This is a genomic window from Pseudomonas sp. TMW22091, assembly GCF_022496705.1.
Taxonomy (GTDB): Bacteria; Pseudomonadota; Gammaproteobacteria; order Pseudomonadales; family Pseudomonadaceae; genus Aquipseudomonas; species Aquipseudomonas saxonica.
The window spans coordinates 1-57,671 of sequence record NZ_SCFI01000003.1 but is presented as its reverse complement, the minus strand read 5'-3'; the positions used below and the strand labels follow the sequence as shown (position 1 = coordinate 57,671).

Sequence of the window (57,671 nt, the reverse complement as noted above, 5' to 3'; positions counted from 1 at the left end):
AGGCTGCGATCGGCGATGCAATCGTCGCAAACGCGATGAACTCGGTATTACTGATAGATCGGATGTTCGCCGCCGGACGCAGCCTGCGGCAGCTGCTACAAAGTTCTGCGCCGAATCTCTGGCGTAACCTGTAGCCGCTGACGAGGAACGAAGGCTGCGATCTGCGATGCAATCGTCGCAAAGGCGATGAACTCGGTATTACTGATAGATCGGATGGAGTGGTTTGCGACGGCTTTGCCGCCGGACGCAGCCTTCGTTCCTCGTCAGCGGCTACAGGATTGATGTGCTACATGATCACAATTGAACAGGTCACTTCAACCGACGTCCCGCAAACGCGGGACTTTGTGCTAGAGGCCCGTGCCGCGCTGTTTCCCAAGTTGAGTGCCAGCGGTATGCCTGCCGATCTGGCTCATTTTGAACAGACCTATCTTCAGGGCGAGGGCTGCTTTCTGATTGCGCGTCAGAGGGGTCGCATCGTCGCCTCGATTGGCTATGTGCCCTATGACCATCGTTTCGCACAACTGGATTACCGAGGTCTCAAGGTGGTTGAGGTGGTGCGCTTGTTTGTGCTCCCGCAGTGTCGCCGTTCAGGGGTAGCGAGAGCGCTCTACGATGCATTGAAAGCCCGTGCAGTCGAGGCCGAAGTCGAGCTGATGTATCTGCACACCCACCCGTTTCTGCCTGGCGCCATCGAGTTCTGGCGTCGACAGGGTTTTACCGTAACGGATGTAGAGGACGATCCGCTCTGGCAAACGACCCATATGCAGTGCCGTTTGCCATAGCCCGTCAGAAACGGCCGGTTAGCGGGTATTCAATGGCCAGGCGAATCTGGTCCGTGTCCAGTTCCGCTTGCGCGGTATTACCTCGATGAACGTTGTGCCGCAGTGAAATGACGGCCCCCTTGGCGCTACCGCTTTGCACCACATAACGCGCCTCCAGATCACGTTCCCAGTGTTTGCCATCCTTGCCATAACCTAAATACGCATAGCCGCCTTTGGGGTCTACATGGCTGCCGTCGATATGGCTGCCACGCACATAGGCTGCGCTGAACACCAGCCCGGGCAGGCCCCACGGGGTCATGGCCAGGTCGTAGCGAGCTTGCCACGATTGCTCGTTTGGCCCGTTGAAGTCAGACAATTGCACGGCATTGGTGATAAAAATTGCGCCCCGTGTCACGTAGTCAAATGGCGTGTCGCCGTGCACTTTCTGGTAGCCGAGGCTGAAGTTATGTGGGCCGTGGGCGTAGGTGCCAAGCAAACTCCAGGTGGTGTTGTCGATAGTGCCTGACAACGCCTTGCCTTCATCGGTGGTGCGATACAGGTTCAGATTCAGCGAAAGGGACTGGTTGTCATTGATGGCCTGACTGAACACGGTGCCCAGGTACTGCTGGTTCCAGGTGTCTTCATAACGAGACGTGTACAGGCTGGCCGTAAGATTCTTGGCCGGGGTGTAGACCACTCCGGCAAGGTCAAATGCATCACCTTTTGGCCCGTTCGAATAGTTCACCACAAAGCCCTGATTGTGGCTGCTGGCGTTGCGGTCAGTGCTCTCGGTAAAGTGCCCGCCAACCATTTTCAGGGCATTGAACTCGTTGCTGGTAACAAATACGCCGGTGGCTGTCTCGGGCAGCAGACGGCTGTCGGACGAGCTGAACACCGGGGTTTTGACGCGCTGCTCACCGTAAGACACCACCGTGTTGGACAAGCGCAGCTTGACCGCTGCGCCGCCCCGGCCGTAATTGTCTTTGGGGTAGCCGTCGTTATCCAGCCCCAGCAGACGGGCCTTGCCCGCACGGCCGCCACCGCTGTCCAGTTTTAGTGCCAGATAGCCGTGAGCATCAATACCGACACCGATAAGCCCTTGGGTAAAACCTGATTGCAGAGTGCCCATTAATCCGTAGGCCCATTCCTCGGCATACCCGTTGCGCTCGGAGCGTGGCTTGTAGGCATTGCGTGAGCCACTGTTGCGGGCACCGTGGCGATATTCGCGATGGTCATACACCGTGCGGTTTAGCACGCCCCAGGTGCTGTCTTCGATAAAACCCTTGGCTTGCTCCTGTGCCGACTCAGCCAATGCCAAGGGGCTGGCAAGGGTCAGCAGTAGCGCGGAGCGTGAGTAGAGGCCGGTCATTGAGCCGCCTGCTGTTTATGCAATGCAGCGGTCATGCGGTCCAGTGCACGCTTGGGCAGGGTTGCGGGCAGTTGGGGGGCTTGCGCGGCCGGTTCGCCGACCTGAATCAGCATCACCATGCCCATGGCCAGGTGCGGAATGCATTGGATGCCATAAAGCCCCGGGACGGTAAAAGTCTGTTCAATTTCCTCGTTTATTTTGCCTTTGAACGCTTGCGCCCCTTCAGGCAGTAGCTCCGGCAAAGTGGCGGCGTTATGGCCGCTCTGTGTGGCGACGAACTTGACGGTATCGCCGGGCGCTATCTGTAAGTAATCCGGCTCATAGACCATGCCGGCTGTTGCGCTACGGGTGAGCATTTTCACTTCATGGGTTTGGGCCAACGCAGATGAACAGAGCAGGGCAGCACTCAACAGCACAACAAGGGAAGAAATACGCATCGTGGTTTATCCATAAAAGGTTCAAGAGGGGCGCAAACGCAGAATCTTGGCCCCGTCAAAAGGGTCCGTTAAATAATGGGCGTGCACGCCAAATGTGGCGTGCACGCGTTGAGGGGTCAGCACATCACAGGGTTTGCCCAGAGCCACCAGATGCCCCCGTTCCAGCACCGCCACCCGGTCGCAACTCAGTGCCTGGTTAAGGTCATGGAGAGCGATCAGTGTGGTGACGGACAACGTCTGCACGGTCTTTAAAATAGTCAGTTGATGCAGGATGTCCAAATGGTTGGTGGGTTCGTCCAGCAGCAGAATGTGCGGGCGCTGGGCCAAGGCCCGGGCAATGTGAACGCGCTGACGCTCGCCGCCCGAAAGATCGCGCCAAATCCGCTTGCGCAGGTGGCTAACATCCACATCGCGCAGCGCTTGCTCGACGATGGCAGTGTCTTCGACCGACCAGGGGCGCAGCGCCGACAGCCAAGGTGTGCGGCCCAGTGCAACGGCATCGAACACACTCAGCGCGTCGTGGGTATCGGCCTGTTGCTCGACCACGGCCAGTTGCTGCGCAATACACCGCCGGGCCATTGCCCGCAGTGGCTGTCCGTTCAACAGCACCTGGCCCTGACTGGCTGGCCGTAGATTGGCCAGCAGCTTGATCAGGGTCGATTTACCCGAACCGTTCGGGCCGACAATGCCCAGCGTCTCGCCAGCGCGAACCTTCAGATTGATACCCTTTAGCAGCACGCAATCGCGCACCGCGTAACTCAGGTCGTGGCAACTCAGCACCGTACGCTCATCCGTCATCGGGCACTCCTGCGGCCTATCAGTATCAACGCAAACACCGGTGCGCCCACCAGTGCGGTGACGACACCGACGGGGATCACCTGCCCCTTGATCAGGGTGCGCGAAAGAATGTCTGCCGCGATCAGAAACAAGGCGCCACCCAGTGCGCTGGCAGGCAACAGCCGGCCATGGCCCGTGCCCAACAGCAGGCGCGCTGCGTGGGGGATTACCAGGCCGACGAAACCGATGGAGCCGACAATGGACACCATCACGGCCGTGATCAGCGCCGCACAGCTGATCAGCAGGAACTGCACGCGGCGCACCGGGATACCCAGTGAGGCGGCGGAATCACTGCCAAAGGCAAAAGCATCCAGCGCCCGGCGATGCCACAGGCACACCGCCAGCCCGGCCACAGCCACGGGTACGGCCAGCCACACCGAAGGCCAGCGCACGCCGCTGAGATTGCCCAGTAACCAGAACATAATGCCGCGCGCCTGTTCGGCACTGGCCGATTTGGTGATCAGAAAAGCGGTGATGGCGTTGAACAGTTGTGAGCCCGCGATGCCAGCCAGGATGATTTGGCCGGTTCCGCTGGCGGGGCCGCTGGCACGGGCCAGCAAAACCACCAGTGAAAAAGCGGCTATGGCGCCAGCAAATGCCCCCACCGACAAGCTGATCGCCCCGGCACCCAAGCCCAGTAAGGCAATCAATACTGCACCGGTTGAAGCGCCGGCAGAAATGCCGAGCAGATAGGGATCGGCCAGAGGGTTGCGCAACAGTGACTGCAGCACCACCCCGCAGGTGGCCAGCCCGGCACCGCAGGCGGCCGCGACCAGCGCACGGGTCAGTCGGTAGTTCCACACAATGCCTTCATCGATCGGGTCCAACACGTACCCGGCGCCCCACATCTTGTTGGCCAGCACTCGTACAACCACGCCCGGCTCAATGGCGGTTTCACCAATGGCTACCCCGGCAAGGATGGCCAGCACCAGCATCGCCAGGGACGCACACCAAGGCATCAACCTCACACTCATTGGGCCGCGTTGCTGTTATGAATAGCGTTTGCCAGTGTTTCAAATCCATCAAACAGTCGCAGGCTGGCCTGCATGGCGTCAGCATCGAGAATGATGATGCGATTGTTTTTGACCGCATCCATGTTGCGAGTCACTGGATCAGAGCGCAGGAATTCGAGCTTTTTCTGATAGTCGTCCGCGGGGAAGCGACGGCGATCCATGCGTGCAATGACCACAAAAGTCGGGTTGGCCTTGGCCAGGGTTTCCCAGCCAACCGTTGGCCATTCCTCGTCGGACTCCACCACATTGCGCACGCCCAGCGTATTGAGCATAAAGTCAGGGATGCCCTTGCGACCCGCCACATAGGGGTCGATGTCGAGGTCTGCGCTGGAAAACCAGAACAGCGCGCTGGTGTGCTTCAGGTCTTTGCCCTTGATCGAAGCCAGGGATCTTTCCAGACGCGCGTTGAGCACTGCGTTAAGTTCTTCACCGCGATCCTGTACATCGAAAATCTGCGCCAACTGACTGATGCTTTTGTACAGGCTGTCGATACGGAAGGGTTGCAGGCGTGTGCCATCAGCACCGACCAGATTGTCTTTGCCTTCGCAATCCGAGGGCATCAAATAGGTCGGGATATTCAGCTCATGAAACTGCTCGCGAGTGCCGACCACGCCTTGTGGGCCGACCATCCACTCCAACTGCACGGCGACCAGTTCAGGGCGCTTGCCAATCACTGCTTCGAAACTGGGGTCGTTGTCTGCCAGCCGCTCAACCTTGTCGTTCTGGGCCTTGTACTGGTCAGAGACGTCGTTGAACCATAGAGATGTGCCGACCAGCTTGTCGCCCAACCCCAAGGCATAGAGCATTTCAGTCCCGGCCTGGCCGATGGTCACGGCGCGTTGCGGGGCATGCTGAAATGTCAGCGCGGTGGCACAGTTTTCTATCGTCAGTGGATAGTGGGTGGGGGCGGCCTGAGCCAGGGCAGGCACGCCCAAGGCGGTGGCAAGTGCGGCAACGCGGAACAGCAGCATGATGCAATCTCCATTTGGATCGTACACAGAGCGGGAGCGTACGGCCTGGAAACACATCGTTGAGCACGGATTTTTCAGCCGGGCAAGGACGGTCAAGTGAATGACACGCGCAGCAAAGATGTCCTTCCCGGGCACCCCGCCGGTCAGTAGGTGTTGCTGTGCCGGCAGGTCTCCTGACTGATGCTTCATCGCCCGGCTCCAACCTTCCCGGGGGTGACCCAGTGGCGTTCAAGGAGCAGGCTCAGCACCTACAGTTGCGGGGGCAGTTCCGTTTGGCGCTTTGACAGCACCTCGGATTCCCTTTTAATCCCGTTGGGGGACCGGCGGCGGCATGTTAGACGAACACGTCGCGGATAGGGGAAAAACTCATTGTCAGAAGTATTTCAGCCATGACACATCTCGACGCCGGTTTTTGAGTGCTGCAAACCAGCGCACGGGCACGTAAAGCGCCGCAGCCAGCAACACAGCCATCAGCCAGACGGTGACGATACTGTCGAATCCAAAGTAACTGCCCTGATTAAGACCGAACACCGCGACGCCGATCAGATAAATCATTTTCAAGGCGTATAGATGGAGCAGGTAAAAGAACATGGGCGCCGCTCCAAACACCGCGAGGGTGCGAACCCAGGCACGTTGCTGCGCTCGCTCAAAGGCCAGTAACAGCAGCAGGCCTGCACCCAGCGTCAATGCCAGGAACAGCAGGGAAGGCGGGTACTTGGTGATGTTGAAGAAGCTCATCAGGGTGGCCAGCCAGTGTTCGTGGTTCACCCACGCAGCCTCGCCATACCCATTGAATAATCGCAACAGCACAAAGCCGAGCAGGGCGCCCAGACCTGCCCGCAACAGGTATTGTTGACGCTGGCTGGCCGAGGCGCTGCGTGCGAACCACGGGCCCATGCAGTACCCCAACGTGATCACACCTATCCATGGCAATAGCGGGTACGACGTGCGCAGTCGCAGGTTCTGCGAGAACTCGATCCAGCCGCGATCATGCAGCATCGCCCACGGCACATGCAGGGCTGAACCCTGCGGGAAATGGACTGAATCGAGCAGGTTGTGCCCGCCAATAATGATCAACGCCACTAGCAACAGCAGAGGGCGCGGCAACCATACCAGCGCCGCCAAAGCCATCATGCTGACGCCAATGGCCCAGATCACTTGCAGGTAAATCACTGTGGGGGGGAATTGAAAGGTCCAGGCGAAGTTGACCAGCGTGAACTCCAGCACCACCAGAAACAGCCCGCGCTTGAACAGAAAGGCCGAAACGTCGCGAGTGCCCTGATATTTTTCGCCGAACAGGTACGCCGAAAGGCCCGTCAGCAACACGAATACTGGCGCGCACAGATGAGCGAGGGTGCGGCTGAAAAACAGGCCGGGGTCGGTGAGTTCAATGTTCATCGGGTCTGCGACCTGGCGATGTAAAAAGAATGTTTCGCGCACATGGTCCAACAGCATAAACAGGATCACCAACCCGCGAAGGGCGTCGATGGACAGCAAGCGCTGGCTTGAAGGCGGGGCATGGAGAGTGGTTGTCATTAGAGGGTCACAAACAAGGGGAAGGCGGAAAGACTGTTACCTTATAACATCTCAGATGCGATTGTCATCCCGTTATCAGCGATGCAGGAAATGGATAGCGATGCGCAGAAATCGGCTAGAGGCATGCAAACCCCCTCCCTATGCTGCTTAAACCTGCACGTGCAGCGACCACAATAAAAACAAGAGTGACGACGCCATGCGAGAGATAGACGTTCATCAGGTGATTGATAACGCACGTTTTAGCCGCTTCCACGGCTCAGTGGTGGCGCTGTGTGCGCTGCTACTGATTTTTGATGGCTACGACCTGCTCATTTTCGGCGTGGTGCTCCCGTCCATCATGCTGGAATGGGGGCTAACCCCCTTGCAAGCGGGTGCACTGGGCAGTTATGCGCTGTTCGGGATGATGTTCGGGGCATTAGTGTTCGGCACGCTGGCCGACAAAATCGGGCGCAAAAAAGGCATCGCGATTTGCTTCTTGCTGTTTTCCACCGCCACCTTGGTCAATGGTTTTGCCAGCAATCCGACGGAGTTCGGCCTATGTCGTTTCATCGCCGGTTTAGGTTGCGGCGGGCTGATGCCCAATGCCGTGGCGCTGATGAGCGAGTATGCGCCCAAGCGCTTGCGCAGCACGCTGGTGGCAATCATGTTCAGCGGTTACTCACTGGGCGGTGTGCTTGCGGCGGGGGTGGGTATCTATTTGCTGCCGCAGTTCGGCTGGCAGTCGATGTTTTTTGCAGCAGTGGTGCCGCTGTTGTTGCTGCCGGTGATTCTCTGGCTGTTACCAGAGTCCGTGGGCTTTCTATTGCGTCAGGGGCAAACCGGAAAAGCGCGACGCATCCTGCAAAAAATCGACCCGGCACTGGCAGGTGGCGAGCATGACACCTTGTTCATGGCAGATACCAAGGGGAGGGGGGCTGCTGTTCTGGAACTGTTTCGTGACGGTCGGGCCCTGCGTACGCTGTGTTTATGGGTGGCGTTTTTCTGTTGCCTGTTAATGGTCTACGCCTTGAGTTCATGGCTGCCGAAAATGATGGCGAGCGCAGGCTATAGCCTCGGTTCGAGCCTGTCATTTCTGTTGGTGCTTAATTTCGGCGGCATGGTCGGGGCCGTGTTCGGCGGCTGGCTGGGAGACCGTTTGAGTTTGAGCAAAGTGATGGTGGTGTTCTTCCTCGTCGCCGCCGTGACAGTCACCTTGCTGGGGTTCAAAAGTGCGCCCTTGTTGTTGTATCTGCTGATCTTTGTGGCCGGTGGCACCACAGTCGGTACGCAAATCCTCCTGTATGCGGTCACGGCACAGAGCTACGGCCAGTCGATTCGCTCCACCGGCCTTGGCTGGGCCTCCGGTATTGGCCGCAATGGCGCGATTCTCGGACCGCTGCTGGGGGGCGCGCTGATGGGCATGAACCTGCCGCTGCAACTCAACTTTATGGCGTTCGCCGTGCCGGGTGCAGTGGCTGCACTGGCCATGTTGTTGTTCACCTTCAGCCCGCAACGGCGCGTGGTCGAAGCGGTGGCTTATCCATGAGAACGGTGTTCAAGGACTGTTCGTTGTCCGCGTTGATTGCCGGAGTGATCGCCACGCTGATTTCTTATGCCGGGCCGCTGGTGATTGTATTTCATGCGGCGCAAAGCGCGCAGTTGTCACCCCAGATGTTGTCCTCCTGGGTGTGGGCCATCTCTATCGGCAGCGCTGTACTCGGCGCTGCCTTGAGCCTGCGCTATCGCGTGCCGGTCGTGATCGCCTGGTCCATTCCGGGGTCTGCTCTGCTGGTCGGGGCGCTGCCACAGATCGGTATTAATCAGGCGGTGGGGGCGTATCTGGTGGCGAATGTGATCTTGTTGCTGATGGGGGTGACTGGCGCATTTGATCGCATCATTAAACGCTTGCCAGGTTCAATTGCCGCCGGCATGCAGGCAGGTATTCTGTTTGCCTTCGGGGTTGAGGTGTTTCGTGCATTGCCCGTGCAACCGGGGTTGGTGCTGGGCATGTTCATCACCTATATCGTCATGCGCCGCTCCTGGCCGCGCTATGCCGTTGCGGGCGTGCTATTGGCGGGTGTCGCCATCACGTTATCAAGCGGGAGTTTGCGCGCCGAGGCGTTGGTGTTCGGGTGGGCGACCCCGCAGTGGATCAGCCCTGAGTTCAGTCTGTCAGCCACCTTGAGCCTTGCGTTACCGCTGGTGCTGGTCGCACTCACCGGGCAGTTTGTGCCGGGTATGGCGGTGCTTCGCACAGCGGGGTACACCACCCCGGCCAGTCCGATCATCAGCAGTACGGCAATCGGTGGTTTGCTGCTGGCCCCGTTCGGTTGTCACGGGCTTAATCTGGCGGCCGTTACCGCCAGCTTGTGTGCCGGCAAGGAGGCCCACGAAAACCCCCGGCGCCGTTACATCGCGGCATTGTCGGGCAGTGTGGCTTACCTGCTGTTCGGCATTGCAGGGGCGACAGTGGTGTCGGTGTTTGAGGCTTTGCCAGCGGCCTTGATCGCCGCATTGGCGGGCTTGGCCTTGTACGGAGCCATTAGCGATGCGCTGGTGCGCAGCCTGAGCGAACCGCAGGAGCGCGACGCCGGGTTGTTCACCTTTTTGGTGACGGCCTCGGGTGTGTCCTTTTTAGGGTTGTCCGCAGCATTCTGGGGGTTGCTGTTCGGCCTGTTGGTCCACGTGGTGACCATTGCGAGGCGCCCTGTAGCCGCCCCCGTCCCCGTAGCTGCTGACGAGTAGTGCTGCTACGGGTTCTGAGCCTTACACCACGCTGGTCAGGCCGCATAATCCTTCAGCTACGCGGGACGCTGAATGCGAGCGTAATTGAGCAAAATATTGACGCATCGGCTCTGCGACAAAGCCGTTGATCGCCGTGAATGACATTCTGTTTTCCCTCTACATCAGTAGCTTAACGGTGGCAGATACCGATTGGGTCACACAGATTGGCCAGATCGATCCCTTTTTGGCCGGTCTGCCACTGTGATCCGGCAAAGTGCTCAGCAAGAATCAAAACCACTGACACTCTAATAAGAAAATAATAGATGTGCCCTTGGCCATTTGCAGGCCGCTGCCGTGTACAGAACCTGGCGATCTCACGCCACTTTGGGGAACTCCTTCATGGTCTCGATAAAACATTTACTGGGCGCAGCCGTGTGCTCGCTGTCGCTGCTGGCCGCTGCCGTGCACGCTGAACAGCGTGAGCTGCGTGTTTATAACTGGGCGGATTACATCTTGCCGTCCGTGCCCAAAGACTTTGCCCGCGAGACGGGCATCCGTGTGATATGGGACACGTTCGATACCAATGAATCCCTTGAGGCCAAGTTACTGACCGGCAACTCGGGCTATGACCTGGTGGTGCCGTCCAATCAGTTTCTCGACACCCAGATCAAAGCCGGGGTGTTCCAGAAGCTCGACAAGTCCAAACTGCCCAACTGGCAGCATCAGGACCCGGCCCTGCTCAAGCTATTGGAAGCGAATGACCCCGGCAACCAATACGCTGTGCCGTATATGGTCGGCACCGTGTTGATCGGCTTCAACCCGGCCAAGGTCAAGGCAGCGCTGGGTGACGACGCGCCGGTGGACAGTTGGGACCTGGTGTTCAAACCCGAGAACATGGAAAAGCTCAAATCCTGTGGCGTAGCGATGCTCGACTCGCCGTCAGAAATTCTGCCGGTGGCGTTGCACTACCTGGGTTTGGACCCCAACAGTGAAAACCCGGCCGATTATGAAAAGGCCAAGGCGCTGATGCTGAAAATCCGCCCCTACGTCACCTACTTCAATTCCGCCAAGTACATGACCGACATCGCCAACGGCGATATTTGCGTGGCCATCGGTTACTCGGGCAGCTTTTATCAGTTTGCCAATCGTGCCAAGGAAGCCGGTAACGGCGTAGTGGTTGACTGGCGCTTGCCTAAAGAGGGGGCGCCCATCTGGTTTGACACCTTCGCGATTCCTAAAAGTTCGAAAAACGTCGAAGAGGCTCACCAGTTTCTGAACACCTTGCTGGAGCCCAAGGTGATTGCCGGGATCAGTGATTTCCTCGGCTACCCCAACGCCAACAAAGACTCGCTGGCGTTGATCAACAAGGACATTACCGACAACCCCAACCTGACACCGACGCCTGAGGCCTTGAAGTCGTTGTACATCGTCAAACCGCTGCCGCAGAAACTGGAGCGGGTGCGCACCCGCACCTGGACCAGTATCAAGTCGGATAAGTAAGTCGATCACAGGGACCGCAGGTCATACGCGCTAGCCCAAGGTCCCGACTATGTTAACGCTGACGTTTTCCGGTATTTCGTTCTGCGACAGCACGTGCAGCCCCGGGCTGAACACTCGGGCATAACGGGCCAACAGCGGGCGCAGTTGCGGCATGACGGTCAGCACCGGAGGGTGGCCGTCCTTGCGCAGTTTCTCTTTGACAATCGGCATGGCATTTTGCAGCTGGTTAAGCAGATTCGGCTCCACCGCAATGCTGTCCAGGCTCACCGGCCCGGCTTGCTGGGCAATGCTCAGCGCGCCGAGCAAGGTATTCTCAAGGGCGTTATCCAACACAAAGACACTGACTTCGTCGCGGCGCCCGGTAATGCTGGCCACGATATTGCGGCGCAATGCATAGCGAACATCCGCCGCCAGCAGCACCGGATCCTTGGTGTTTTCACTGCTTTCTACCAAGGCGCTGGCCACCGTGACGATGTCGCGCAGTGAGATGTTTTCGGTCAGCAACTGGCGGTACACCTTGTGTTGTTGGGTGTAGTTGAGCTGCGCTTTAAGGTTGTCGGCCAGCTTGGGCGCCACTTCGCCGAGGCGTTGCATCAGATGGTCGACATCGTCGTGTTTGAAAATATCGGCCAGGTGATCGCGAATCACTTTGTTCAAGTGTGTCGCCACCACGCCCGCGCAATCCACCACTTGATAACCGAGGTTGAGCGCCCGACTTTTATCGGCAGGCTTGATCCATACCACCGGCATTTTATAAGCCGGATCAATACCCAGGATGCCATCGATTTCGCCATACAACTGCGCTGAGGCAATCGCCATCAGGTGGTCTGCATGCACCTCGGCGCCCTCGATCTGCTCGCCGTTGATATGGATCGCGTAATAGGCCGCTTTGAGTCGCAAACTGTCGCGCATGTGGATTTCAGGCAACAGAAACCCCAGGTTTTCTGACAAAGACTGGCGCAACCCGCGCACCCGGTGTGTCAACGGTGCGCCCGCCGCTTCGTTGACCAGCCCGACCAATTTGTAGCCCAGAGACACTGACAGCCGTTCAACGTGAGGAATGTCTTCCCACGCCAACGTGTGGGCACGCTCGTGCTGCATGGATTCGCTGAGTGCGCTGACCGCGTCGAGTTCTTGCGCCTCTGTCGGTGATTGATAGCGCGAGACACACCACGCCAGCCCGGCCACCACTGCGGCAAAGCTGAGAAAGGCCAGATGCGGCATGCCCGGCACAATGCCCAGCACCAGCAGAATGCCGGCCACGGTGTACAGCAGACTGGGGGATGCCAGCAACTGTCGGCGCACCTGGGTGGTGATTTCGGCGGACTCATTGATACGCGTCACGATCAGGGCTGCGGCGGTTGACAGCAGCAACGCCGGGATTTGCGCCACCAGACCGTCGCCGATGGTCAACAACGCGTACTGTTTGAAAGCCAGCCCGGCAGGCAAGTCGTAAACGAACATGCCAATGGCAAAACCGCCAAACAGATTGATGGTGAGGATCAGGATGCCAGCGATCGCATCACCGCGTACAAACTTCGAAGCGCCGTCCATTGCACCGTAGAAGTCGGCTTCCTTGGCGATGGTCTGGCGGCGCTGTTTGGCTTGATCCTGGGTAATCAGACCGGCATTGAGGTCGGCATCGATCGCCATTTGCTTGCCGGGCAGGGCGTCCAGGGTGAAGCGCGCTGTCACCTCGGAAATACGTTCGCCGCCTTTGGTCACCACCATGAAGTTGATGATCATCAGGATCACAAACACGATCATGCCGACAATAAAGTTGCCGCCGATCACCACCTCACCGAAGGCCTCAATCACTTTGCCGGCTGCGCCCGTGCCCGTATGGCCTTCGAGCAGCACAATACGGGTAGACGCTACGTTAAGGGTCAGGCGCAACAGGGTTGTGACCAGAATCACGGTAGGGAACAGCGAAAAATCCAGCGGGCTTTTCGAGGACACGCTGACCATCAATACCAGCACCGCCATGGCAATGTTGAACGTGAACAACACGTCCAGCAGCAAGGGCGGCAAGGGCAAGATGATCATCGCCAGAATGGACAGGATCACCACCGGGATGCCGATACGTCCGCTGCGAAGTGTCGGCAGGAGGGTGTGCAGTACGTTCATGATTACGCCTTGTTCGCCATGCGTTCTGGAATAGGGAGGTTGTCGGGCAGTTGCGGCTTGGCGCGCAGGCCGCTTTTGTAGGCTTTTAGTTGCAGGATGTAGGTCAGCACGTGTGCCACGGCGGCATACAGCGGGCTCGGAATCTGTTGGTTGATCTGTGTACTGAAGTAAATCGCCCGGGCCAGCGGCGGTATCTCCAGCACCTCCAGCGCATTGGCGGCCGCCATCGTGCGGATGTACAAGGCCATCTCGTCGACGCCTTTTGCCACCACGTAAGGGGCCTGGGCTTTTTTGATGTCGTATTTGAGCACCACGGCGTAGTGCTGTGGGTTGACGATCACGGCGTCAGCGGTCTTCATCACGTGGCTGACCTGGCGCTGGGAAATCTGGCGCTGAATCTGTTTGATCCGCGCTTTGACCTCGGGTCGGCCTTCCTGATTTTTATGTTCTTCCTTGCGCTCCTGCTTGGTCATGCGCAGCTTTTTAAGAAAGAAATACTTTTGGATCGGGATGTCGATGGCGGCGAACACCACGAAGATGCCCATCAGCGCCAGCAAGGTATCAAACAGAATTCTGAAAGAGGTGCCGATGGCGGTCAGCAAACTGGTGCGTTGCAGCGCAATCAGGTGCGGCACGGCATCACTGATTAGTGTCCAGGCCACGGCAATCAACAAGGCGATCTTGAGCATCGACTTGATCAGTTCAATCCAGTTCTGCTTGGAGACTATCCGGCCCAGCCCGGTAACAGGATTGAGCTTGCTGAATTTTGGCGCGAAGTTTTTGGCCACAAATACCCACCCGCCCGGTACCAGCGAAAACACCACCACCAAAACGCTGGTGAGCAGCAAGGGGACGAGCATCTGGATAAACAAACCGAGGTTGTGAGCCAGTATCAAGGTGAGGTCGTGCTGGGTGATCTCGCTCCAGTTGAGGTTCAAATAGGAAATGCGAAAACTGTCCTGAAACCCCTGATAAAAGCGCTCAAAGGTGAGCCTGAGGATAAACAGCGTCACCAGCAGCGACACCGTGGTGGAAAGGTCCTTGGAGCGCGTGACCTGGCCGTCCTCGCGGCTTTTGCGCAGCTTTTGCTGCGAGGCTTCTTCGGTCTTTTCCTGGGTGCTGTCATTGGCCACCTTGACCGTCCTCCATCATCAGGCCGATGTTGTCCAGCAACTCGCGGGTCAGGTGCAAGTAGTGTTCCGGCAGGTTAGGGATGGTCATGTAGATGCACAGCAGGCCGACCACAATGGTGATCGGGAACCCCAGTGAAAACAGGTTCATGGACGGGGAAATACGGTTCAGCAGGCCAAAGCAGAACTGCACCAGCACCATGCAGAACACCATCGGCAGGGTCAGTAGCACGGCGGCGCTGAACACCCAGGCAATGGCTTTGATAAACAGGGTGTAGCTGTGATAGTTCAGGCCGCTGCCCACCGGCCAGTGACTGAAACTTTTGAACAGCACACTCAGCACCAGCAGGTGCCCGTCAATGGCCAAAAACAGAAAGGCCAGCAACACGAAATACAGTTGGTAAACGATGGAGGACGAGGACACCCCGTTTATCGGGTCGTTGTAGCGGGCCATGCTCATGCCCATTTGCGACGACACCACCTCGCCGACCACGCTGAACACTGTGAACACCAGTTGCAGGGTCAGCCCGAGCATCAGGCCGAAGGCGATCTGCTCCAGGGCGGTCATCACCCCACGGGCAGACAAGGGGTCAATCTGAGGCACTGTCGGCAACGCGGCGCCCACGGCCGCCGTAATGACCAGTGCCAGCAACACACGGATTTTTCGCGACATGGCCTTGTGATTGAACAGCGGCGCCATGCTGAACACGGCCATCAACCGACAAAAAGGCCACCAGTAACCCTGCAAGGCCTGCAAATACTGACTGGCCTGAAACAGCGGCTCAGTTGCGTGCATGGTCAACCCACCAACGTTCCGGCTTGCTTGAAGGTTTCGATAAACAGGTCGCTGAGGGTGCGCAAGATCCAGTTGCCGCCCCAAATCAGCATCCCGAGGGTGATCAGCAGGCGCGGCAAGAAGCTGAGCATTTGCTCATTGATCTGGGTCGCGGCTTGAAACACGCTAACCACCAAGCCCCCTAGCAGGCTCGGTACCACCAGCACGCAGACAATCAGTGCGGTGATCTGTATCGCATTGCTGACAAGGCCTGCGGCGATTTCCGGGGTCAGCATCAGCCACCTCCAAAGGGTTGAATACTGGAGGTCAGGGTGCCCACCAATAGCGCCCAGCCGTCGACCAACACAAACACCATCAGCTTGAAGGGCAGTGAAATCATCATGGGCGAGAGCATCATCATGCCCATTGCCATCAGTACACTGGCCACCACCAGATCAATCACCAGAAACGGCAAGAAAATCATGAAGCCCAGTTGAAAAGCGGCTTTGACCTCGCTGAGCACGAAGGCCGGGAGCAGCAAAGAGAAATCCAGGGTTTCCAGGTTTTGTGGCAAAGGCTCGTTGGCCAGCGCCACCATGGTTTCAAGCGATGCCTTGTTGGTTTGCGCCAGCATGAAACCGCTGATGCTCTTCTTGGCGACTTCGAGGCCTTGTTCCATGGATATCTGGTCGCTTTGAAAAGGTTCATAGGCCTCGCTGTAGATCTCCATCCACACGGGGCGCATCACCAGCATGGTCAGGCACAGGGCAATGCCGATCAAAATCTGGTTGGGCGGGCTTTGCTGCAAGCCAAGCGCCTGGCGCAAAATGGCCAGCACGATGATGAAGCGGGTAAAGCTGGTCATCATCATGAGCATGGCAGGCAGAAAACCCAGCAGGGTCATCATGATCAAGATCTGCAGCTTGATGCTCAGCACCTGGCCCGTTTCGCTGTCATTGAGGCTGAACAGCGAAATGTCGCCGCTGGCGGCCACGGCGGGCATCGGCATCAGCACCGTGAGCAGCAACAGGCAGCACCGGGCGACCTGCTTGAACCGGCTCATCCGCTCAGATCACTGAGGGTTGAGCCACACAGCTCAACAATCCTCAGGCCATAGTTGCCATTGACCACCACCACCTCGGCCTTGGCAAAGAGAGCGCCGTTGACCTTCACGTCCAGCGGCGCTCCCGCCAGTTTGTCGAGGGCAATTACGCTACTGATGTCCACGTCCATCAACTCGCGCAACGTGATGTCGGTAGAGGCCACCTCAAGGGTCACGTTGACCGGGATCTTGCCGAAGAACTTCAAGTCCTGCTGGGGCAATGGTTCACGGGCAGGAGGGGCGGGCAGGGCAGGCCCTTGCTCGAGGTCAAGCTGAGTATCATCGAGCAAGCTGTCCAGTTCGGTATCGCTAAGGGAGGTGTTCATGGGCTTTTGACACTGTCCAGTGAGGTTAAATACAAGGCCCCGTCATCTTCGGCGAGGGTTGCGTAGAACAACTTTTGCTGCTTGATGTGCACCTCGCAGCGCTCCAGCAAACGCACCATCACAATGTCATCGACGTTCAACGCCAGAACGCTGACCAATGGCATTTGCATGCGGGCCAGTACGCAGTCCAGGCGCACTGGCAATTGGCTAATACGCTGCTCGTCAGGTTGCGCCGTGAGTGCCGGGGCAGGTTCGCTGAGATGGCGGGTCAGTTCGTCAACGGCGTGGGTGTCGAGAAACAGATGGACCGAGGCGTCGACCCCCGCTTCCAGGTTGCCAAACACAAACTCGACGCAATAGCCCCAGTGAATCTCTTCATAGGTACTGACCGCGTCGTCAATGTGCTGCAAGGGTGTCCCCCCGTTGAGCATCCGCGCGCATATCCGGCAAAGGTCGATGCCCATTCTGGCGAGCAGGCGGGTTTCCGACGCACTGACCGGAGGGTCATTCTGGCTGGTCGGACTAATGCCGCCGTAATAACTTTCAAGTAACTCGGCCAACAGAGGGCGATCAATACTAAAACCTAACGTGCCGATTTCAGTGTGATAGCGACAATCGGGCGCGCGGGTAAAGTGTTCGTGAATACGCACGTGCTGCAAATCACTGTTGATTCGGTACTGGCTCAGAAAATAATCAGGAATAACCCGGGCATACTTGTTAGTCATCCCTTTTATATAGTCAGGCACTTTGTGGTAGTGCCGCCCGAGTTTCTCAGGCTTTAAAAACGTGAGCACTTCAACGGGCACCGAGTGCTGAACTTTTGTGTGAGGCGTCATGGTGATTGCAACATTCTCTGAGTACCGCCGGGAGGGTCACTGAATGTGGCAAAAAATAACGCTTATGGGCGGGGCAGGCTAATCAAAAACTATCAAAAGGCCTATTTGAAAAGGGCTTGATAAGCCCGGCGAAGATTTGATGATTCATGATTTTTCAGCGCTTGGGGGCTCGGGGTAATGTTTGCCAGCGTCGTCGCTGTCAAACACTCATCTACCTGTTCAGTACGGCGCAGCGCAATAAAAGTGTCATGAATCTGCCTTCGGGCATGTCTGTCAGCCGCCTGAAGCACGGCGATTTATAGAGCAGGGACTTACGGTGAGATCAGTCAATAGTGCGTTGAGTTATTCCGGTGTTGGGCACTCTAAAACAGCGACACAGTCGTCGGCTGTCATTGTTGTCGGGCACCCGGAGTGCCGTGGCTATTCAAAACTGGTCGACAGTTTGACACAACTACAGTGCACGGTTGAGTGCCATGAAAGTTGTGCGCAACTTGCGCCGTCCTCGCTCACATGCGCCACGTTGGTGTTTATTTTGGTCAGCGGTTATAACCCGCAGTTATTGCAGGCCGATGTGGTTCATTTGATTCGTCGCGCAGCGCATATCAGTGTGATTCCCGTTGTCGAATATGCCGAGCAGGACAGGGCGGCGGCCCTGATGGACAGCGGTTGTGTCGATTACCTGCTAGCCCCGTTCTGCGCGTCTCAGATAAAGGCTGTGCTGGAGCGTCAAGCCGCTTCGGCCAGTGTGCAGGACAGTTTTGTCTCTTGTTCAACGGCCAGTCGACGCCTGTTGGCAATGGCCCAGCGGCTGGCGGGCACCCGGGCGCCGATCCTTATCACGGGCGAAACGGGCACCGGAAAAGAGATGTTGGCACGCTATATCCATCGGTTTTCCTCCGCTGACAGTGCTCCCTTTGTGGCCGTCAATTGCGCTGCCATCCCTGAGCAAATGCTCGAATCGTTGTTGTTTGGCCACGAGCGCGGAGCCTTTACCGGAGCTGTCAGCGTGCAGCCGGGCAAGTTCGAAATGGCCAATGGCGGCACGCTGTTGCTGGATGAAATCGGTGAATTGCCCTTGGGTTTGCAAGCCAAATTGCTGCGCGTGCTCCAGGAACAGCGGGTCGAACGGCTCGGCGGACAAAAGGAAATCGCTCTGGATGTGCGCATTATTGCCGCCACCAACCGTGACCTTGGCGCTGAGGTGGCCGCGGGCCGGTTTCGTGCCGACTTGATGTTCCGCCTGGATGTGCTGCCCTTGCATATCACCCCGTTGCGTGAGCGCCAAGAGGACATTCTGGCCTTGGCCAGACGCTTTATTGACCAGTACGCGGCGCAGGAACATCGCGATGACCTGCTCACAGACGAGGCTTGTCAGGTGCTCTTGCAGCACGACTGGCCGGGTAATGTGCGTGAGCTTGAAAACACGCTGCAACGCGCGTTGGTGTTGCGCAAAGGACTCTTTATTCAACCCCGCGACCTGGGGCTTTGCAGCCCCGAGCAAAACACCGTTGCCGCTTTGCCCGACAGCCCCTTGTCCCACGGCAAGGCCGCCTTGCGTGCAACGGGTAAATGGGCCGAATACCAGCATGTGCTGGATGCCATCCGCAAATGCGACGGCCACAAAAGCAAGGCCGCGCAAAGCCTTGGCATGACCCCGCGAGCCCTGCGATACCGCCTGAGCGCCATGCGCGATCAAGGCGTACGGGTGCCGGTTTGAGCCTTCCCTTTACATTCAACTTCCCTTGGCCATAGCGATGGAGACTTTCCTCATGACCTCAATCCAGAGCGTCCAGCAACAGATGTTGGGCCAGATGGAACAGGCCACAAGCCTGCTGCACACCCCCGTCATCCAACCCTCAGCCGTGTTTGATCAGGGCGCTGAAACAGGCATTGGCGTGGCCTTCGATCAGGCACTGAAAGCTGTTGACGCACAGCAGCATGTGGCGAGTAACGCGATGGCCGCTGTGGACAGCGGGCTGAGCGACAACCTCGCAGGCGCGATGATAGAAAGCCAGAAAGCGAGCGTAGCGTTCAGTGCGTTGTTGCAAGTGCGCAATAAATTGACCACGGCATTTGATGACGTGATGAGAATGCCGGTGTAACGACAATGAGTGCTGACGTGCTGCAAACAATCAACGAAAAATTCAAGGCGCTGCTCGCCGGGTTCAAACTTGATCCGCGAGTTGCGTTGGGTTTGATGGCCGGTGTCGCGGCGTTGCTGGCGATCAGCGCGGTGTTGTACCTGTGGCGCGACCAGGGCTCATTGCGCCCGCTCTATGGTGCGGGCGAGGCGTATCCTGCGGCACAGGTGATGCAGGTGCTGGATGCCGATCAAATCGCTTACCAGCTGCACCCGCAAAGCGGCCAGATTATGGTTCGGGACACTGACCTTGCCCGTGCGCGCATGTTGCTCAGTGCCAAAGGTGTGCAGGTGGCAGTACCGGTCGGTTACGGTCTGTTCGATAAGGACGAGCCGCTGGGCACCAGCCAGTTTGTGCAGGATGTGCGGCTCAAGCGCAGCCTGGAAGGTGAGTTGGCCCGCACCATCATGAGCCTGAAGGGGATTGATAGCGCGCGCGTTCACCTGGCGCTGCAAGAGAGCAATTCATTCGTCATCAGTAATCGTGACCCTGCCAAGGCCTCAGTAATGGTGCAAATGAACGCGGGCAGCAAACTCGACCCTGAACAGGTCGGTGCGATTGCCCGTCTAGTGGCCAACAGCGTCCCCAAGCTTGAGGTCGCAGACGTGAGCGTGGTGGACCAGTACGGCACGCTTTTATCCCGTGGCCTCACGGAGGGCGATACCGGGCCGCAGCAGAGCCGCCAGCAGGTCGAGGACTATCAGCAGCGGGTCACGGGCAATGCCGAACAGGTGCTGGCGCCTATCTTGGGTAATGGCAATTACCGGATAAGCGTGGCTGCCGACATCGACTTCAGCCAGAAAGAAGAAACCGTTCAGGCGTTCGGTACTACCCCACACGTGCGCAACGAAGAGCTGCGCGATGAAAGCGTGCTCGACCAGTTGGCGCTGGGCGTGCCCGGGTCGCTCAGCAACCGCCCGGTCCCGCCTTCCGGCGGGGCGGCGCCTGCGGTCGGCACACCGCCGGCAACTGCGGACAAGGGCGCCACCTCACTGCGCAAAGAGTCGAATCGCAAACTGGATTACGACCAGAGCGTCACCCACGTCAAACACGCTCCCTTCAACGTGCGCAGCCAAAGCATTGCCGTCGTGCTCAATGGCAGCACTGAGGCGGATGGCGGCTGGCCGCCTGCCGCCCGTACAGAGCTGGAGGCGATGTTAAAAAGTGCGGTGGGGTTCAACGCCGCTCGCGGCGATGTCCTGACCTTGAGCGTGTTCCCTTTTGCAGCGTCAGACCTGTCTGTTGCTCCTCCCGTCTGGTGGCAGCAGGAGACGTTCCTTGAGCTGGTCAAACTGGGCGTGATCGCGCTTGTCAGTTTATTGCTGCTGTTCCTGGTGGTGCGTCCGGCACTGTCCCGCTTGATGGGGCGCTCGCAGGCGCAAAGCCTGCAGGGGCATGACCCGCTGAAGGTGGGCAGCGAGAGTGCTGAACGGGCACTGCCTGCAAGCCTGGCTGCCGAGAACAGACCCAGCATGCTGGGCGAACTGAACCCGCTGTCTGAAATTCAACTGCCTGCGGCGGGATCGGGGCTTGAGTTACAGGTCGAACACTTGCAGATGCTGGCTGAAAATGACCCCGAACGCGTGTCGGAAGTTATCAAACAATGGATAGGTCGCAATGAAAGCAGTCTCCCCTCGTCCAACTGACGTCATGCAGGAGCTGCGCGCACGTACGGCGCAGAACCGCAGCATGAGTTCACTCGAACAAGCGGCCATTCTCATGCTGAGCATGGGTGACGGCGTGTGTGCGGGAGTGCTCAAGCATTTCTCCCGCGAAGAAATTGTGATTATCAGCCAGGCGATGGCCCGCCTCAGTAATGTCAAACAACCGATGGTGTCGGAAGTCATCTGCCGGTTTTTTGATGACTACAAAGAGCAAAGCAGCATCAAGGGCGCCTCGCGCAGCTACCTGTCGGGCATGCTCGGCAAAGCTTTGGGCAGTGACATCACCCGCAGCCTGCTGGACAGCATCTATGGCGAAGAAATACGGGCAAAAATGGTCAAGCTGGAATGGGTTGATCCCAAACAGTTCGCTACCCTGATCGCCAATGAACATGCGCAAATGCAGGCCGTTTTTCTGGCCTTTCTGCCGCCGGGCATGGCCAGCGAAGTGCTTGAACACATGCCGGACTGGCGCCGCGACGAACTCTTGTATCGCATCGCCAACCTCAGCGAAATCAACAGCGATGTGATCAAGGAACTGGAGCAACTGATCGAACGAAGCCTGTCGGTGCTGTCCACCCAAGGCTCCCAAGTTCGCGGGGTCAAGCAGGCGGCCGATATCCTTAACCGTTACAAGGGCGACCGCGAGCAGATGTTTGAACTGCTGCGTGCTCAGGACACAACGCTGGTGGAGCGCATTGAAGATGAGATGTATGACTTCTTCATCCTCTCCCGGCAAACCCAGGACGTGCTGCAAACCTTGCTCGAAGCCATCCCGTTGAGCGAATGGGTGGTTGCGCTCAAGGGTGCAGAACCGGCATTGGTCAAGGCGATACAAGGCGCGATGCCGCGCCGCCAGATGCAGCAGATGGAAGCCCAGACCCGCAGGCAGGGGCCGGTGCCCCGCAGTCGCGTTGAACAAGTGCGCAAAGAAATCATGGCAATTGTCCGTGAAATGGCGACTGAAGGCGGTTTGCCTGTGCAGTTATTCCGTGAGCAAACGGTTGAGTGAGGGGTAGCGCGTGTCGATCAAAGTGGTAAAAGGCGCCAGTGTTGAGTGGCGGCCATATCGATTTTCGCCTTTGCCTGACCTTGAAGCGCAAGCGCTGATCAATGATCCGATTGCGTTTCAGCGGGCCATCGCCGAGGGTTTTCAGGAGGGCAATGAAAAAGGCTATCTGGAAGGTCTGGCACAAGGTCGTGAGTCAGGCCATCAGCAGGGCTTCACTGCGGGCCATGAGGAAGGGCTCAAGCAAGGGCTGGTTCAAGGGCAACGCGATGGCCGTCTGGCATTCGATCAAGCCAGTGAGCCGCTGCAAGCGACGAATAATCTGTTGCGCACTTTTATGGCCGAGTTCGAGCGCAAACGCCGTGAAGAACTGCTGGCACTGGTGAAGAAGGTCAGTGAACAGGTGATCCGCTGCGAATTGACCTTGAGCCCCATGCAACTGCTGACCCTGGCCGAAGAGGCGTTGTCAGGCATGGCGCTGGAGTCTGAAGACGTGCACATCCAGTTGCACCCGCAAGAATTTGCCCGCATCAAGGATTTGGCGCCCGATCGCGCCGCCGCCTGGCGTCTGGTGGCCGATGACACCCTGGCCTTGGGCGAGTGCCGCATCGTCACCCCTCAAGCGGAGGTCGATGTGGGCTGCCAGCAGCGGCTGGATGCCTGTGTGTCGACCCTCAGCGAGCACCTGCACCTGATTGAGGAATAACCTGTGCTCAAACGGTTCAAGCTGGATGAGGCGTTACGCTCATTGGACGCCGTGCAACTGGCCAAGGTCAGCGGCAGGCTGGTTCGCATGTCGGGCATGTTGCTCGAAAGCATTGGCTGCCAGCGGGTGACGGGTCAACGCTGCTACATCGAGCAGGCCGATGGCAGCCTGCTGGATGCGCAGGTGGTGGGTTTCAATCGCGACATCACTTACCTGATGCCTTTCAAAAAGCCCTTGGGCTTGAGTTCCAGTTCGCGCGTGTTCCCGGCCCGTGATGATGCCGCTTTGCAGATTGATGAGTCCTGGCTGGGCCGGGTCCTAAACGGGCTGGGGGAGCCGATGGATGAGGGGGGCAAACTGAGCGGGCGAGATACCCTCACCACCGAGCTGCCCAAGGTCAGTCCGCTCAAGCGCCAGCCGGTTACCGAGCCCTTGGACGTGGGTGTGCGCGCAATCAACGCCTTGCTGACACTGGGCAAAGGTCAGCGTGTGGGCTTGTTTGCCGGTAGCGGTGTGGGCAAGAGCGTATTGCTGGGCATGATCACCCGGCAGACCAAGGCTGATGTAGTGGTGGTCGGGTTGATCGGTGAGCGGGGTCGTGAAGTTCAGGAATTTATTCAGCATTCGCTTGGCCCAGAGGGGTTGCGCAAAGCCGTGGTGGTAGTGGCTCCGGCCAACGAGTCACCGTTAATGCGCCTCAAAGCCGCCGAGTTGTGCCACAGCATTGCGGCTTACTTTCGTGATCAGGGGCATGACGTGTTGTTACTGGTGGACTCCCTGACGCGCTATGCCATGGCCCAGCGTGAAATTGCCCTGGCGCTTGGCGAGCCGCCTGCGACCAAAGGCTATCCGCCTTCAGTGTTCGGGATGCTGCCCGAACTGGTCGAAAGTGCAGGCAACGGCGAGTGCGCGACAGGCAGCTTGAGTGCGCTCTATACCGTGCTGGCCGAAGGCGATGATCATCAAGATCCGATTGTCGACTGTGCCCGTGCCATCCTCGACGGTCATATTGTGTTGTCGCGCAAGCTGGCCGATGTCGGTCATTACCCGGCCATTGATGTGGCGGCTTCCGTAAGCCGCTGCATGAGCCAGATCACTGACCGAAAACACCTCAACGCCGCCCGCCAGTTCAAGGAATACGCCAATCTGTATGACGGTATCAGGGAGTTGCTTCCGTTGGGTGGCTATACACCGGGCATGGACCCCGGCACGGATCGTGCGGTGAAACTGGCGCCCAACATCGAACGTTTTTTACGTCAGGACGTAGGCGCCAGCGCAGAGCTGAAAGCCTGCATCGAAACGCTGCAAAGCATTGTCAGGTAAGGCATGGGTAGGGGAGTGCGTCAGGCATGAAGGACCGCATCAGAGTGCTTAACCGGCTGGCTGGGTTGCGAGCCCTGCAAGTGCGTCAGGTGATGGGCCGGGTGACGTATCAGCAAAATCTCTGCCAGCGTTATCGCAATAATATTGCCGCGCTGACCCGGCTGTGCGACGTCAACAGTGTTACCAGCACGCCCTTGCAGCGCCATAACGTGCAGCAATACAAGGCGACTTTGCATGCCATGAATAACTTGCAGGTGCGTGAGTTGAAGCTGGCCGAGCAAAACCTTGATCGCATCCAGCAAGAGCTCTTTGCCGTGATGCGCCAGGAGAAGGTACTGGCGCAGGTTATCGATGAAAAAATGCGTGTGTGGCAGGCATCGTTGGCTCTTCAAGAGCAGAAGATACAGGACGGTCTGGCCAGTCAGGCGTGGTGGAGGAACTCGGTAGATGCGGTGTTGCCGATCAAAGGTGAAGAGGGGCATTCACGCAGTCGCGGATAAACACTGAAGGCCTTAACTCATCTGTGCGGTGCACGGCCGGGAATCGGATCGTGAGTGAAACCATGATATTTTCCGGGCCTAGATATTCAAAAAGATTGCTACTGATCTGGCTTCCAGTTCGGTCTGTCTGCGTCATAACCCTGGGTTGGATGGGGCGGGAGGGGGTGGTCTTTAATAAGGTCTGGGAATTTAAGCTCGGGGTTTGCCAGGAGCTTTAGGTAGTAGTCGTTATAAACCTCATACAAGTCGTCGTTTGGCATGTACCACATAGCTTCATGTGGGGGTGTAGTTTTGCAGAACAGGTTTTTCATTGTTCGCGCTGAACTATCATTGCCAAGTGATAAGCCTTTTTGGTAGTTGTTTAGGGCAATAGGAAAGTTGCTTTTGACGATTTCGTAATAAGAGCCTAGCTCGTAGTAGGCTTGTCCATACCCTTGATCTGCAGCACATTGCGTATATTCTAGTCCGAGCGCGTCTTTATTGCCTATATATATGTATTGCTTGCCGAGTTCTGTAAGTGCAGCCGGATTGCCCATTCTCGCGGCCTTGTCCAAAAATGTCAGACCATCTGTGGCTGGATTTTTTACACCCGCCTTATTTCCAATGATTGCCCCCATATTGTAAAAGCCTTGTGGGATATTGAGATCAATCATGCGCTGATAAAGGTCGATAGCCTTTTGGGTGTCTTTTTCTACACCTCCGGGCCAACCGGTGCGGTATAGAGCTGCGAGGTTATGCATAGCCCTCCAGTGATCGCGCTCAACTGCTTTGCTATAAAGTTCAACTATGCGATCCCAAGGTCGTAAAGTGTCCGGCTTTGCTAACAGTACGGCTTCTCTGTACCAAGCATCTGCCAAAGGGTCAAGTGAGGGTAAATTGTCATTTTCATGGGCGCATATAAAAGTTTTAGGGTCGGCCATCACTGAAACTCCGGAAGTCAAAAACAACGCTAAGGCAATACTAGTTAATGCGCGCATTAGTCCACCGTAAATGCAGGACTATAGGGTGTTGTTATGTCCCAGAAGCGCTGGAGATGTGACTTGAGGGGCGTGCCTTTTATCCTTGCTTTCCAGTTTTTATCCATTTGATCATTCCAATACTTGAAATTCTCAATCGCAGATAATTCAATTTTGTTGGCATGCATCCCCCACAACTTCTCCCTTAAAGACTTCGCCAACACCGGATGTGGGTGCGCAATCCCCAATTCCGAGTCGCTGTGCATACTGCGGATATTGATATTGGCGGAGCTGAGCAAGGTATAAACGTCATCCACCAACAGCAGTTTTGAATGCACGTAGATGTTTTTATATCGGGCTTTAATCACCGGGGCGTTGAGCTGGGCTTCAGTCTCGGCCGACATGGGCAGAGGCGGTGCACTTCCCGGAGCCGGGTCGCTGGTGGCGAGGGTCGCAATGATGATTTTCAGGCCGGGGATTTCCCTGAGTTCGTACGGCTTTCTGTCCGCATCCGTTTTGGCGGCCAGTTCGGCGATCTGTTCCGGGGTCAGGCCGTCCAGTCGTTCACCCACTTCAGGGGTGATACCTTGCTCAAGCAAGGCGTCGACCTTGGTTTGCAGTTTCTGGATTTTCTCCTGGTGGGCAGGGAGCTGGTAGGGCTGGAAAGGCGGAGTGTTTTTCAGGTGTTCGAGGTCTTCCAGATGCTCCGTCAGGCCTTGAGCCAGATCCCGTTGAACCTGGGGCATGAGCTGTTCCTGGCCCAGCGCCTGAAGCATTTCGTAGGTGGTGCCCGAGGCGGTTTTTGAGTCGGGTGTGTTGGTGACCACGAACAGGTAGATGTCGCCCTTTGCGCCCCGATTTTTGCGGGTTTTGGCGATGGTGCTCAAGCGCTTGGCAAAGTCGCTGTAACGGAAATACTGGTTTTCCATGTACACATAGTCGCGGGCGTTGCCAATGGCCTTGATGTAGTGCTCAAGAATGGACTTTTCGCCGTACTGCGGCTGGGTGCGGCACACCTGCGCCACGCTGTGGGCGGTGGTGGTGACTATGTCGGGGATGGGCAAGGCGTCGCGTTCTTTTCGCAGCGATGTATCGGCAAACCAGCGCGTGTACCACGGGTTTTCGAGGTCCCAGGCTTGTGCGAAGTTGTGGCTCAGGTCGACCAGTACCGGGCCGGTGACCTTCATCGAGATGTCTTGCCAAGGGCCGAAACCCTTGTCGCGACCGGCCTTGAGGTCATCAAACAGGTGGGCGTCGGTGTCCCAGTAGTTACGGTGCAGGTTATGGCCCATCACAAAGCCGATGGCCTGTGGCGTGCCGTAGTCCACCAGCACCATTTTTTGATGATGACTGGCGAACTGGGTCAATAACACCATCTGGCCGATGCTCAGGTCGCTGATGCCTTCGGCATTGAGCAGGTCGCGCAGGATGGCGAAGCGGCCACGGACGATGCTGCTTTGCTCGTCATTCATGACGGTTTCGGTGGTGCTGTCGAAGTCGCGGGTGCGGAACTCGACGTTGTTCATGCGCGAGCTATTGACGTTCTTGAACCAGTCTCGTGTGTAGATCTGCCCCCAGGGGTCGTGCTGGGTGCCGCCGGAACCGGAGATTTTGTTGTAACCCTGTGCGCTTTCCTGTTCTTCAGCCAGGCGGTTTATTTCGGCGTTTTCGTCTTGCCATTCCTTTAGGCGCAGGGCGGCTTTTGCCACGAAAACCGGGTCGTAGCTGGGGGATTTGTTTTGGCGCAGGTACTCAGCCAGCAGCAGGTCTTGACCGAGCAAGCCGATTTTTTGCAGATTTTGGGTGCGGCGTTTATCCAGGCGAAACACTTCATTGTCGGCGGCGGTGCCGTTCATGATCCCCGAGCCCAAAGCGGTGCCGCCTGAGCCGCCCAGACCGATGCCGGGCAAGGTTTTTTCAACGAAATCGGCCAGCACATTACGCCACACCAGCACTCGCACAGTGAGGCCTTGCTTGCCTTTGGCCGCCAGTAAGTCACCCACTCGCAAGCCGCCGGGGCGCTTGAGGCGCATGGCTGGGTCAAAGCCCCAGGTGATGATGTCGACACTGTGTCGGGCGTTCTCGATGGCGTCATGAACTGCGCCAAAGGCAGCTTGGCCATTGACCAGCGGCTCGGTGAGCACTCCGGCGCGGGGCGGGTAATAGGAGGTGTTGGCGAACCAGTCCATCGTCAGGTTGATAGGTTGGTTGGGATCGAATTTGAAAGATTCGGGGGAGTAGGGATAGCTCATGCGTCCGGCTCCTCGTTGGCGAAGGGCTGTGCAGGCGGTTGTTCGAGTGGGGATGTAGCTTTCGGGATGAATGGAAGCCGGGACAATGAGCGAGGCATAGAGATTCCTTGCGCGAGGGAGGTCTGAACCGGGTCAGAACTCAGTAGGTCGCGAAGGTAACAACCACAGATGCACGCTGGATGTAGGACACCTCTGGTGATTCAAAGGCCAAGAGCGGGAATTGCGTAGGATTAATCGAGTATTGGATGGGGTTATTGAGTGATTGGCGATGGATTTATGACGTCAGCGCCATCGATCGCAGCCTTCGTTCCTCGACAGCGGCTACAAGAGCAGGAGCAAGGCAAGAGCACTGCACTTGCACTTGCACTTGCGTTTTGCCGTTATGCCAATACGGCGTCCACCGCCCGTTCTGGCACTTTCAAACTGCTGGCTTGCAACAACTCCCGCGTATAGGGATGTTGCGGGTTTGCAAAGATCGAATGCGCATCCCCTTGCTCCACCACTTTGCCATCCTTGATCACAATCATGTCGTGAGCCAGTGCATGCACCACGGCCAGGTCATGGCTGATAAACAGGTACGTCAGGCCATGCCGGGCTTGCAGGTCTCGCAGCAGGTCAACCACTTGTTTCTGTACCGTGCGGTCAAGTGCCGAGGTGGGTTCGTCCAGCAAGATCAACGCCGGTTCCATGATCAACGCACGGGCGATTGAGATCCGTTGGCGCTGGCCTCCGGAAAATTCGTGGGGGTAGCGATGGCGACTCTCCGGGTCGAGCCCCACTTCCTGCAAGACACGAATCACCGCCGCCTCGCGTTCTTGCACAGTGCCTATACCGTGGGCCAGTAAACCCTCGCTGATGATTTGCTGCACAGACATGCGCGGGCTGAGGCTGCCAAACGGGTCTTGAAAGACCACCTGCATTTGCCTGCGTAAAGGACGCAGCAGGTTCTGGTTGAGCAGGTTCAGGTGTTTGTTGGCGAAGCGAATGTCGCCCTCGCTGTCCACCAGCCGCAATATCGCCTGACCCAAGGTGGATTTGCCTGAGCCAGACTCCCCGACGATGCCAAGGGTGCGGCCTTTTTTTAGTTCAAAACTGACCCCGTCTACCGCTTTGATGTATTGCCGCTCACGGCTGAACAAAGGCTTGGGCAACGGGAACCAGACTTTGAGGTTGTCAACTTGCAGCAGGTTATGCCGGTATTCGCTGCTGACAGGATGACCGCTGGGCTCGGCTTCGATCAGCATGCGGCTGTAGGGGTGCTTGGGCTCACGGAACAGATTCTGGCAACTGGCTTGCTCGACAATTTCGCCACCGCGCATCACGCACACGCGCTGGGCGATTTTGCGCACCAGGTTAAGGTCATGGCTGATCAGCAGTAACGACATGCCCAGGCGCTGCTGCAGGTCGATCAGCAGCTCAAGAATTTTCTGTTGCACGGTTACGTCCAGCGCCGTGGTCGGTTCGTCGGCGATTAACAGTTCCGGCTCGTTAGCCAGCGCCATGGCAATCATCACCCGTTGCCGCTGACCACCCGACAGCTGATGCGGGTAGGCGTTGAGGCGTTGTAGCGGGTCACGTATGCCGACCAGTTCCAGCAGTTCAAGGGTGCGGGCGCGAGCAGCGCGTTTTTTCAGCCCTTTGTGGGTGATGAGAATTTCGCTGATCTGTTTTTGCACGGTGTGCAGCGGGTTGAGCGAGGTCATGGGTTCTTGAAAAATCATCGCGATCCGGTTGCCGCGCAGGCTGCGCAATTGGCTATCGCTGGCCGTCACCAAATCTAACCCGCCATAGCGGATACTGCCTTGTGTCTGCACATCCTTGCCGGGCAGCAGGCGCAGGATTGAGTGCGCGGTCACGGACTTGCCGGAGCCCGACTCACCCACCAGCGCCAGGCACTCGCCGCGGCGGATGTCGAGGTTGATGCCGTGAACCACTTCCTTGCCGCCAAAACCAACCCGCAGGTCGCGTATTTCAATCAGGTTTTCGCTCATTTCAGTGCTCATTATTCAAGTCCGTGGGTCGAAGGCATCGCGGCAGGCTTCGCCGATAAATACCAGCAGCGACAGGATCAATGCCAACGCACAAAACGCGGTCAGGCCTAGCCACGGCGCTTGCAGGTTGCGTTTGGCCTGACCGATCAGTTCGCCCAGCGAGGCGGTGCCCGGTGGCATGCCGAAACCCAGGAAGTCCAGGGCGGTGAGGGTGGCGATGGCGCCAGTCAGAATGAAGGGCAGGTAGGTCAGGGTGGAGGTCATGGCGTTGGGCAGAATGTGCCGTCGCATCAGTGCGCCGTCGGTCAAGCCCAAGGCTCGCGCGGCCTTGACGTATTCCAGGCTGCGGCCACGCAAGAACTCGGCGCGCACCACGTCCACCAGCGCGAGCCAGCTGAACAGCGCCATGATGCCCAGCAACCACCAGAAACTCGGCGCGACAAATCCGGACAGAATGATCAGCAGGTACAGCACCGGCAGCCCGGCCCAGATTTCCTGCACCCTTTGGCCAAACAGATCGACCAGCCCGCCGTAGAAACCTTGCAAGGCGCCGGCGGTAATGCCCACCACGGCACTGACGGCAGTCAGGATCAAGGCAAACAGGATGGAAATGCGCGCACCGAATATCACCCGTGCCAGCACGTCCCTGGCCTGATCGTCCGTGCCCAGCCAGTTACTGGCGCTGGGAGGGCTGGGCGCGGGTTGCGTGAGGTCGTAGTTGACCGTGTCGTAGCTGAACGGGATGGGTGCAAATAACATCCAGCCGCCCTGATCGGTAATCAGCTTGCGCACATACTCGCTGCTGTAGTCAGGCTCGAAGGGTAGCTCGCCGCCAAAGTCGGTTTCGACGTAGTTGGAAATGATCGGAAAGTACCAGTGGTTTTTGTAATGAACCACCAGCGGTTTGTCGTTGGCGATCAGTTCGCCGCCCAGGCACACCACAAACAATGCCACGAAGATCCATAACGACCACCAGCCGCGGCGGTTGGCTTTGAAGTGCTTGAGGCGGCGTCGGCCCAGAGGAGAGAGGGTAAACATCAGGCAGTCCTCGCCGAGAAATCAATACGGGGATCGAGCAGCGTGTAGCACAGGTCGCCAATCAGCTTGATCAACAGGCCGAACAGGGTGAACAGAAACAGGGTGCCGAACACCACCGGGTAGTCACGTGACACGGCGGCTTCGTAGCTCATGCGCCCAATACCGTCGAGGTTGAAGATGGTTTCGATCAGCAAGGAACCGGCAAAGAACACTTCGATCAGCGCCTGTGGAATCCCGGCCACCACCAGCAGCATGGCGTTGCGCATCACGTGGCCATACAGCACACGGCGTTCGGTCAGGCCCTTGGCTCGGGCAGTGACCACGTATTGGCGGCTGATTTCGTTGAGGAAGCTGTTTTTGGTGAGGATGGTCAGCGTGGCAAACCCACCAATCACCAGCGCTGAAACGGGCAGCACCATGTGCCACAGGTAGTCGCCAATCTTGCCGAAAAAACTCAGGCTGTCGAAGTTTTCCGAGACCATGCCCTGTACCGGAAACCAGCTGACGTAACTGCCGCCAGCAAACACCACGATCAGCAAAATGGCGAACAGGAACGCTGGCATGGCGTAGCCGATGATGATCGCGGTGCTGGTCCAGACATCGAACGCACTGCCGTTGTGGATGGCTTTGCGGATGCCCAGCGGGATTGAAATCAGGTAGGTGATCAGGGTGGCCCATAAGCCCAGCGAGATGGACACCGGCAATTTTTGCAGGATCAGGTCGGTAACCTTGGCCCCGCGAAAGAAGCTGGTGCCGAAGTCCAGTTGCGCGTAATTCTTGAGCATCAGCCACAGACGCTCATGCATGGGCTTGTCGAAGCCGTAGTGCTTGGTGATTTCTTCAATCAGTACCGGGTCAAGGCCACGGCTGCTACGGCTGGCTCCGCCTGCTGACGCGGCCATTTCGCCGCCACCACCGCCTACGGCACCACCACCGAAACCCTGCAAGCGTGCGATGGCTTGATCCACCGGACCGCCGGGGGCGGCCTGCACGATCAGAAAGTTGACCACCAGAATGCACAGCAGGGTGGGGATGATGAGTAACAGGCGACGGCTGATGTAATGCCACATCTCAATGACCCTCCAGCTGTGCGTTGGCCTGGCCAGACGCCGCATTGGTTAACGGGGTTTTGCTGATTTCCCACCAGGTGTCCAGGCCTTCGTCGAATTTGGCCTCCTTAGCAGGTTGGCCGAAGCGGTTCAGGTACACCGTCGGCGTGCCGGCTGAGTAGTAGTGAGGAATCATGTAGTAGTTCCACAGCAATACGCGGTCGAGGGCCCGTGCGTAATGCACCATTTCATCGCGGCTGTTGGCTTGAACCAGCCCGTCGATCAGGGTGTCGACGGCCGGGTTACGTAGCACCATGTTGTTGGAAGCGCCGGCCTGGGTGGCGCTGCGAGAACCAAACATGTCGTACAGCTCACGACCCGGCGAGACGATCGGTTGGCCGTTGCGGGGGAACTGGCCGACTATCATGTCGTAGTCACGGGCGTTGGTGCGGTTGATGTACTGCGCCGAGTCGACTTTGCGGATGTCCATGGTGATGCCGATTTGCGCCAAGGTGCGTTTCCAGGGCAACACCATGCGATCGAAACCGCTGGGGCTGTCGAGAAAGGTGAAGCGCAGCGGTTCACCCTTAGCGTTGACCAGCAGGTTGCCTTTTGGCCTCCAGCCGGCTTCCTTGAGCAGCGCCAAAGCTTGCAGCTGTTTGTCGCGGATATAGCCGCTGCCATCGGTTTTCGGCGCCTGGTACACCTCGGTGAACACTTCATCCGGGATCTGCCCGCGCAAGGGTTCGAGAATCTCCAGTTCACGGGCATCGGGCAGTGCCGTGGCGGACATTTCACTTTTGGGGAAGTAGCTCTGCGCGCGCACATAGAAATTGCGCATCATCTGCTTGTTGGTCCATTCAAAATCCCACAGCAGGCTCAGCGCCTCGCGCACTCGGCGATCTTGAAAAAACGGGTTTTGCAGGTTGAAGGTAAAGCCTTGGCCCGCACCCGGTTTCTCTTTGGCGAACACGCTTTTTTGCAGGCGCCCATCGCTGAGCACCGGGCTGGCGTAGCCAATGCTGAACCCGGTCGCGGAAAACTCGCGGTTGTAATCGAACGCGCCGGCTTTGAGCATCTCGCGGGCTACGTCGATGTCGCTGTAAAAAATCACTTTCAAACGATCGAAGTTGTACAGGCCTTTGCTCACCGGCAAGTCTTTGGCCCACCAGTGTTGATTGCGCTCAAAGGTGACACTGCGGCCCGCATCGACCTGCGAGACCGAATAGGGGCCGCTACCCAGCGGCGGCTCATAGCCACCTCCGACCGCAAAGTCGCGGGTCTTCCACCAGTGTTCCGGGAGGATGTGCATGCTCGCCAGATCCAGCGCCAAGGTGCGGTTCTGGTTGTTCTTGAAGTCGAAGCGGATTTGCAGCGGACCTTCGATAACCCGGTCCTTGACCTCGCCGTAAAGCATGCGATAGCTCAGGCTGCCTTTGGTCATCAGGGTGTCGTAGGTAAAGGCCACGTCTTGCGCAGTGATCGGGGTGTCGTCAGCAAAACGCGCTTTGGGGTTCAGGAAGAAACGCACCCATAAGCCGTCCGGGTCACGTTCCATTTTTTGCGCGATAAGCCCGTAAACCGTATAGGGCTCATCCAGCGAGCGGAACGCCAGGGGTGAGTTCACCCACTGATCGACTTCTGCGACACCGGTGCCTTGGTCGATATACGGCGAAAGGTAGGTGAACTGACCAATTTCCATCGACGTGCGACTCAGCGAACCGCCTTTGGGCGCTTGTGGATTGACGTAGTCGAAGTGCTGGAAATTGGCTGGATATTTGGGCGCTTCACCATAGACCGTCATGGCCTGGCTGGGCGCAGCATTAGCGCTCAGGCACACGCATGACAGCACGGGTACCCACAGAGAGCGGAGCAGGGGCAGGAAAAATGCAGACATCATGGGGCTTCCTTGTACCGCGTGTTGAACCGTTGACTGCCTGGAAAAATCCCCGCCGCAGTGCGCGTTAAACAGCGGCAGGGTCGCGATTTCGCAGTTAAACCGGTGCTGGCAGGAGTGTGCCAGCACCGGTGCTCACTCAGAAATGGTAAGTGGCACGGGCGAAGAATGTACGGCCCATTGGATCGGCATAACGTGGATCGTATCCGGTCTGGAAGTTGTAGGTTTGATTGGTGAACGGCGGGTTGCGGTCAAACATGTTTTTGATCCCCACGTCCAGATCCACGGTTTTGTCGAACGTGTAACCGCCGGAGATGTCCCACAGCGTGTAAGACGCTACACGAGAGTGAGTCTCGGTGTCGTAGTCGTCATAACCGCTGGTGAAGCGGTTGACCAACGAGGCACGGTACGCGCCCAGGTTCCAGGTACCGCTCAGCACGTGCTTCCAGCGTGAAATTACGCCCGTGCCTTCAAACGCATCGGCGCGGTCGGTGTACGAACCGCCAATGGTGGTCTGGTAGTCGTAGCGCGAGACATACGTGCCCTGCAGGCCCAGGCCGAACTGGCCGTAAGGGGTGTTGGGGAATTTGTAGTCCATCGACACGTCGACACCGCTGGTTTTAACCGCACCCAGGTTGGCCAGGCCGGTCTGCACGTAGGCCAGCGAACCATCGGCGTTGCGCACAAAGCGGTCGGCGTATGTACCTGCCTCATCGAATACGGTGGACTCAGGGAACTCCTCAATCTGGTTGGCGATATGAATCCACCAGAAATCAAGCCCCACCGACAGGTTGCGCACCGGCTGATAGACAAAGCCTACGGTCACGTTACGGGCTTTTTCGGGTGACAGTTGGGTGTTGCCGCCGGTGCGGTTGAGAAATTGCTGGCCGCAGTCACGTCCGGCGTTGCCGCCGGGCTGTACGACACCGCCTGCGCACAGTACTGGGTCGTTATAGCTGCCTTGGGTGTAGGTGGTGTAGGGCGTGTTGTACAGCTCGTAGAGTGACGGTGCACGAAACCCTTCACTGTAGGCGCCGCGCACCACCAGTTCTTTAACAGGCTGGTAGCGGAACGAGTATTTGGGGTTGGTGGTGTTGCCGAAGTCGCTGTATTTGTCGTGACGCACGGCGGCAGACAGTTCGAGGCTGTCGAGCACTGGCACGTTCAGCTCGGTGTACACCGCCTTGACAGTGCGATCGCCCTGAACACTGGCCTCCGAGGTGACGCCCAGGCTGCCGACGTCGTCGAGGAAAGGCTCGTAGTTCTGGTGGAACTTCTCCTGACGGAATTCGCCACCGATGGCCAGGCCTGAAGGCCCTGCGCCGAACCAGTCGCCGACTTCACGGCTCATGCGACCGTCCAGGCCCGTCACGCGGCCTACGGATGAGGAGTACTGGCCGTGGTAACGGCTGGAATCGATCAGCGCCTGCCCGGCAGCCGTTTGCGGGCCGAACGGGTTGATGATGCCGTCAGCGATGCCGTCGATCATGGCGGCGTCGCTGATATAGCCGTTGGTGAGGCTGGAAACAACTTTGTTCTGGTTATACGACGCGCCGACGTTGTAATCCCAACCCTTGGCCACACCGTCGAAGCTCAGCACCAGACGCTGGCTGGTGTTCTGGTCTTTGGATTGGCGGGCGCCGGCAGCGGTTTCGCGCCAGTTCAGATCAATGGGTTGAGTCGGGTCGAAACCGGGGATGGTAGAACCGGGCGTCACACCATTGCCGGGGTAGTAGGGTGAGGTCGGGTCCATGGTCAAACCGGTCAGGGGCGCAGGGCCGACTGACGTGGCATTGTTGTTGCGCGCAAAGAAGTACTCGAGGTTGACGTTGTCTTCGTCGGTAATTTTGCCGGTAGCTCGACCAAAGAATGAGGTTTTTTCGGTCTCGGGTATCAGGTCGATATAGTCACGCGTGCTGAAGCGGCACACGCCTTGACGCGACACCAGGCCTGGCCCGTCGCAGTTGCTGCCCGCCAGTGGATTGGTGTTGACCCCGTTCTGGCCGTAGTTGGCCGGGAACGCGGTGCCGGAGGTTCCGTCCAGGCCACGGCCGGGGTCGTAGGCGCTGGTAAAGGTGCGGTCCTTGGCCCGCAGGCTGTCCTGCTTGTTGTAACCCACCACGCCCATGACATTGAAGCGGTCTTTCTCCAGGTCGCCATAACCCCAGCTGGCATTGATGTCGTGGCTGCTGCCACCCCCGCTGGCATCCGCGCCTTCACCGCCCAGCGACAGCGTACCGTCGGTCATCGATTTTTTGGTGATGAAGTTGATCACGCCGCCAATGGCGTCGGTGCCGTACAGTGCCGAGGCGCCGTCGCGCAGCACTTCGACGCGGTCGATAGCGGCGAACGGGATGGTGTTCAAGTCAACCGCGGAACCGTCGATGGCGTTGTTGCCCAGTCGCCGCCCGTTGAGCAGCACCAGGGTTTTGTTGGCCCCGATGCCGCGCATGTCGGCAAAACTGGCGCCGCCGGTTGAGCTGCCTACCGAGCTGGCGGCGTTTTGCAGGCTTTGGTTACCGGTGACGCGCTGCATGATTTCGGCGGTGGTGGTCACACCTTCATTGCGCAATTGCTCGACGCGCAGAATGGTGATGGGCACCGCGGTTTCGGCATCAACCCGGCGAATGGCCGAGCCAGTTACTTCGACGCGATCCAGTTGCGTGGTGGCAGGTGCGGCAACCGCGTCTGCGCTCACGGCGACGGCGCTGGATGAGCCCTCAGCGTCTGTGGCTTCAGCAGCCTGTAACTGACCTGCGCTAATCCCCAACGCCATGACGTACAGAGGCACGAATCGATGCCGTTGCAAGCTGGCAACGAGGGGCTTGAGGGTAAAACCTGAACGCTTCATCTGCATGGTTACTTCCGACTTTTTTAGACGTTTATTGGAATGGCCTTATGGGCCCTCATGACTCCAGATGGGTTGTGTCGACCCGGGCAAAACACTTTCTTCAAGCAAGCCGCTCCCCTGCATGGGCTAAAAGCCCTTGCGCGGCATGTGTATCGTGTGGTGTTAAAAACCCCTCACCCCAGCCCTCTCCCAAAGGGAGAGGGGGCTAAAGGCAGAAGCCTATTTGTGCAACAGCACTTATCAGCTCCCTCTCCCTTTGGAAGAGGGGTGGGGTGAGGGCCTCATTTGGCGGTCATCACGGAAATCTTGCTGATCCCCGAACGCTCAATGGAAGCCATGGCCTTGGCCACCTGGCCGTAGTTGACCCCTTCATCCGCCTGCAACTGCACGCGTACTTCCGGGTCCTTGGCTTTCACTTCCTGAAGGCTTTTTTCCAGCAGCTCAGGGGCCACTTCGTTCTTGGCCAGAAAGAACTTGCCGTCCTGATCAACACTGACCACCACCGGGTCTTTCTTTTGCTCCGATACCACGGCGTCGGTCTTGGGCAGGTTGATCTTGATGGCGTTGGTCATCATCGGCGTGGTGACGATAAACACCACCAGCAGCACGAGCATCACGTCTACCAGCGGGGTGACGTTCATTTCGCTGAGAACTTCGTCGCTGTCCTGGGTTGAGAAAGACATCAGCTCGCCTCCCGCACAGCGGTGCGCTTATTGGAAATGGCCTGGCGGTCGATGGCGAACGCGCTGCGTTGGGCGAGTGCATCGAAGTCGTGAGCGAAGTCGTCCATATTGGCCGAGGCCAGTTTCAGACGGCGCAGGAAGAAGTTGTAAATCAGTACCGCGGGTACGGCGACGGCAATGCCCACGCCGGTGGCGATCAGTGCATGACCGATAGGGCCGGCCACCGTTTCAAGACTGGCAGATCCGCTGACTCCAATACTTTGCAGCGCTTCCATGATGCCCCACACCGTACCGAACAGACCGATGAAAGGCGCGGTGCTGCCGATACTGGCGAGAATGGCCTGACCGCTTTCCAGCGAACGACGTTCCTTCTGAATCTGCTGGCGCAGGTTGCGCTCCAGACGGTCGGAGCGGTTGATGGTGTGCGCCAGTTGTTGGGTATTGCGTGGTGTGTCATCGACGATCATGGCTTCAAAGCCACTGTTGGCAATGCGCGCCAAAGACCCTGGGTACTGGCTGGCGTGTTCCGCGGCAGTGAGCAGGTCGGGAGCGGCCCAGAAGGCTTTGCTGAATTGGTTATTCTGCGATTTCTGACGCAGGTACTGCGATGACTTGATGAGCAGCAAGGCCCAGCTCATCACCGAAAACAGCACCAGTGCCCACAGCACCCCAGGGACAATCATTGAAGACAGAGATTCGTTCATGGCTACACCTCGCACAGTGTCTAACTAAGTAAGTGTCGGTAACCGACAGGGTTATTCCGGTAATTTGAAAGCGATGGTCTGGGTGGCAAAACCTTCAATGGGTGTGTCGCCGCGTTTGGCCGGCACAAACTTCCAGTTGCGAACCGCTTCTACAGCCGCGTCATCCAATGCCTGCTTGCCGCTGGACTTGGTCACTTCCACGGTGCCGGCACGGCCGTTGGGCAGCACTTTGATGCGCAACACCACGGTGCCTTCCCAACTGCGGCGCAATGCCAGAGACGGGTATTCCGGCGGTGGGTTGCCCAGACTCGCCAACCCGGATACGGCTGCGGTTTCTTTAACCGGGCCGGGCGCTGCGGCGGGCGCTGGTGGGGCGGTTGGCGCCGTTGGTGCTGCGGGTGCAGCCGGTGCCGGTGGTGCAGGTTTGACCGGCTGTGGCTTTTGCACCGGTTTAGGCTTGACCACTGGCTTGGGTTTTTCGATGGGCTTGGGTTTCTCCACCGGCTTGGGCGGTTCCTTGACCGCATCCTCATCCACCTCCGGTGTTTCGGGTTCGGGCGGTGGTGGGGGCGGCGGCGGTTCTTCCACCGGAGGGGCCGGCGGCGCGGGGCTGGTCAGCTCAACGGTCATTTCCGGTATTTCGGGTGGGGTGATCAGCGGTTCAGCCTTGGCCTGCTGGAAAAACCACCAGGCGCTGGCGTGCAGCAACACCACCGCGCCAATCAACATAATGATCTGCGGCTTGCCCAAGCCCCCCGGCTGCGAGGTATTGGGCACATGTTTGATGTGCGTCCACTGTTTAATCCGTTCAGCATCTAGCACTGGCGCTGGGCGGGTCTGGTTTTTTACCTCGTCACTCATTAACAGTCCCTCGACTAAATGAAGGGCAATAAGGCTCCGTTCGCCCTTGCACGCAGGGACGAGAATGGTCGGTTCAGTCGTTCGATAAGTGAGGTTTCACTTATCTCTAGCGTTAAGGGCTACGTGGCAAATACTTCATCTTGGCTCCCGATAAATCGGTGATAAGTCAGTGCCTGAAGCACGTGTAGTTTTGTTAAGTTAAGTAAAGCAACGGCTGTGCCAAGAACGTCAAAGTTGGGTGCATGGCAGGATAAATAAGTACGGCATTTAGAGTGTTTTATAAACAGGGTTAGTGCCTATGTTGCAGGCCCCTTATTTATAAATTACTCGCGACTAAGTGGGGCGTTAAGATTGTTGGACAATCTGACACTAAAGCATTGCTGTCCTGAATAAGTGCACCAAAGTGACAGGAGTGTGCCAAGTATTAGTGCACTTATTTGTTCAGTTTATTCGGTAAAACGGTTTTAATTTAAAGCGCTGGGTTTGACACGCGTGTTGAGCATCAGGCAGTTGTCAGCGTGGGGTCGGTTTCACTTAATGCACCCTCTGATTGATGCTGCCATAGCCGGTAATACAGCCCGCGGCGCTCCAGCAATTGGGCATGGCTGCCGTCTTCGATAATGGTGCCCTTATCCAGTACAACGATGCGGTCCAGATGGGCAATGGTCGAAAGGCGGTGGGCCACGACCAGCACCGTCTTGTCCGCCATGATGTCATCCAGGCTGCCCTGGATCAGGCTTTCAGTCTCTGAGTCGAGGCTGGCAGTGGCCTCATCAAGGACCAGTATCGGTGCGTTTTTAAGTAACGCACGAGCGATTGCAATGCGCTGGCGCTGGCCACCCGACAGTTTGACCCCGCGTTCACCGATCAAGGCGTTATAACCGTCCGGCATTTGCAGGATAAAGTCATGGGCATGAGCACGTTTTGCGGCCTGCACAATATGTGCGTCACTGGCGAGTACATCGCCATAGCCAATGTTTTCTTTTAAGGTGCGATGAAACAGACCGGGCTCTTGAGGAATTAAACCAATATGGCGATGTAATGACTGTTGAGTCATATTCTGGATGTCCGTACCGTCAACTTCAATGGTTCCACTTTGCGGGTCATAAGAGCGCAGTAAAAGACTCAGCAGGGTGGACTTTCCAGAACCTGACAGGCCAACAATACCGACCCGTTGGCCTGCGCGAATGTGCAAATTGAAGTTTCTGAAAATCGGCGCGCCGGGGTTATAGCTGAAGTTGACATTACGGAACTCAATCACGCCTTTGTTGATAACAGCCGGTTGGGCTTTTTCCCGGTCGGGCATTTCATGAGGTTGCAGCAGCGTATTGATGCTGTTTTCAATGTTGCCGACAAACTCGAACAAGTGCATGAACTGCATGCTGAGAAAACTGCATTGCGCCACAATCATCAGGCCCAGAGTTGCAACCATGACCAATTGACCGACATCGATTTTGCCCAACTGCCACAAGTACAACGCCAGTGCCACCAGACCGACCCGCAACAGGATCGATAAACTGTCCTGCAACAGGCGGATTTTTTCCTGATAGAAGAAGGAACGCTGGGCGGCTTTCTTTTCTTTGGCCTGAAAGCGGGTCAAGTAGTCGAGTTCAAAACCCTGGCGGGCAAACAGGCGGATGCTGCTCAGGTTGCCTACTGCATCAACAATCTTGCCGGTGGTGACACTGCGTGTTTGCGCATGTTCGTGGGCGAGTACTTGAGCTTTACGCGACAGCGCGTACGCCAACAGCGAGTAACACATCACCCACACCAGCAAGCTCAGGCCAAGCCACGGCGAGGCCAGCGTCAACAGCACGAGACTTGTGATCAACACCGCCAGAATCGGCAGCATCTCCACGATCAGTACCCACGTGGTGTCCAACAGACCAATACTGCCTTCACTGATCCGTTGGGCCAGGCTGCCAGCAAAGTGCTCGCCGAAATAACGCGGTGAGTGTTGTTGCAGATAGGCAAACAGGTCACGGGTGATGCGCACTTTCTGATGCGGGCGAACCATGATCATGCAAAAGGTAGCGCCCCGGGCACAGAGCATCTGCGCGACCCCAAGGCCCAATAAAAGACCGAGTGCAGGGAGACTGGCCTGTAGCAGGTCGCTCTGATCCCATAATCCGTCACTCACCGCCCCGGTAATGCGGCCAATGGCATAAGGCATCAAGGTCGCGGTCATGGCGGCGCCGATTTGCAGGAGTGCAATGCCCCAATACCAGCCGGGATAGAGGCGGATGTAGTGCCACACGAAGGCCCACGGCCGATCAGGAGGAACGGTAATAGCGTCAACTTCAGACATGACTGACCTTTCTTGGATAAGGACAAACGAGTCGATGTGGCAGCACACACGGCGCCGCCAGGCACGCAGGTTGTCGATCACGGAGTACGTCTAGCAAACGCCCAGCGCACAGAGCGGGGCGTCACAGCGCGGGTCGGGCTATGTGTCGGTGCCCGGAGAACAAGGGCGCAGAGGCAGGGGGCGCAAAGGGATCGTGCGGCGAGGCATGGTTGGCATAAGGCACACTAAGCACATCGTGAATATTCCTTTATAACAGCGGGTCTTGGACCTGACTTTTGGCCAGTCCTTGCACTGAATGCGGACGTGGATGCCGTCCCTGCTCGCAATGGGGGCGTTACAGCCACCCTGGGCGTTGTGTGCCCGGCCTGAAGATTACGAACGAGAAATGACAAGAAATATTTGTGCCAAGTTGTAACTTTTGTTCTGTAAATGTTCAGATTTGTTGGTTTGGGTAAAGATTTCGAGGGCGAGCGGGGGGTGTGTGACGGGGGATTTGCGTTTTTGGACGATGCGGGTACTGTGTGGCCCGGTTCACATTGACCAGGGATAACCATGCGCAGAGAGATAGGCTATTGGCACCGCGAAGGCCGTGAGTTGTTCTATTACCTGGAATTCAAACCGGACACCGCCGATTTTTACCTCACCTGTGAGCACACGCCTGCAGAAGGCGAGGGCAGTGTGCGTTCGGTGTTGCTCAGTGAAGCGCGGGGCGAGCGCTATTACGAAGATGCACTGTTGATTATCAAGGAGGAATTGTTCAAACAGTGCATCGTGTGACACAGCGGTGTTGGTTTAAACCGGTGTGTGGGTTGTGTTTAAAACGCGACTTCACTGATCTGTAACACCCACGCAATGGCCTGCTGCTTGTCATCCCAGACATAACGAAAGTGCGGGCCTTGAACCGGCAGCGACAGGGCTGGAGGGCGAAAGGCTGCTACGCATTCGTGAGCCTTTAGCCGCACGCTCTTGTACAGCAGCCCCCAGGCACCGTCTTCGCGTAAAGGGCGGGCGAAGGCCTGGCAGGTGCCATAGGTCTCGGGCGAGGGGTGGTGCAGCGCTGTTTTTCGGCGCACATCGATCATCGGCTGACAGATCTGATTGATGTAGGTGCGCAGAGTGATTTCGATACTGGCTTCGCACGTGGCGCGCCAGAATAGCTCCTGATGAAAGCAGGTTTCGGCAATCGCCGCTTCAACGCTGCTGGCGCAGTAATACACGCCATAGCTGCCATCGGTAAAACGGCTGGCTCGACCTATATGGGTGAACGCAGCCATCACCGGGGTGGACCCTGCACCACACAGGCGGTCTTGCGGGCTAACCCGGGTGATCAAGCCCGCCTGATCGCGCAGGCGGTCATTGGTCAAACTTTCAAGCGCAAAGGCGATATCAAGGTCTGCCGGGTCAAGGGTGTCCTCAAACACCGAGATGGGCGGGAACGCGCTGTTGATGATTCGCCATGCGTTGTCCCATGCGGGCAGCACCGCCCGCATCAACCACGTACGCCATCGAGATAGCGTCGCACGTCAGCCAGATCGACCACTTGACCGCCCAGCATGTAATTCAATGCACTTTGGCCGTTGAATGGCGCTGCGGTATTGGGCTTGTGCACCCAGCCGTAGGCGCGTTCCGGCTGATTGCTGAACAAAATGCGCAAGGATTTATGGATGCCCATCAGGTAGGAAATACGTTCAAGGGTATCGTGAGGCAGGCGCACGACGGGCAGCTTTTTATATTTGAAATAGGTGGTATTGCCGATGGCCCCCAGCAAGGTGCATTGCTGATCTTTGGTGCAACCCCAATGTTGCATCAGGTTGAAGAAAAAGGTCAGCGCAACGCGGCCTGCCTCCGGGCTGTTGATGTCGGGTTCGATGTGTCGGGCTGCGAGTCCCATAGGATTGTCCTTGGAATGATTAGGATCGACACTACTCCACATCTGGTGTTTCTCAACTGAATTGTTCGTATCTGAATTTATCATAGGCTTGGCTGCGCTTTTGCCCGGTTCATACAGCGTTGCCGCCGTTCATCGACACGCTGGGCAAACCAGGCAGTCGTCAGATTACGGGTGATTTTAGGGCTTTGCAGGGAAATACCCGGCAATACGGCGCGGGGCAGTGGCTGGCCATTTTTGCGGTCTGCGAGGGCATAGACGCGCTGGTAAACCGCCGTGTCGTTGAAGTCCAGGCTGTTGCCTTTGAGCAGCTGGTTGCGGATGGCGTTTTCGCTGAGATCCAACTGTTTGCCTAATGCGCGAACGGCTCGTTCGGTGGCACCGACCGCATAGGAATCAGGAATGGTCAGATCGCCATCCAGTGCCAACGGGATACCGGAAGCCTTGCTGACAGCATTTTGGAACGCAGCATTACGACTGGCGTACCAGCCGGCATTGAAGTCGGCGAAGCGGTACAGCGATCGTGGGTAATCCACCGGATACCCCAATAAGTGAGCAATGCCGAAATACATGCCGCCACGTCGGGTGAAAACCTCATGACGAATCGACTCGGTGACTGGATACGGATAATCGCGTGCCTGTTTTTGTGCAAAAGCGATGCTGACCTGCATCGGGCCGCCGGTGTGTACCGGGTTCAAACTGCCAAACAGGGTTTTACCCAGCGGTACCATGCCAATGAAATCATCGAAAATCGCGCTCAGTTGGCCCTCGGTTCGGGCCGTATCCAGGCGCTGGTTATAGGTCTTGCCATTGGGCGAAGTGATATTCAGCGCACTGCGCAGCACAAATTCCGGGATATGCAGCTTGCTGGCGCGCCGGTTGATTTCGCTGCGTGCGATTTTCGCCAGACCCGGTACGGGTGGGTCTGCCTGAAAGGTCGACTCTTGCTCAGTGACGGCCAGCACCGAGCAAATGTTTTCATCTGTCGGGTCCAGTTCTTGGACGGCAAAGGCGGTCTGTATATCAGTCGCCCAACCTTGACGGTCCTGCACGGTGCTCGGGAGCAGTTGTACGATCCGTGCACGTATTTGATCCGGCGAGCGCACCGGTTGCGCTGGCTGAGTGCTACAACCCGCCACGATTATGAATAGAGCAAGCGTCAAAAACCGCATGAAGAATCGATTCACTCGCGCTTATCTCCTGAAAATCATCCTATTTATGACGCGCGCTCAATCGTCGCGCGTCAGCACTTCCAGCAGTTCGATCTCAAAGGTCAGGTCTGAGTTCGGCTTGATATGGGCGCCCATGCTTCTTTCACCATAGGCCAGCTGTGCGGGCACCAGCAATTTGCGTTTGCCGCCCACCTGCATGCCCATCAAACCGATGTCCCAGCCCTTGATCACGCGACCGGTGCCAATGACACACTGGAACGGCTTGCCACGTTCGTGAGATGAGTCAAACACCGTACCGTCTGCCAGCCATCCAGTGTACTGCGTGGTGATCAAGGCGCCTTTAACCACGGTTTTACCTTCGCCACGGTGCAGGTCGATTATTTGGAGTTCTTGGGTCATGGGGGGCAAGCTCAAAAGAGGGACGTTAAGTCAGGTTGATGATGCGGTGTATTTCAGCTGTTTTACATTTTGTAATGAAATTAATCTGCAGGAATAGCCCATAGAGACTGGGAAACTGCAATCGCGCAAATGAGTAGCAGTATCATTTGCGCTTTACTCTTAAATGAGATTCTTTATCATTGAGCTTCTCGCAGTGCCGGGGATAGCTAGACACGTTGTGCCCTTTGGGCCTGCGCGAGCGATTTCCAGCCTATGGCCTGCTGAGCATTCTCCCTGGTTAAGGATCAACTGGACATGCCGTCTCGATTTAAACGCAGTCATTTCTCACTGGCTATCCTGGCCGCTCTGACGTCGCCAACGTTACTGGCTGACACGCTGGAACGCGAACGCGATGAGGTGCCGATAGAGGCCAGCGACCTGCCGGTCGACGGGACGAGACAAGCACTGCAACTTGAAGAAACCCGTGTGCTGGGCACCGCCGCACAAGAATTGAAACAGGCACCGGGTGTCTCGATTATCACCGCAGAAGACATCAAGAAGCGCCCACCCGCGAATGATCTTTCCGAAATCATCCGCCGTGAGCCGGGGGTCAACTTGACGGGTAACAGCGCCAGTGGCGCTCGTGGCAACAACCGCCAAATCGATCTGCGCGGCATGGGCCCGGAAAACACGCTGATCCTGATTGACGGCAAACCGTCTGCTTCACGCAACGCCCAGCGCTATGGCTGGAGTGGAGACCGTGATACCCGTGGCGAAACCAACTGGGTGCCGGCCGAAGAAGTCGAACGTATTGAAATCCTGCGTGGCCCGGCCGCCGCTCGCTACGGTTCCGGGGCGATGGGCGGGGTGGTGAATATCATCACCAAAAGGCCCGCCGACAAACTCAGCGGCTCGCTGACAGCCTATTACCTGTCACCTGAAGACAAGGCCGAAGGCATTAGTAAACGCACCAACTTCAATCTCAGCGGCCCGATCACCGAAGATCTGGTATTTCGCGTGTATGGCGGTGTGAACAAGACCGATGCTGACGATCCCGGCATCAACACGGCCGCGCAAGCGTCACCCGACAGTGTGGTGGCCGGCCGTGAAGGGGTGCGCAACAAAGACGTCAATGGCTTGCTCAGCTGGCAGTTCACCCCTGAGCAGAGTCTCGATCTGGAGGCCAGTTACAGTCGTCAGGGCAACATCTTTGCCGGTGACACCATGCTCAACAGTGGCGGAGATTTTGTTAACAGCCTGACCGGTAAAGAAACCTCTGTGCTTCAGCGCAGCACCTTTTCCGCGACGCACAATGGCGTGTTTGACTGGGGCTCAACCAAAGCGTCGCTGACGCACGACCTGACCCGCAACTCACGTTTGAATGAAGGCCTGGCCGGTTATGGTGAAGGCGCACCTTCTGAAAGCGCCGGCTCGTTTGAGTCACGCTTGCGCAATACGCGGGCCACAGGTGAAGTGAACCTGCCGTTGCACATGGGCACAGAGCAGGTGCTGACGGTGGGCGGCGAATACCTTTACGAATCGTTGAATGATCCGGGCTCGTTGCGTCCGCAAAGCTGGGACCCTGGCGCGGATGGCACCCCGGGGCTGCCAGGCACCGACCGCACACAAACCAAAACAACCGCCAACAGTTATGCGTTTTACGTTGAAGACAACATCGAAGTCGGTGCCAAAACCATTGTCACGCCGGGGGTTCGATTCGATCACCATAACGAGTTCGGCGGCAACTGGAGCCCGAGCCTCAACGCGTCTCATCAGATCACCGATGAACTGAGCATCAAGGGGGGGATCGCCCGTGCCTATAAAACCCCGAACCTGTATCAATCCAACCCCAACTACCTGTTGTACAGTCGCGGCCAGGGTTGCAGTTCCGTCGAGGTGAACCTCGGTGGTTGCTATCTGGTGGGTAACCCCGACCTCAAGCCGGAAATCAGCATCAACAAAGAGATTGGCCTGGCGTTCGACAAAGGGACGTGGCGCACCAGCGGTACGTATTTTCGCAACGACTATCAAAACAAGATCAACGCCAGTAACGAAGCAGTATTCCGCTTGCCCAACGGGCGTCGTGTCCTGCAATGGGAGAACAGTGGCAAGGCCATTGTGCAAGGGATCGAGGGCAACCTGTTTGTCAGCCTGCGCGACGATCTGGACTGGAACACCAACCTGACCTACATGATCGAAAGCAAGGACAAGGAAACCGGTGATCCGTTGAGCATCATTCCAAAGTACACCTTGAATACGATGCTCGACTGGTACGCTACCGAAAAACTGTCCTTCCAGGTCAGTGGCACCTACTACGGCAAGCAGGAAGCGCCCAAGCGCAACAACCGGGCTAACGAAGAACTCGACAAATCGGTACAGATTCCGCTCGATCCCTACGGTTTGGTAGGCGTGAGCAGTGGTTATGAGTTCAATAAGCACCTGAGCGTGCGCCTGGGCATCAACAACCTGTTCGACAAGCACTTGTACCGCAAGGGCAACTCGGATGAGGCCGGGGCGCAGACCTACAACGAAGCGGGCCGTGCTTATTTCGCCTCGGTGACCAGTTCGTTCTGATCCCCTGGTGGGCCCTGTCACAGTTGGCTGTGCGGGCATTTATGGCGTGACATCTGAAGTAGCGGGTGTCGCGCCGTTGTCGCATCTGGCGCAGGCAAAAAAACAGAGCATGTGAAGGATTGAACCCATGAAACTTGCAACCTCGGCCTGGCTGCCGATCCTGTCCCGCACACTGGCAGCACTGGTGGGCGGCTATGTCTTTACCTATGCCTTTACGGCGGCTTTGGCGCGGGTATTACCGCTGGACAATGTGGACTCGCTGATCGTTGCCAGCCTGCTGTCTTTTGTGATCTACACCCTGGCTATTTTGTGGGCCTTCGCTGCCCGTCATCAGTGGGCTGCCTGGATGGGCCCGGTATTGGCGGTGCCGTTAGCCACAATCGGTTTTTGGCCGCAATGGCTGGAGCGTCTTGGATGAAACAGACCCTGACCCAATCAATGGCCTGGCTGCACACGTGGGGCGGCTTGATTGTCGGCTGGTTGTTGTTGGTGATTTTTCTGACCGGCAGCCTGGCGGTGTTTGATCAAGAGCTCGATAACTGGATGCAGCCGGAGTTGCCTGCGCACCACCTGAGCGATGAGCAGGCAGTGCAATTGGCGCTGGGCTATCTGAGTGAACACAAGGCCGATGCCAGGCAGTGGGGTATCAGCTTGCCCAACGAACGTTCGCCCCAGCTTCAGGCTTCAACCGGCGGGCGCCGTGATGGCGTTTCGGTGAGTCTGGACCCCGACACCGGCGAGGTCTTGCCGGTGCGTGAAACGGCAGGCGGGATGTTCTTTTTCGGTTTCCACTTCACCTTGCACCTGCCGCGCATGATCGGCATTTATCTCGTGGGCGCGTTGGCAATGGGCATGCTGGCTGCATTGATCAGCGGCATCGTGATTCATAAAAAATTCTTCAAGGAGTTCTTCACCTTCCGCCCGGCCAAGGGGCAGCGCTCCTGGCTAGATGCCCATAATGCGAGCGCTGTGCTGTTGCTGCCGTTCCACCTGATGATTACTTACAGCGGGCTGGCGATATTTTTGATCATCTACATGCCGGCAGCGATGGACGCGTTGTTTGATGGCAACCGTGAAGCCTTTTTCAAGGCCCAAGATGCAGCGCCTGCGGTGCGCGAAGCTGCACGCGGTGTACGAGCTGAACCTGCTCCTCTGGTGCAGATGGCTCCGCTGCTGGCCAAAGCCCGTGAGGTGATGGGGCCCTTGGGAGGGGTGAGTATCAGCAACCCCGGGCAGAGCACTGCCGAAATCCAGATTCGGCCACTGCTGGGCAACCGCATCGCCCTGACCAAGGGCCAGGGTATGCGGTTTAACGGGGTCACTGGCGAACAGCTGTCCGGGCCGACAGACATGCGGGCCAGCGTTCTCACGCACCGCGTTATTTCCGGGCTGCACTTCGCCCAGTTTGGTGGCTACCCGATGCGCTGGCTGTACTTTGTGTGCGGTTTGATCAGCACTGCCATGATCGGCAGCGGCCTGGTCTTGTTCACGGTCAAGCGTCGACGGAAATACGCCAGTGAAGGCCGGGTAGGGCAGGTGCTGTATCGGCTGGTTGAAGCAATAAACGTAGCCGTCATGGCCGGTTTGTGCCTGGCTTGCATCAGCCTGCTGTGGGCCAATCGGTTGCTGCCTGCGGGCATGACAGACCGCGCAGCGGCCGAACTGAATGTGTTCTTTTGCATCTGGGCGTTGAGCGTGGGCCATGCCCTGTTTCGTTCGCGCATGCAGGCCTGGCGTGAGCAATTGGCGGTGGCGGGGGTGATGTGCCTGACATTGCCGTTGCTCAGCGTATTGACGGTCAACGCCCCGTGGGCACTTCCCAGCCGTGCAGGCGTGGAACTGACAGCGATGGGCCTGGGGGCTTTATTGCTGTGGGCCAGCTGGAAAGTCTCGCAACCGACGGCGGTGCGTGTGCCGCGTCGTAACAGTGGTGCAATGGCTGAGGGCAACTGATATGGCGGGTCATTTCTTTGCAGCGCTGGCCTGTGCCTACATCGCCATGCTGGCGTTGTGTCAGGGGCTTGAACGCCACTACAAACAGGTCTGGCATACCGCGCCGTCGCCACGACTGCGTCGGTTATTACGTGGTGGCGGCTGGCTGAGTCTGGCGCTGAGTTTTTACTTCAGTGGCCAGGCGTGGGGATGGGCGATGGGCCCGGTTGGCTGGTTCGGGCTGATCTCGTTAAGTGGTTTCGCGTTGCTTATGCTGCTGCCTTACCGGCCACGGCTGGCCGTGTGGTTACCCGTGAGTTTTGCCCCGATGTGGGCTGTAGGGGTGATGCTGTTGTAGCTCGGTTGGGGGCACTTGAGCGCAAAACCGGGTACATGGTTTTACCTGATATCGCCAGAGAGTGGTGATCTGCTTGTGATCTGGTTTTTGATCTGGTTTTTGATCTGGTTTTTGATCTTGATCTACCGCCCCTTTCGGGAGGCCGAGTGGAGGTTCTGCGCAGTGGGTCGACCGGCATGGATGCCGGGAGAGCTGCGATCGGCCTCCCGAAGGAGCGGCAGATCAAGATCACAAGCAGATCAAAAGCAGATCAAAAGCAGATCACAAGCAGATCAAAATCTCGGTGGCGATGAGGGTATCTACAGCATTCGCAGTGCTTACAGGTTATTGATCAAACTCTGCCGACAGTGCAGCGTCAACCAGGCACCCCCGTTGTCGCGGTTACGCACCTCCAGCGTAAAACCATGCAAACTGACAATCGCCGCCACAATGGATAACCCCAGCCCGAAGCCTGCATGGGTGTCATCACACCGATAAAAACGCTGAAATACCGCCACACGCTCAGCCTCCGGAATACCCGGCCCGGTATCCAGCACTTCAATACGCGGGCTACCTTCATCGTTGACTGCACGCAAAATCACCTCACCACCAGGCGGGGTAAATTTGATCGAATTGCTCAACAAGTTGCTCAGCGCTTCAAACAATAAGGCACGGTCGCCGACCAAGCTTGGGAGCGGTTCGGCAGCATCGAGAACCAACGTGATCTGGCCTTCTTCTGCCAGTGGCAGATAAAAGTCGTACAGTTCCTGAAGTAAAGGCAAGGGATCGAGTTGCAAGAAGCCCGAGCGACGCTGGTGGTCTTCCAGCTCGGAAATCCGCAACAACCCGCGAAAGCGCGCCATCAGCGTGTCAGTTTCACCGATCACTTCTTCCAGTTGCAGGGCCTCAGGGGAACCTTCTGCCGCTTGCTGTTGAATCCGGTACAACTGAGCTCGCAGCCGGGTCAGCGGGGTGCGCAGGTCGTGGGCGATGTTGTCGCACACGCCTTTGACCTCATGCATCAACAGCTCAATACGGTCGAGCATGGCGTTGACAATCGCGGCCAGCATGTCGAGCTCATCGCGTCGATCCGACAGCGGCAGGCGATAGGTCAAGTCACCCGCGACGATGGCTTCGGCGCTGGCCTGAATCGCGCGCACCCGTTGCAATGGGCGTCGGCGCAATAAGTGCCAGCCAGCAATGCCGGGGATGATGGTCAGCGATATACCCCACAACAGCGCGTGCAGAATGATCCGCGTCACAGCAAACAGTGAGCCGTTATCGCGCACCAGCACCAGCCAGCGACCATCGTGAGTCTGCGTGGCTACGGCGTCGCAGCTGTCTTGCGGCAGGTTGGGGTCATCGGAAACGATGCAAGTGCTCAACTCATGGATTTCACCATCCAGCGGCAGGTCTTCAGGAATGCTCTGGATGGGGCCGCTTAGCGGTCGCTTTTGCGCATCAAACAGCCCGTAAGCATCCACGGTGCGCATATCGAACGTCAGGCTGGTGGCCAGCGCTTCGTCCAGCTGCTCGCCCTGAAAGCGTGAAAACAGGTGCTGGCGTTGCATCAATGAGTGCTTGGCCAGGTTGCCCAGATAGTCCGACACTTCGTAATACAGCACCCCCATGAGGATGCAACTCCAGGCCACGAACAAGAAACTGTACAGCGCCAGCAGTCGGCTGCTGGAGGAGCGCCAGCCCTTAGAGGGGTTCGGCAATGACATAGCCGGAGCCTCGAACGGTGCGAATCAATGGCACCAGGCCCTGAGGATCAATTTTTTTGCGCAGACGGCCAATGTGCACGTCGATCAGGTTGGTGCCAGGGTCGAAGTGATAGCCCCAGACTTCTTCAAAAATCATCATGCGCGAGAGGATTTGCCCGGTGTTGCGCATCAAAAATTCCAGCAGTTTGTATTCGGTGGGCAGCAGGCTCAGTTGCTGCTCGGCGCGACTGGCTTCGCGGGTGATCAGGTTCAGCTCCAGATCGGCCACACGCAACGAGGTTTCGTGTTTGTCGACCGGGCTTTTACGGCGCAACAAGACTTCAACCCGGGCGGCCATTTCGTCGCTGGCAAAGGGTTTGGTCAGGTAGTCATCGCCACCGGCGCGCAGGCCACGAACACGTTCATCAACATCGGACAGGGCGCTGATCATCAGAATCGGTGTGCTGACGCCGATGGTGCGCAAGGTGGTCACAATGGCCAGACCGTCGAGTTCAGGGAGCATGCGGTCGAGGGTGATCAGGTCATAATCACCGCTGACGGCGCGTACCAATCCTTCGCGGCCATTGGCGACCCAATCGACTTCCAGTCCGTGGCTGCTTAACTCAGCCACGATCTCTTTTGCCGTTACGGCATCGTCTTCGATGGTCAAAATGCGGGGCATACCTTCACCTGAGTGGGCTTTTTGTCGGTGAGCACATTTTGCCCACAAAAAGCTGAAACGTTTCTTAAGAAAATTTCATGTTCAGCTTAGCGACAGTAAAGGCTAGCCGAAATCCCACTCGGTGTTTGAATCAGGTTACAGCCCGCTGCTGGTTCAGGCTTCGCGGCCGGCTTTATGGCCCGCGCTGATCGCCCCCTCGATATAACCAATACTGTGGCAATCACCAATGCTGCTGGCGGGTAAGCCGGCCCGGCTCAGTTCATCCAGTAAATCGGTATTGGGCTGAGCACCGATGGCCAGCACCACCGAGTCGGCTTCACTGTACGCAACTTGTCCATCAGCCATTTGATAATGCACGCCCTTGCCGTCAATGGCCGTCACACTTGCGCCGGTCTTGAGGTCGCCACCGTGCACACGGATTTCATGCAGCACCCGCCAGCGCCGCACAATGGCCAGTTCGCGGCCCAAATGGGTGCCGCTTTCGAGCACAGTCACCTGTCGGCCTCGGGCCAGCAGAAATTCGGCCAGTTCCAGCCCCACCAGTCCGCCGCCGATGATGGTCACGCGCTTGCCCAGGGGCATCCACATCCGCGACAGTTTTTGCAAGGCTTCGCTGCTGTCCGTCACACCGGCCAAACTACCGGCTTTCATCAGGGTGCGCTGGGTGAAGGACAGTTTACGTTTGGCAATTTCATCCGCACGGTCGCCGGTCATCAAACGGCGCAATTCGTCCCCGCTCCAGACATGGTCCAGCTCGGCGCCGGGAATGGCCGGGGCTGAACGTTCGGCACCCACCGCCACCAGCACCTGATCGGCAGCCAAGTCGCGCAACAGGGCAGGGCTGGCCGTGGTGTTGAGGCGAACATCAATCGAAGATAGCTGCACCTGCACCTTGAGGTTGTCCAGCAGCCGGGCATTTTCGGCATAGGCCAGGCCAGCAAAGAACAGGGTGCCGCCCAGACGGTCGCTGCGCTCCAGTAATGTCACCCGATGCCCGCGCAGGGCCGCGACACGAGCCGCTTCCATGCCGGCAGGCCCGGCGCCGATGATCACGATATGTTTGGCTGTGAGTGCCGGGCTGATGACGTATTCAAATTCATGCCCGGTCATGGGGTTGACGGCGCACTTGACCCGTTCGTTGATAAAGATCTGGCTGACACAGACATAGCAGTAAATGCACGGCCTGATGGTGTTTTCCTGGCCATTGATCAATTTGTTAGGCAGCTCAGGGTCTGCCAGCAGCTTGCGGGCCATGGCGATAAAGTCACAGTCGCCGCGTTTCAAGGCGGCTTCGCCTGACTGCGGTTCAATACGGCCCACCGCAATCACGGGCAGGTTGACGCTGCGCTTGATTGCCGCTGTCCATTCCAGAAAGCCGTCGGGCTTTTGCACCAGTGGCGCTTCGGTAAATACCACGCCGCTGATGATGCGCGCGCTGGCCGATACGCTGACCGCATCCACGCCAGCGGCCTCAGCCATGCGCGCCACGGCCTGAGCGTCCTGCAAACTGATGCCGTTGGGGGTGTGCAGTTCTTGGGCATCGAGCCTCAGCCACACGGCAAATTCATCACCGACCTTGGCCCGCACGGCGGCGATGATGTCCAGCAGCAGGCGGGCACGGTTTTCCAGCGAGCCGCCATAATCGTCTTCACGCTGGTTGTAATAAGAGGACAGGAAACCGGCAATGATGTAGCCGTGGGCCGCGTGTATTTCGACACCGTCGAACCCGGCTCTTTTGGCTCGGTCGGCTGCCATGGCAAACCAGTCGATCATTTGCGCGATGTCGGCGTCGTCCATAACCCGGATCGGCGAGCCTTCAGCGCGACGTTTCATGGAGCTGACAAAGTTGTTCAGCTCTTCGGGTGTCAAGGCCGCCATCATGTCGCTTTGCAGCACTGGTGGTACTGAGGGCACCCACAGCTGCCGACCTTCAGCCATGTCACGCACCGAGGTCTTGCCGGCGTGTTGCAGTTGCATCGCAATTTTCGCACCGTGTTGGTGAACACGTTCAGCGAGGCGGCTGAGACCGGGGAGGAATTCATCGCTGGACACCCCCACCTGAAAGGGCTCCGCGGTGCCGGCCGGAAACGCCACCGAGCACACGCCCATGATCAATAAACCGGCGCCGCCTCTGGCGCGGGTTTCGTAATACGCTTGAATGCGTTCACCACAGTGACCATCGGCTTCAGCGAAATTGGAACCCATTGGCGCCATGATGATGCGGTTACGCAGCTGGAGTGAACCGATGCGTCCGGGTGCCAGCAACTGAGGGAATTTTGTCATTGTTATTTCAGTCCGAGCTCAAGTGATGGAGATGAAGCTTCAGGCCTCGGTCAGCTTCGCAGAAAGTCCAGGCAGGCCTTGTTGAACAACTCGCGGTGCTCGACCTGAACCCAGTGGCCGCAGCGATTGAGCATGATAAAGCGGGCATTGGGTGCATGCTTCAGCACTTTCAGGGCGCCTGAGGCAGGGTTGAAGTTGTCATCAGTGCCCCAGAATCCGAGGATCGGCGCTTGCAGCTCTTCGAGGCGATCAGTCATGTTCGGCACCATCATGGTGGCGAACAGATTACGTGGCTGGTGGATGGCCACGGCCACGCGTTCGGCCAGCAGGTTGTCGTCCAGTTGCGAACTGTCGAACAATTGCAAACTCATAATCCGACGCATTTGTTCAATGCCCAGCGGCCCGGCGCTGTACAACTCGACCATGCGCTGGATGCCGATCATCTTGAAGTACGTTTCGCGTTCTTCCACGCCGCCCGGTGCCATGAGAATCAACTTCTCTACACGCTCGGGTTCTGCCAGCGCCAGGCCCAGCGCGATCGCGCCGCCCAGTGAGTTACCGAGCAGAATCGCGCGTTTGACACCCACCGCCTTGAGAAACCCGGAGATGGTTTTGACGAAAAAGTCGAGATCGTAGTTCACGTCTTCGGGTTTGTCCGAGCGCCCGAAACCCGGCAAGTCCACCACCAGATTGCGAAAGCCGGCGGCGACAAACTGGGGGTAGTTGCCTTTGAAATTGCTGTAGCCGCTGGCGCCCGGGCCGCTGCCGTGCAACCACAGCACGACCGGTCCGCTGCCCTCGTCGAGAAAGTGCAGGCGCAGGCCGTTGTCGAGGGTGACGAAGTGGCCGATCGGCAGTGGCAGGTCTTGTTCAGTCATTACAGGCTCTCCAAATATCAGGCGCTGACAGCGTTCGCCAAAGGGGCGGGCGACGGCGCGATGTGGTTCAGGTGATTACGGTAGCGCGGCAAGGCCATGGCCAGGAAAACCGAGGCCACTACCAGCAGCGACACACAGGACGCCAGGGCATAACGCAGGCCTTCGCTGCCCAGTCGATGGGCGAAGCCGTCACTGAGCATGCCAATCAACAGCGGGCCAACGCCGACACCGAGCAAGGTCATGGCCATCACGAAAATAGCGGTCGCTTGCGCCAGTCGAGTCGCCGGGAACAGATGCGAGATAGCCCCCAGACACGGCGTTGCCCACCACGTACCGAAGAAACTGAACACGCTGTAAAACAGGAACGCTGTGGGCACTGGCGTGTTACCGATTGAAAACGCAGTGCCGACGGGCCAGAGGAAGTAGGCAAGGCCAAACGGGATACTGATCAGCGTGCCGATTAACGGCACACCGATTTGCCAACCCTTGTCGCGGCGCGCCAGACGGTCACAGAGAATGCCGCAAGTGAGTGTGCCCAACGTCGCCCCTGCGCCTCCGGCCACCCCTGCCAACAACCCTGCATCTTGCAGGCTTAAACCGTGGGAACGGATCAGGAAGCTGGGGCTCCAGGTGCCGATGGCATAGCCGGCGATGGCCGCTGATCCCCCGGTCAGTACCAGCCACAGATAAGACGGAGTTTGAAACAGCTCGCGGATAGTCTTGGCCCAATGTGTTTGCACGGCTTGCCGTGGATTGACCAGCATCGTCGGTTTGGGCGCCCGCACGGTCAGCATCAACAGCAAACCGAGGAAAATGCCCGGTGCGCCGATCACCACAAAGGCAGTGCGCCAGCCGTAGTGTTGAGCGATCCAGCCGCCCAGCCCCAAGCCAAAAATAGCGCCCAGGCTGGAGCCCAGCATCAGGACAGAAAGGGCGGTTGAGCGCCGTTCTGGTGGGTACAGATCGGAGACCATCGCCATCGACGGCGCGGTGCCTCCGGCCTCACCGATAGCCACCCCGATGCGGGCGACCACCAGCATCGTGAAACTGGCGGCGAGGCCACAGAAAATCGTCATCAGGCTCCAGGCAATGCAACTGAGCGCGATGACGGGTTTACGCCCGATACGGTCGGACAGGCGCCCCAGCGGAAAGCCGAACACCGTGTAAAACACCGCGAACGTCACGCCTGAAAGCAGCCCGATACCGGTGTCGGAAATGCCGAATTCAGCTTTCACTGGCTCGATCAAAATCGCCATCAGCAGCCGGTCGATGTAATTGAACACGTAAATGGCAGCCAATACGCCTAATGCGTAGTGAGTTCGCCAGGTAGGGCGCACAAATGAATTCACAACGGGTTCTCCCGGTTTTGTTCTAGTTATCGAGTTATTCCACGGACAGGGTCGTGGGTACATCGTCCATTTAGACCAGCTACCGGGTTGGCAGGGAAGAACAAAGCGGAGCAGATTTTTTTTGAAAAATTATTTAAGTACGAGCTGCAGTGCGTCGCCTTGGGTTCTTATACCTCCTGGTTCTGGAACCCATCATGGAAATTACCCGTCAGCCGGCTACTGGTTTTAGCCGATGTGCCGAGCCTGCGGGCACCGGCAAAAGCCCGTCTGCCACAGACAAAGCCGTCGCTGCGGTCAGCGCCCCGACCAGTGTCAAACCAGGCCTGGAACAGATCCAGTCAGTTTTGGGGCAACTGCCAACGCTGGACCTGGACAAAGTCGCAAGCCTCAAATCCGCGTTGGCGGCGGGTGAGTTGGTCACTGACAGTGCAGCATTGGCGGCAGCGATGCTTGTTTATCATCAGGGTGATAGTCGTTGAGTCAGCGTGATCAACTGCTCAGCATCATTGAGCGGGATGTATTGGATGACGTCACGGATTTTGCCCTGCTCAATGAGCAGATGACCCGTCTTCACGGGCTATTACTGGCCCGTGACACGGATGAAATCAACGTGGCCAATGAGAGCATTCTGCTGTTGCTTGATGCTGTACGCGGGCGTGCTCGTCGTCGCAGCAAAGTGTTGGCTGCCTTCCAGCTAGGCGCAGGGAGCCAGGCAATGGATACCCTGATAGGTTACTTGGCGCCCGTCAGGCGATCACGGGTACACACTGCGTGGAAAGAAGTGGTGAGTGGTGCAGAGCGATGCCTTTTGCTGAATGAGCGCAATGGCAAACTATTAGCTTTGCAGAGCGATATAGTCCAGCGGTTACTGGACCCGCAGGCGGGGGAGCTTTACGCGCCGGAGTATTGAAATAATCAGGGGCAGAGTGATCCAACATCCGGAGGTTGCAGGTGCAGGTGCAGGTGCAGGTGCAGGTGCAGTTGCAGTTGCTCTTGCTTTTGATCTTGATCTTGATCTGCCGCCCCTTCGGGAGGCCGAGTGGAGGTTTCGCGGAGTGGGTCGACCGGCATGGATGCCGGGAGAGCTGCGATCGGGCCATGGATGGCCCGTCGCAGCGTGCCCACGGAGCGGGACCGGA

General features: G+C 57.7%; 51 protein-coding genes, 1 pseudogene and 1 riboswitch. Of the genes and pseudogenes, 18 read left to right on the top strand and 34 right to left on the bottom strand.

Annotation, left to right across the window (positions count from 1 at the left end; genetic code table 11):
- Positions 1-290: 290 nt before the first annotated feature.
- Positions 291-782, top strand: a complete 492-nt coding sequence (locus tag EQV93_RS06805) for a GNAT family N-acetyltransferase (protein ID WP_240891196.1) — start codon at positions 291-293, stop codon at positions 780-782.
- 4 nt (positions 783-786) lie between these two features.
- Here EQV93_RS06805 and EQV93_RS06800 read toward each other — a convergent pair whose 3' ends face one another.
- The 6 genes from EQV93_RS06800 to EQV93_RS06775 form a co-directional block, all read right to left on the bottom strand.
- Positions 787-2,130, bottom strand: coding sequence for an OprD family porin (locus EQV93_RS06800; RefSeq protein ID WP_240891195.1), 1,344 nt, complete (start codon positions 2,128-2,130; stop codon positions 787-789).
- The gene (locus EQV93_RS06795) at positions 2,127-2,567 is read right to left on the bottom strand and encodes a pseudoazurin (RefSeq protein WP_240891194.1); all 441 of its coding nucleotides are present in this window, start codon (positions 2,565-2,567) and stop codon (positions 2,127-2,129) included. The genes EQV93_RS06800 and EQV93_RS06795 overlap by 4 nt, the downstream gene beginning before the upstream one ends.
- A 21-nt stretch (positions 2,568-2,588) precedes the next feature.
- Positions 2,589-3,365 (bottom strand): ABC transporter ATP-binding protein, encoded by a 777-nt coding sequence (locus EQV93_RS06790; RefSeq protein ID WP_240891193.1) that lies wholly within the window; start codon positions 3,363-3,365, stop codon positions 2,589-2,591.
- A complete protein-coding gene (locus tag EQV93_RS06785) occupies positions 3,362-4,363 on the bottom strand; it encodes a FecCD family ABC transporter permease (protein WP_122782729.1) in 1,002 nt (333 codons plus the stop codon). The genes EQV93_RS06790 and EQV93_RS06785 overlap by 4 nt, the downstream gene beginning before the upstream one ends.
- A gap of 11 nt (positions 4,364-4,374) precedes the next feature.
- Positions 4,375-5,388 carry an ABC transporter substrate-binding protein gene (locus tag EQV93_RS06780; protein WP_122782730.1) on the bottom strand — a complete coding sequence of 338 codons (1,014 nt, stop codon included), beginning with the start codon at positions 5,386-5,388 and terminating at the stop codon, positions 4,375-4,377.
- Between the two features lie 146 nt (positions 5,389-5,534).
- A riboswitch (cobalamin riboswitch) is annotated at positions 5,535-5,728 on the bottom strand.
- Between the two features lie 32 nt (positions 5,729-5,760).
- On the bottom strand, positions 5,761-6,924 hold the full coding sequence (locus EQV93_RS06775) for a DUF1624 domain-containing protein (RefSeq protein ID WP_240891192.1): 1,164 nt from the start codon (positions 6,922-6,924) through the stop codon (positions 5,761-5,763).
- A 196-nt stretch (positions 6,925-7,120) separates the two neighbouring features.
- Here EQV93_RS06775 and EQV93_RS06770 point away from each other — a divergent pair, with 196 nt between their 5' ends.
- From EQV93_RS06770 to EQV93_RS06760, 3 genes are all read left to right on the top strand, one after another.
- The gene (locus EQV93_RS06770) at positions 7,121-8,449 is read left to right on the top strand and encodes an MFS transporter (protein ID WP_146386152.1); all 1,329 of its coding nucleotides are present in this window, start codon (positions 7,121-7,123) and stop codon (positions 8,447-8,449) included.
- Positions 8,446-9,648: a benzoate/H(+) symporter BenE family transporter gene (locus EQV93_RS06765; protein WP_240891191.1), complete on the top strand. Its 1,203-nt coding sequence runs from the start codon at positions 8,446-8,448 to the stop codon at positions 9,646-9,648. The genes EQV93_RS06770 and EQV93_RS06765 overlap by 4 nt, the downstream gene beginning before the upstream one ends.
- A gap of 378 nt (positions 9,649-10,026) precedes the next feature.
- Positions 10,027-11,127: a polyamine ABC transporter substrate-binding protein gene (locus EQV93_RS06760; protein WP_122782734.1), complete on the top strand. Its 1,101-nt coding sequence runs from the start codon at positions 10,027-10,029 to the stop codon at positions 11,125-11,127.
- A gap of 30 nt (positions 11,128-11,157) precedes the next feature.
- On the opposite strand, the gene EQV93_RS06755 is transcribed toward EQV93_RS06760, so the two are convergent.
- Genes EQV93_RS06755 through EQV93_RS06725 form a run of 7 tightly spaced genes read right to left on the bottom strand, consistent with a single transcriptional unit; the run spans position 11,158 to position 17,423 of the window.
- Positions 11,158-13,254, bottom strand: a complete 2,097-nt coding sequence (locus EQV93_RS06755) for a flagellar biosynthesis protein FlhA (protein ID WP_122782735.1) — start codon at positions 13,252-13,254, stop codon at positions 11,158-11,160.
- Positions 13,255-13,256: 2 nt separating this feature from the next.
- On the bottom strand, positions 13,257-14,387 hold the full coding sequence (flhB, locus tag EQV93_RS06750) for a flagellar type III secretion system protein FlhB (protein ID WP_122782736.1): 1,131 nt from the start codon (positions 14,385-14,387) through the stop codon (positions 13,257-13,259).
- Complete coding sequence (fliR, locus tag EQV93_RS06745; protein WP_122782737.1) at positions 14,377-15,180, bottom strand: flagellar biosynthetic protein FliR; 804 nt, start codon at positions 15,178-15,180, stop codon at positions 14,377-14,379. Before fliR ends, flhB begins: the two co-directional genes overlap by 11 nt.
- A gap of 2 nt (positions 15,181-15,182) precedes the next feature.
- A complete protein-coding gene (locus EQV93_RS06740; RefSeq protein ID WP_122782738.1) occupies positions 15,183-15,455 on the bottom strand; it encodes a flagellar biosynthetic protein FliQ in 273 nt (90 codons plus the stop codon).
- The gene (gene fliP, locus EQV93_RS06735; RefSeq protein ID WP_411172356.1) at positions 15,455-16,168 is read right to left on the bottom strand and encodes a flagellar type III secretion system pore protein FliP; all 714 of its coding nucleotides are present in this window, start codon (positions 16,166-16,168) and stop codon (positions 15,455-15,457) included. Before fliP ends, EQV93_RS06740 begins: the two co-directional genes overlap by 1 nt.
- 50 nt (positions 16,169-16,218) lie before the next feature.
- Positions 16,219-16,587 (bottom strand): flagellar motor switch protein FliN, encoded by a 369-nt coding sequence (gene fliN / locus EQV93_RS06730; protein ID WP_146386146.1) that lies wholly within the window; start codon positions 16,585-16,587, stop codon positions 16,219-16,221.
- Positions 16,584-17,423 (bottom strand): FliM/FliN family flagellar motor switch protein, encoded by an 840-nt coding sequence (locus tag EQV93_RS06725; protein ID WP_122782741.1) that lies wholly within the window; start codon positions 17,421-17,423, stop codon positions 16,584-16,586. The genes fliN and EQV93_RS06725 overlap by 4 nt, the downstream gene beginning before the upstream one ends.
- A gap of 337 nt (positions 17,424-17,760) precedes the next feature.
- Here EQV93_RS06725 and EQV93_RS06720 point away from each other — a divergent pair, with 337 nt between their 5' ends.
- Genes EQV93_RS06720 through EQV93_RS06690 form a run of 7 tightly spaced genes read left to right on the top strand, consistent with a single transcriptional unit; the run spans position 17,761 to position 24,763 of the window.
- Positions 17,761-19,140 carry a sigma-54 dependent transcriptional regulator gene (locus EQV93_RS06720; RefSeq protein ID WP_272492563.1) on the top strand — a complete coding sequence of 460 codons (1,380 nt, stop codon included), beginning with the start codon at positions 17,761-17,763 and terminating at the stop codon, positions 19,138-19,140.
- 52 nt (positions 19,141-19,192) lie between these two features.
- Positions 19,193-19,525: a flagellar hook-basal body complex protein FliE gene (locus EQV93_RS06715; protein WP_122782742.1), complete on the top strand. Its 333-nt coding sequence runs from the start codon at positions 19,193-19,195 to the stop codon at positions 19,523-19,525.
- 5 nt (positions 19,526-19,530) lie between these two features.
- Positions 19,531-21,210, top strand: coding sequence for a flagellar basal-body MS-ring/collar protein FliF (fliF, locus tag EQV93_RS06710; protein WP_240891190.1), 1,680 nt, complete (start codon positions 19,531-19,533; stop codon positions 21,208-21,210).
- A complete protein-coding gene (locus EQV93_RS06705) occupies positions 21,182-22,237 on the top strand; it encodes a FliG C-terminal domain-containing protein (protein ID WP_122782744.1) in 1,056 nt (351 codons plus the stop codon). The genes fliF and EQV93_RS06705 overlap by 29 nt, the downstream gene beginning before the upstream one ends.
- A 10-nt stretch (positions 22,238-22,247) precedes the next feature.
- Entirely contained in the window at positions 22,248-22,940 is a 693-nt protein-coding gene (fliH, locus tag EQV93_RS06700; protein ID WP_122782745.1) for a flagellar assembly protein FliH, read from the top strand.
- A 3-nt stretch (positions 22,941-22,943) separates the two neighbouring features.
- The gene (fliI, locus tag EQV93_RS06695; RefSeq protein ID WP_336247121.1) at positions 22,944-24,263 is read left to right on the top strand and encodes a flagellar protein export ATPase FliI; all 1,320 of its coding nucleotides are present in this window, start codon (positions 22,944-22,946) and stop codon (positions 24,261-24,263) included.
- Positions 24,264-24,289: 26 nt separating this feature from the next.
- Entirely contained in the window at positions 24,290-24,763 is a 474-nt protein-coding gene (locus EQV93_RS06690; RefSeq protein WP_122782747.1) for a flagellar FliJ family protein, read from the top strand.
- Between the two features lie 98 nt (positions 24,764-24,861).
- Here the strand turns inward: EQV93_RS06690 and EQV93_RS06685 are convergent, their stop codons facing one another.
- From EQV93_RS06685 to EQV93_RS06635, 11 genes are all read right to left on the bottom strand, one after another.
- Positions 24,862-25,740, bottom strand: coding sequence for a tetratricopeptide repeat protein (locus tag EQV93_RS06685; RefSeq protein ID WP_240891189.1), 879 nt, complete (start codon positions 25,738-25,740; stop codon positions 24,862-24,864).
- Positions 25,740-27,971: a hypothetical protein gene (locus EQV93_RS06680; RefSeq protein ID WP_240891188.1), complete on the bottom strand. Its 2,232-nt coding sequence runs from the start codon at positions 27,969-27,971 to the stop codon at positions 25,740-25,742. Before EQV93_RS06680 ends, EQV93_RS06685 begins: the two co-directional genes overlap by 1 nt.
- 380 nt (positions 27,972-28,351) lie before the next feature.
- Complete coding sequence (locus EQV93_RS06675; RefSeq protein WP_240891402.1) at positions 28,352-29,962, bottom strand: ABC transporter ATP-binding protein; 1,611 nt, start codon at positions 29,960-29,962, stop codon at positions 28,352-28,354.
- 15 nt (positions 29,963-29,977) lie between these two features.
- The gene (locus tag EQV93_RS06670) at positions 29,978-31,000 is read right to left on the bottom strand and encodes an ABC transporter permease (RefSeq protein WP_146426121.1); all 1,023 of its coding nucleotides are present in this window, start codon (positions 30,998-31,000) and stop codon (positions 29,978-29,980) included.
- Positions 31,000-32,070 carry a microcin C ABC transporter permease YejB gene (locus EQV93_RS06665; RefSeq protein WP_240891187.1) on the bottom strand — a complete coding sequence of 357 codons (1,071 nt, stop codon included), beginning with the start codon at positions 32,068-32,070 and terminating at the stop codon, positions 31,000-31,002. Before EQV93_RS06665 ends, EQV93_RS06670 begins: the two co-directional genes overlap by 1 nt.
- A gap of 1 nt (position 32,071) precedes the next feature.
- On the bottom strand, positions 32,072-33,949 hold the full coding sequence (locus EQV93_RS06660) for an extracellular solute-binding protein (protein ID WP_240891186.1): 1,878 nt from the start codon (positions 33,947-33,949) through the stop codon (positions 32,072-32,074).
- A gap of 136 nt (positions 33,950-34,085) precedes the next feature.
- On the bottom strand, positions 34,086-36,803 hold the full coding sequence (locus tag EQV93_RS06655; RefSeq protein WP_240891185.1) for a TonB-dependent receptor: 2,718 nt from the start codon (positions 36,801-36,803) through the stop codon (positions 34,086-34,088).
- A 275-nt stretch (positions 36,804-37,078) separates the two neighbouring features.
- On the bottom strand, positions 37,079-37,480 hold the full coding sequence (locus EQV93_RS06650; protein WP_122783591.1) for an ExbD/TolR family protein: 402 nt from the start codon (positions 37,478-37,480) through the stop codon (positions 37,079-37,081).
- Positions 37,480-38,184, bottom strand: a complete 705-nt coding sequence (locus tag EQV93_RS06645) for a MotA/TolQ/ExbB proton channel family protein (RefSeq protein ID WP_122783592.1) — start codon at positions 38,182-38,184, stop codon at positions 37,480-37,482. The genes EQV93_RS06650 and EQV93_RS06645 overlap by 1 nt, the downstream gene beginning before the upstream one ends.
- Positions 38,185-38,235: 51 nt before the next feature.
- On the bottom strand, positions 38,236-39,045 hold the full coding sequence (locus EQV93_RS06640; RefSeq protein WP_122783593.1) for an energy transducer TonB: 810 nt from the start codon (positions 39,043-39,045) through the stop codon (positions 38,236-38,238).
- 502 nt (positions 39,046-39,547) lie between these two features.
- A complete protein-coding gene (locus EQV93_RS06635) occupies positions 39,548-41,353 on the bottom strand; it encodes an ABC transporter ATP-binding protein (RefSeq protein WP_240891184.1) in 1,806 nt (601 codons plus the stop codon).
- A 552-nt stretch (positions 41,354-41,905) separates the two neighbouring features.
- Here EQV93_RS06635 and EQV93_RS06630 point away from each other — a divergent pair.
- Positions 41,906-42,130, top strand: a complete 225-nt coding sequence (locus tag EQV93_RS06630) for a hypothetical protein (protein ID WP_240891183.1) — start codon at positions 41,906-41,908, stop codon at positions 42,128-42,130.
- A 38-nt stretch (positions 42,131-42,168) separates the two neighbouring features.
- Here the strand turns inward: EQV93_RS06630 and EQV93_RS06625 are convergent, their stop codons facing one another.
- The 4 genes from EQV93_RS06625 to EQV93_RS06610 all read right to left on the bottom strand — a co-directional run bounded on the left by EQV93_RS06625 (position 42,169) and on the right by EQV93_RS06610 (position 44,812).
- Positions 42,169-42,843 carry an RES family NAD+ phosphorylase gene (locus EQV93_RS06625; protein ID WP_240891182.1) on the bottom strand — a complete coding sequence of 225 codons (675 nt, stop codon included), beginning with the start codon at positions 42,841-42,843 and terminating at the stop codon, positions 42,169-42,171.
- Positions 42,843-43,244 carry an MbcA/ParS/Xre antitoxin family protein gene (locus EQV93_RS06620; protein WP_240891180.1) on the bottom strand — a complete coding sequence of 134 codons (402 nt, stop codon included), beginning with the start codon at positions 43,242-43,244 and terminating at the stop codon, positions 42,843-42,845. The genes EQV93_RS06625 and EQV93_RS06620 overlap by 1 nt, the downstream gene beginning before the upstream one ends.
- 80 nt (positions 43,245-43,324) lie before the next feature.
- The gene (locus EQV93_RS06615) at positions 43,325-44,413 is read right to left on the bottom strand and encodes a DUF1615 domain-containing protein (RefSeq protein ID WP_240891401.1); all 1,089 of its coding nucleotides are present in this window, start codon (positions 44,411-44,413) and stop codon (positions 43,325-43,327) included.
- Between the two features lie 57 nt (positions 44,414-44,470).
- On the bottom strand, positions 44,471-44,812 hold the full coding sequence (locus tag EQV93_RS06610) for an FKBP-type peptidyl-prolyl cis-trans isomerase (RefSeq protein WP_122783599.1): 342 nt from the start codon (positions 44,810-44,812) through the stop codon (positions 44,471-44,473).
- A 294-nt stretch (positions 44,813-45,106) separates the two neighbouring features.
- Between EQV93_RS06610 and EQV93_RS06605 the strand changes: the two genes are divergently transcribed.
- From EQV93_RS06605 to EQV93_RS06590, 4 genes are all read left to right on the top strand, one after another.
- Positions 45,107-47,365, top strand: a complete 2,259-nt coding sequence (locus EQV93_RS06605; protein ID WP_240891179.1) for a FepA family TonB-dependent siderophore receptor — start codon at positions 45,107-45,109, stop codon at positions 47,363-47,365.
- A 127-nt stretch (positions 47,366-47,492) separates the two neighbouring features.
- Positions 47,493-47,783 (top strand): iron transporter, encoded by a 291-nt coding sequence (locus tag EQV93_RS06600; RefSeq protein WP_122783601.1) that lies wholly within the window; start codon positions 47,493-47,495, stop codon positions 47,781-47,783.
- Positions 47,780-49,318, top strand: coding sequence for a PepSY-associated TM helix domain-containing protein (locus tag EQV93_RS06595; protein WP_240891176.1), 1,539 nt, complete (start codon positions 47,780-47,782; stop codon positions 49,316-49,318). The genes EQV93_RS06600 and EQV93_RS06595 overlap by 4 nt, the downstream gene beginning before the upstream one ends.
- 1 nt (position 49,319) lies before the next feature.
- On the top strand, positions 49,320-49,655 hold the full coding sequence (locus EQV93_RS06590; RefSeq protein WP_122783603.1) for a DUF3325 domain-containing protein: 336 nt from the start codon (positions 49,320-49,322) through the stop codon (positions 49,653-49,655).
- A gap of 317 nt (positions 49,656-49,972) precedes the next feature.
- On the opposite strand, the gene EQV93_RS06585 is transcribed toward EQV93_RS06590, so the two are convergent.
- From EQV93_RS06585 to EQV93_RS06565, 5 genes are all read right to left on the bottom strand, one after another.
- A complete protein-coding gene (locus EQV93_RS06585) occupies positions 49,973-51,361 on the bottom strand; it encodes a sensor histidine kinase (protein WP_122783604.1) in 1,389 nt (462 codons plus the stop codon).
- Positions 51,339-52,022 carry a response regulator transcription factor gene (locus tag EQV93_RS06580; protein WP_122783605.1) on the bottom strand — a complete coding sequence of 228 codons (684 nt, stop codon included), beginning with the start codon at positions 52,020-52,022 and terminating at the stop codon, positions 51,339-51,341. Before EQV93_RS06580 ends, EQV93_RS06585 begins: the two co-directional genes overlap by 23 nt.
- Positions 52,023-52,175: 153 nt before the next feature.
- On the bottom strand, positions 52,176-54,305 hold the full coding sequence (locus EQV93_RS06575) for an oxidoreductase (RefSeq protein WP_240891174.1): 2,130 nt from the start codon (positions 54,303-54,305) through the stop codon (positions 52,176-52,178).
- 50 nt (positions 54,306-54,355) lie between these two features.
- Positions 54,356-55,183 carry an alpha/beta fold hydrolase gene (locus EQV93_RS06570; RefSeq protein WP_122783607.1) on the bottom strand — a complete coding sequence of 276 codons (828 nt, stop codon included), beginning with the start codon at positions 55,181-55,183 and terminating at the stop codon, positions 54,356-54,358.
- A 17-nt stretch (positions 55,184-55,200) separates the two neighbouring features.
- Positions 55,201-56,532, bottom strand: a complete 1,332-nt coding sequence (locus tag EQV93_RS06565; RefSeq protein ID WP_122783608.1) for a spinster family MFS transporter — start codon at positions 56,530-56,532, stop codon at positions 55,201-55,203.
- A 194-nt stretch (positions 56,533-56,726) separates the two neighbouring features.
- Here EQV93_RS06565 and EQV93_RS06560 point away from each other — a divergent pair, with 194 nt between their 5' ends.
- On the top strand, positions 56,727-57,011 hold the full coding sequence (locus EQV93_RS06560) for a flagellar biosynthesis anti-sigma factor FlgM (RefSeq protein ID WP_240891173.1): 285 nt from the start codon (positions 56,727-56,729) through the stop codon (positions 57,009-57,011).
- Positions 57,008-57,442, top strand: coding sequence for a flagellar export chaperone FlgN (flgN, locus tag EQV93_RS06555; RefSeq protein WP_122783610.1), 435 nt, complete (start codon positions 57,008-57,010; stop codon positions 57,440-57,442). The genes EQV93_RS06560 and flgN overlap by 4 nt, the downstream gene beginning before the upstream one ends.
- A 5-nt stretch (positions 57,443-57,447) precedes the next feature.
- On the opposite strand, the pseudogene EQV93_RS06550 reads toward flgN, so the two are convergent.
- A pseudogene (locus tag EQV93_RS06550) lies at positions 57,448-57,671 on the bottom strand (hypothetical protein); the annotation flags it as partial.

Coding starts and splice junctions, on each gene's coding strand:
- EQV93_RS06670 (WP_146426121.1), bottom strand. CDS start 31,000: ATGTTTACCCTCTCTCCTCTGGGCCGACGCCGCCTCAAGCACTTCAAA.
- EQV93_RS06625 (WP_240891182.1), bottom strand. CDS start 42,843: ATGCGGGCGGTGCTGCCCGCATGGGACAACGCATGGCGAATCATCAAC.
- fliR (WP_122782737.1), bottom strand. CDS start 15,180: ATGCACGCAACTGAGCCGCTGTTTCAGGCCAGTCAGTATTTGCAGGCC.
- EQV93_RS06790 (WP_240891193.1), bottom strand. CDS start 3,365: ATGACGGATGAGCGTACGGTGCTGAGTTGCCACGACCTGAGTTACGCG.
- EQV93_RS06725 (WP_122782741.1), bottom strand. CDS start 17,423: ATGACGCCTCACACAAAAGTTCAGCACTCGGTGCCCGTTGAAGTGCTC.
- fliN (WP_146386146.1), bottom strand. CDS start 16,587: ATGAACACCTCCCTTAGCGATACCGAACTGGACAGCTTGCTCGATGAT.
- EQV93_RS06635 (WP_240891184.1), bottom strand. CDS start 41,353: ATGTCTGAAGTTGACGCTATTACCGTTCCTCCTGATCGGCCGTGGGCC.
- EQV93_RS06705 (WP_122782744.1), top strand. CDS start 21,182: ATGAAAGCAGTCTCCCCTCGTCCAACTGACGTCATGCAGGAGCTGCGC.
- EQV93_RS06630 (WP_240891183.1), top strand. CDS start 41,906: ATGCGCAGAGAGATAGGCTATTGGCACCGCGAAGGCCGTGAGTTGTTC.
- EQV93_RS06580 (WP_122783605.1), bottom strand. CDS start 52,022: ATGCCCCGCATTTTGACCATCGAAGACGATGCCGTAACGGCAAAAGAG.
- EQV93_RS06560 (WP_240891173.1), top strand. CDS start 56,727: ATGGAAATTACCCGTCAGCCGGCTACTGGTTTTAGCCGATGTGCCGAG.
- EQV93_RS06780 (WP_122782730.1), bottom strand. CDS start 5,388: ATGCTGCTGTTCCGCGTTGCCGCACTTGCCACCGCCTTGGGCGTGCCT.
- EQV93_RS06675 (WP_240891402.1), bottom strand. CDS start 29,962: ATGAGCGAAAACCTGATTGAAATACGCGACCTGCGGGTTGGTTTTGGC.
- EQV93_RS06640 (WP_122783593.1), bottom strand. CDS start 39,045: ATGAGTGACGAGGTAAAAAACCAGACCCGCCCAGCGCCAGTGCTAGAT.
- EQV93_RS06650 (WP_122783591.1), bottom strand. CDS start 37,480: ATGTCTTTCTCAACCCAGGACAGCGACGAAGTTCTCAGCGAAATGAAC.
- EQV93_RS06615 (WP_240891401.1), bottom strand. CDS start 44,413: ATGCGGTTTTTGACGCTTGCTCTATTCATAATCGTGGCGGGTTGTAGC.
- EQV93_RS06680 (WP_240891188.1), bottom strand. CDS start 27,971: ATGAGCTATCCCTACTCCCCCGAATCTTTCAAATTCGATCCCAACCAA.
- EQV93_RS06770 (WP_146386152.1), top strand. CDS start 7,121: ATGCGAGAGATAGACGTTCATCAGGTGATTGATAACGCACGTTTTAGC.
- EQV93_RS06765 (WP_240891191.1), top strand. CDS start 8,446: ATGAGAACGGTGTTCAAGGACTGTTCGTTGTCCGCGTTGATTGCCGGA.
- EQV93_RS06570 (WP_122783607.1), bottom strand. CDS start 55,183: ATGACTGAACAAGACCTGCCACTGCCGATCGGCCACTTCGTCACCCTC.
- EQV93_RS06740 (WP_122782738.1), bottom strand. CDS start 15,455: ATGCTGACCCCGGAAATCGCCGCAGGCCTTGTCAGCAATGCGATACAG.
- EQV93_RS06660 (WP_240891186.1), bottom strand. CDS start 33,949: ATGATGTCTGCATTTTTCCTGCCCCTGCTCCGCTCTCTGTGGGTACCC.
- EQV93_RS06685 (WP_240891189.1), bottom strand. CDS start 25,740: ATGCGCGCATTAACTAGTATTGCCTTAGCGTTGTTTTTGACTTCCGGA.
- EQV93_RS06645 (WP_122783592.1), bottom strand. CDS start 38,184: ATGAACGAATCTCTGTCTTCAATGATTGTCCCTGGGGTGCTGTGGGCA.
- EQV93_RS06600 (WP_122783601.1), top strand. CDS start 47,493: ATGAAACTTGCAACCTCGGCCTGGCTGCCGATCCTGTCCCGCACACTG.
- EQV93_RS06775 (WP_240891192.1), bottom strand. CDS start 6,924: ATGACAACCACTCTCCATGCCCCGCCTTCAAGCCAGCGCTTGCTGTCC.
- EQV93_RS06785 (WP_122782729.1), bottom strand. CDS start 4,363: ATGCCTTGGTGTGCGTCCCTGGCGATGCTGGTGCTGGCCATCCTTGCC.
- EQV93_RS06805 (WP_240891196.1), top strand. CDS start 291: ATGATCACAATTGAACAGGTCACTTCAACCGACGTCCCGCAAACGCGG.
- EQV93_RS06755 (WP_122782735.1), bottom strand. CDS start 13,254: ATGAACGTACTGCACACCCTCCTGCCGACACTTCGCAGCGGACGTATC.
- fliF (WP_240891190.1), top strand. CDS start 19,531: ATGAGTGCTGACGTGCTGCAAACAATCAACGAAAAATTCAAGGCGCTG.
- EQV93_RS06800 (WP_240891195.1), bottom strand. CDS start 2,130: ATGACCGGCCTCTACTCACGCTCCGCGCTACTGCTGACCCTTGCCAGC.
- EQV93_RS06575 (WP_240891174.1), bottom strand. CDS start 54,305: ATGACAAAATTCCCTCAGTTGCTGGCACCCGGACGCATCGGTTCACTC.
- EQV93_RS06715 (WP_122782742.1), top strand. CDS start 19,193: ATGACCTCAATCCAGAGCGTCCAGCAACAGATGTTGGGCCAGATGGAA.
- EQV93_RS06655 (WP_240891185.1), bottom strand. CDS start 36,803: ATGCAGATGAAGCGTTCAGGTTTTACCCTCAAGCCCCTCGTTGCCAGC.
- EQV93_RS06595 (WP_240891176.1), top strand. CDS start 47,780: ATGAAACAGACCCTGACCCAATCAATGGCCTGGCTGCACACGTGGGGC.
- EQV93_RS06585 (WP_122783604.1), bottom strand. CDS start 51,361: ATGTCATTGCCGAACCCCTCTAAGGGCTGGCGCTCCTCCAGCAGCCGA.
- EQV93_RS06610 (WP_122783599.1), bottom strand. CDS start 44,812: ATGACCCAAGAACTCCAAATAATCGACCTGCACCGTGGCGAAGGTAAA.
- EQV93_RS06605 (WP_240891179.1), top strand. CDS start 45,107: ATGCCGTCTCGATTTAAACGCAGTCATTTCTCACTGGCTATCCTGGCC.
- EQV93_RS06795 (WP_240891194.1), bottom strand. CDS start 2,567: ATGCGTATTTCTTCCCTTGTTGTGCTGTTGAGTGCTGCCCTGCTCTGT.
- EQV93_RS06760 (WP_122782734.1), top strand. CDS start 10,027: ATGGTCTCGATAAAACATTTACTGGGCGCAGCCGTGTGCTCGCTGTCG.
- fliP (WP_411172356.1), bottom strand. CDS start 16,168: ATGCCGATGCCCGCCGTGGCCGCCAGCGGCGACATTTCGCTGTTCAGC.
- EQV93_RS06620 (WP_240891180.1), bottom strand. CDS start 43,244: ATGGGACTCGCAGCCCGACACATCGAACCCGACATCAACAGCCCGGAG.
- EQV93_RS06590 (WP_122783603.1), top strand. CDS start 49,320: ATGGCGGGTCATTTCTTTGCAGCGCTGGCCTGTGCCTACATCGCCATG.
- EQV93_RS06690 (WP_122782747.1), top strand. CDS start 24,290: ATGAAGGACCGCATCAGAGTGCTTAACCGGCTGGCTGGGTTGCGAGCC.
- EQV93_RS06665 (WP_240891187.1), bottom strand. CDS start 32,070: ATGTGGCATTACATCAGCCGTCGCCTGTTACTCATCATCCCCACCCTG.